The organism is Paracoccus sp. MKU1 (assembly GCF_001447385.1).
Lineage (GTDB): Bacteria > Pseudomonadota > Alphaproteobacteria > Rhodobacterales > Rhodobacteraceae > Paracoccus.
The window spans coordinates 1-56,081 of sequence record NZ_LLWQ01000099.1 but is presented as its reverse complement, the minus strand read 5'-3'; the positions used below and the strand labels follow the sequence as shown (position 1 = coordinate 56,081).

At 67.2% G+C, this 56,081-nt stretch carries 56 protein-coding genes and 1 tRNA gene (1 of these 57 running past the window's edge); 38 read left to right on the top strand and 19 right to left on the bottom strand.

Going from position 1 to position 56,081, the window contains the following annotated elements:
- The 7 genes from lexA to AQY21_RS06605 form a co-directional block, all read right to left on the bottom strand.
- Positions 1-13, bottom strand: the 5' end (the start) of a protein-coding gene (gene lexA / locus AQY21_RS06635; protein ID WP_058096977.1) for a transcriptional repressor LexA. It extends 686 nt beyond the left edge of the window; only the first 13 of its 699 coding nucleotides appear in the window; the start codon lies at positions 11-13; its stop codon lies beyond the left edge, outside the window.
- Between the two features lie 110 nt (positions 14-123).
- Entirely contained in the window at positions 124-1,296 is a 1,173-nt protein-coding gene (glp, locus tag AQY21_RS06630) for a gephyrin-like molybdotransferase Glp (protein ID WP_058096968.1), read from the bottom strand.
- A 9-nt stretch (positions 1,297-1,305) separates the two neighbouring features.
- Complete coding sequence (moaC, locus tag AQY21_RS06625) at positions 1,306-1,776, bottom strand: cyclic pyranopterin monophosphate synthase MoaC (RefSeq protein WP_058096967.1); 471 nt, start codon at positions 1,774-1,776, stop codon at positions 1,306-1,308.
- A complete protein-coding gene (gene trpC, locus AQY21_RS06620) occupies positions 1,773-2,567 on the bottom strand; it encodes an indole-3-glycerol phosphate synthase TrpC (protein ID WP_203416425.1) in 795 nt (264 codons plus the stop codon). Before trpC ends, moaC begins: the two co-directional genes overlap by 4 nt.
- A gap of 6 nt (positions 2,568-2,573) precedes the next feature.
- Entirely contained in the window at positions 2,574-3,242 is a 669-nt protein-coding gene (locus AQY21_RS06615) for a uracil-DNA glycosylase (RefSeq protein ID WP_058096965.1), read from the bottom strand.
- Positions 3,235-4,269, bottom strand: coding sequence for an anthranilate phosphoribosyltransferase (gene trpD / locus AQY21_RS06610; protein WP_058096964.1), 1,035 nt, complete (start codon positions 4,267-4,269; stop codon positions 3,235-3,237). The genes AQY21_RS06615 and trpD overlap by 8 nt, the downstream gene beginning before the upstream one ends.
- Positions 4,266-4,856, bottom strand: a complete 591-nt coding sequence (locus tag AQY21_RS06605; RefSeq protein WP_058096963.1) for an aminodeoxychorismate/anthranilate synthase component II — start codon at positions 4,854-4,856, stop codon at positions 4,266-4,268. The genes trpD and AQY21_RS06605 overlap by 4 nt, the downstream gene beginning before the upstream one ends.
- Positions 4,857-5,003: 147 nt before the next feature.
- Here AQY21_RS06605 and AQY21_RS06600 point away from each other — a divergent pair, with 147 nt between their 5' ends.
- From AQY21_RS06600 to trpE, 4 genes are all read left to right on the top strand, one after another.
- Positions 5,004-5,807, top strand: a complete 804-nt coding sequence (locus AQY21_RS06600; RefSeq protein ID WP_058096962.1) for a hypothetical protein — start codon at positions 5,004-5,006, stop codon at positions 5,805-5,807.
- 10 nt (positions 5,808-5,817) lie between these two features.
- Positions 5,818-6,993 (top strand): aminotransferase, encoded by a 1,176-nt coding sequence (locus tag AQY21_RS06595; protein ID WP_058096961.1) that lies wholly within the window; start codon positions 5,818-5,820, stop codon positions 6,991-6,993.
- 124 nt (positions 6,994-7,117) lie between these two features.
- Complete coding sequence (locus tag AQY21_RS06590) at positions 7,118-9,064, top strand: peptidylprolyl isomerase (RefSeq protein ID WP_058096976.1); 1,947 nt, start codon at positions 7,118-7,120, stop codon at positions 9,062-9,064.
- The gene (gene trpE / locus AQY21_RS06585; RefSeq protein ID WP_058096960.1) at positions 9,064-10,566 is read left to right on the top strand and encodes an anthranilate synthase component I; all 1,503 of its coding nucleotides are present in this window, start codon (positions 9,064-9,066) and stop codon (positions 10,564-10,566) included. Before AQY21_RS06590 ends, trpE begins: the two co-directional genes overlap by 1 nt.
- A 94-nt stretch (positions 10,567-10,660) precedes the next feature.
- Here trpE and AQY21_RS06580 read toward each other — a convergent pair whose 3' ends face one another.
- The 4 genes from AQY21_RS06580 to fabI all read right to left on the bottom strand — a co-directional run bounded on the left by AQY21_RS06580 (position 10,661) and on the right by fabI (position 13,104).
- A complete protein-coding gene (locus AQY21_RS06580; protein ID WP_058096959.1) occupies positions 10,661-11,044 on the bottom strand; it encodes a hypothetical protein in 384 nt (127 codons plus the stop codon).
- Positions 11,045-11,157: 113 nt separating this feature from the next.
- The gene (gene gpt, locus AQY21_RS06575; RefSeq protein ID WP_058096958.1) at positions 11,158-11,655 is read right to left on the bottom strand and encodes a xanthine phosphoribosyltransferase; all 498 of its coding nucleotides are present in this window, start codon (positions 11,653-11,655) and stop codon (positions 11,158-11,160) included.
- Positions 11,656-11,664: 9 nt separating this feature from the next.
- The gene (locus AQY21_RS06570) at positions 11,665-12,267 is read right to left on the bottom strand and encodes a LysE family translocator (RefSeq protein ID WP_058096957.1); all 603 of its coding nucleotides are present in this window, start codon (positions 12,265-12,267) and stop codon (positions 11,665-11,667) included.
- Between the two features lie 9 nt (positions 12,268-12,276).
- Entirely contained in the window at positions 12,277-13,104 is an 828-nt protein-coding gene (gene fabI, locus AQY21_RS06565; protein WP_058096956.1) for an enoyl-ACP reductase FabI, read from the bottom strand.
- Between the two features lie 83 nt (positions 13,105-13,187).
- On the opposite strand from fabI, the gene pdxH reads away from it, so the two are divergent.
- The 6 genes from pdxH (at position 13,188) to AQY21_RS29660 (ending at position 15,963) form a co-directional block, all read left to right on the top strand.
- On the top strand, positions 13,188-13,850 hold the full coding sequence (gene pdxH / locus AQY21_RS06560; RefSeq protein ID WP_058096955.1) for a pyridoxamine 5'-phosphate oxidase: 663 nt from the start codon (positions 13,188-13,190) through the stop codon (positions 13,848-13,850).
- A 131-nt stretch (positions 13,851-13,981) separates the two neighbouring features.
- The gene (locus AQY21_RS06555; RefSeq protein ID WP_058096954.1) at positions 13,982-14,575 is read left to right on the top strand and encodes a cold-shock protein; all 594 of its coding nucleotides are present in this window, start codon (positions 13,982-13,984) and stop codon (positions 14,573-14,575) included.
- Entirely contained in the window at positions 14,572-15,066 is a 495-nt protein-coding gene (locus AQY21_RS06550) for a DUF192 domain-containing protein (protein ID WP_058096953.1), read from the top strand. Before AQY21_RS06555 ends, AQY21_RS06550 begins: the two co-directional genes overlap by 4 nt.
- Before the next feature lie 72 nt (positions 15,067-15,138).
- A tRNA-Pro gene (locus tag AQY21_RS06545) sits at positions 15,139-15,215 on the top strand.
- A gap of 408 nt (positions 15,216-15,623) precedes the next feature.
- The gene (locus AQY21_RS29665; RefSeq protein ID WP_238986709.1) at positions 15,624-15,749 is read left to right on the top strand and encodes a type II toxin-antitoxin system HicB family antitoxin; all 126 of its coding nucleotides are present in this window, start codon (positions 15,624-15,626) and stop codon (positions 15,747-15,749) included.
- Between the two features lie 34 nt (positions 15,750-15,783).
- Entirely contained in the window at positions 15,784-15,963 is a 180-nt protein-coding gene (locus AQY21_RS29660; protein WP_238986708.1) for a hypothetical protein, read from the top strand.
- A gap of 95 nt (positions 15,964-16,058) precedes the next feature.
- Here AQY21_RS29660 and AQY21_RS29315 read toward each other — a convergent pair whose 3' ends face one another.
- The gene (locus AQY21_RS29315; RefSeq protein ID WP_203416423.1) at positions 16,059-16,217 is read right to left on the bottom strand and encodes a hypothetical protein; all 159 of its coding nucleotides are present in this window, start codon (positions 16,215-16,217) and stop codon (positions 16,059-16,061) included.
- Positions 16,218-16,997: 780 nt separating this feature from the next.
- Here AQY21_RS29315 and AQY21_RS06535 point away from each other — a divergent pair.
- From AQY21_RS06535 to AQY21_RS06510, 8 genes are all read left to right on the top strand, one after another.
- Entirely contained in the window at positions 16,998-17,417 is a 420-nt protein-coding gene (locus tag AQY21_RS06535; protein ID WP_058096952.1) for a hypothetical protein, read from the top strand.
- Between the two features lie 351 nt (positions 17,418-17,768).
- Positions 17,769-18,218: a DUF411 domain-containing protein gene (locus AQY21_RS06530; RefSeq protein WP_238986707.1), complete on the top strand. Its 450-nt coding sequence runs from the start codon at positions 17,769-17,771 to the stop codon at positions 18,216-18,218.
- A gap of 13 nt (positions 18,219-18,231) precedes the next feature.
- Positions 18,232-18,708: a hypothetical protein gene (locus AQY21_RS06525; RefSeq protein ID WP_058096950.1), complete on the top strand. Its 477-nt coding sequence runs from the start codon at positions 18,232-18,234 to the stop codon at positions 18,706-18,708.
- A gap of 112 nt (positions 18,709-18,820) precedes the next feature.
- Positions 18,821-20,341: a DUF305 domain-containing protein gene (locus tag AQY21_RS06520; RefSeq protein ID WP_203416421.1), complete on the top strand. Its 1,521-nt coding sequence runs from the start codon at positions 18,821-18,823 to the stop codon at positions 20,339-20,341.
- A gap of 15 nt (positions 20,342-20,356) precedes the next feature.
- Positions 20,357-20,683: a transposase gene (locus AQY21_RS30165; RefSeq protein ID WP_082658008.1), complete on the top strand. Its 327-nt coding sequence runs from the start codon at positions 20,357-20,359 to the stop codon at positions 20,681-20,683.
- Between the two features lie 123 nt (positions 20,684-20,806).
- Positions 20,807-21,010: an IS66 family insertion sequence element accessory protein TnpB gene (gene tnpB / locus AQY21_RS30160; protein WP_082658007.1), complete on the top strand. Its 204-nt coding sequence runs from the start codon at positions 20,807-20,809 to the stop codon at positions 21,008-21,010.
- A gap of 446 nt (positions 21,011-21,456) precedes the next feature.
- The gene (locus AQY21_RS06515) at positions 21,457-23,649 is read left to right on the top strand and encodes a TonB-dependent siderophore receptor (protein WP_058096948.1); all 2,193 of its coding nucleotides are present in this window, start codon (positions 21,457-21,459) and stop codon (positions 23,647-23,649) included.
- Positions 23,650-23,710: 61 nt separating this feature from the next.
- A complete protein-coding gene (locus AQY21_RS06510; protein WP_238986706.1) occupies positions 23,711-24,853 on the top strand; it encodes a YncE family protein in 1,143 nt (380 codons plus the stop codon).
- A 271-nt stretch (positions 24,854-25,124) separates the two neighbouring features.
- Here AQY21_RS06510 and AQY21_RS06505 read toward each other — a convergent pair whose 3' ends face one another.
- Positions 25,125-26,030, bottom strand: a complete 906-nt coding sequence (locus AQY21_RS06505) for a LysR family transcriptional regulator (protein WP_058096946.1) — start codon at positions 26,028-26,030, stop codon at positions 25,125-25,127.
- 145 nt (positions 26,031-26,175) lie between these two features.
- Here AQY21_RS06505 and AQY21_RS06500 point away from each other — a divergent pair, with 145 nt between their 5' ends.
- The 9 genes from AQY21_RS06500 (at position 26,176) to AQY21_RS06460 (ending at position 34,923) form a co-directional block, all read left to right on the top strand.
- Positions 26,176-27,210: an ABC transporter substrate-binding protein gene (locus AQY21_RS06500; protein WP_058096945.1), complete on the top strand. Its 1,035-nt coding sequence runs from the start codon at positions 26,176-26,178 to the stop codon at positions 27,208-27,210.
- 17 nt (positions 27,211-27,227) lie between these two features.
- Complete coding sequence (locus tag AQY21_RS06495) at positions 27,228-28,031, top strand: ABC transporter ATP-binding protein (protein ID WP_058096944.1); 804 nt, start codon at positions 27,228-27,230, stop codon at positions 28,029-28,031.
- Positions 28,031-28,834: an ABC transporter permease gene (locus tag AQY21_RS06490; protein WP_058096943.1), complete on the top strand. Its 804-nt coding sequence runs from the start codon at positions 28,031-28,033 to the stop codon at positions 28,832-28,834. Before AQY21_RS06495 ends, AQY21_RS06490 begins: the two co-directional genes overlap by 1 nt.
- Positions 28,835-28,912: 78 nt before the next feature.
- On the top strand, positions 28,913-30,277 hold the full coding sequence (locus tag AQY21_RS06485; protein WP_058096942.1) for an FAD-dependent oxidoreductase: 1,365 nt from the start codon (positions 28,913-28,915) through the stop codon (positions 30,275-30,277).
- Between the two features lie 14 nt (positions 30,278-30,291).
- Positions 30,292-31,461 (top strand): CaiB/BaiF CoA-transferase family protein, encoded by a 1,170-nt coding sequence (locus AQY21_RS06480; RefSeq protein ID WP_058096941.1) that lies wholly within the window; start codon positions 30,292-30,294, stop codon positions 31,459-31,461.
- Positions 31,458-32,234 (top strand): enoyl-CoA hydratase-related protein, encoded by a 777-nt coding sequence (locus AQY21_RS06475; protein ID WP_058096940.1) that lies wholly within the window; start codon positions 31,458-31,460, stop codon positions 32,232-32,234. Before AQY21_RS06480 ends, AQY21_RS06475 begins: the two co-directional genes overlap by 4 nt.
- Positions 32,235-32,239: 5 nt before the next feature.
- On the top strand, positions 32,240-32,596 hold the full coding sequence (locus AQY21_RS06470) for a ferredoxin family protein (RefSeq protein ID WP_058096939.1): 357 nt from the start codon (positions 32,240-32,242) through the stop codon (positions 32,594-32,596).
- Positions 32,593-33,459, top strand: coding sequence for a dihydrodipicolinate synthase family protein (locus AQY21_RS06465; protein WP_058096938.1), 867 nt, complete (start codon positions 32,593-32,595; stop codon positions 33,457-33,459). Before AQY21_RS06470 ends, AQY21_RS06465 begins: the two co-directional genes overlap by 4 nt.
- A gap of 18 nt (positions 33,460-33,477) precedes the next feature.
- Entirely contained in the window at positions 33,478-34,923 is a 1,446-nt protein-coding gene (locus tag AQY21_RS06460) for an aldehyde dehydrogenase family protein (RefSeq protein WP_058096937.1), read from the top strand.
- A 611-nt stretch (positions 34,924-35,534) separates the two neighbouring features.
- Here the strand turns inward: AQY21_RS06460 and AQY21_RS06455 are convergent.
- Positions 35,535-36,137 (bottom strand): TetR/AcrR family transcriptional regulator, encoded by a 603-nt coding sequence (locus AQY21_RS06455; RefSeq protein ID WP_152988134.1) that lies wholly within the window; start codon positions 36,135-36,137, stop codon positions 35,535-35,537.
- 205 nt (positions 36,138-36,342) lie between these two features.
- On the opposite strand from AQY21_RS06455, the gene AQY21_RS06450 reads away from it, so the two are divergent.
- The gene (locus AQY21_RS06450) at positions 36,343-36,924 is read left to right on the top strand and encodes a hypothetical protein (RefSeq protein WP_058096935.1); all 582 of its coding nucleotides are present in this window, start codon (positions 36,343-36,345) and stop codon (positions 36,922-36,924) included.
- A 722-nt stretch (positions 36,925-37,646) separates the two neighbouring features.
- A complete protein-coding gene (locus AQY21_RS06445) occupies positions 37,647-39,899 on the top strand; it encodes a caspase family protein (protein ID WP_238986705.1) in 2,253 nt (750 codons plus the stop codon).
- Positions 39,900-40,022: 123 nt separating this feature from the next.
- Here the strand turns inward: AQY21_RS06445 and AQY21_RS06440 are convergent, their stop codons facing one another.
- The gene (locus AQY21_RS06440) at positions 40,023-40,556 is read right to left on the bottom strand and encodes an isochorismatase family protein (protein ID WP_058096933.1); all 534 of its coding nucleotides are present in this window, start codon (positions 40,554-40,556) and stop codon (positions 40,023-40,025) included.
- A gap of 88 nt (positions 40,557-40,644) precedes the next feature.
- Here AQY21_RS06440 and AQY21_RS29995 point away from each other — a divergent pair, with 88 nt between their 5' ends.
- From AQY21_RS29995 to AQY21_RS06410, 7 genes are all read left to right on the top strand, one after another.
- Complete coding sequence (locus tag AQY21_RS29995) at positions 40,645-40,779, top strand: hypothetical protein (RefSeq protein WP_255374794.1); 135 nt, start codon at positions 40,645-40,647, stop codon at positions 40,777-40,779.
- A 356-nt stretch (positions 40,780-41,135) separates the two neighbouring features.
- On the top strand, positions 41,136-42,137 hold the full coding sequence (locus tag AQY21_RS06435; RefSeq protein ID WP_058096932.1) for a LacI family DNA-binding transcriptional regulator: 1,002 nt from the start codon (positions 41,136-41,138) through the stop codon (positions 42,135-42,137).
- A gap of 128 nt (positions 42,138-42,265) precedes the next feature.
- Entirely contained in the window at positions 42,266-43,300 is a 1,035-nt protein-coding gene (locus AQY21_RS06430) for a sterol desaturase family protein (RefSeq protein ID WP_058096931.1), read from the top strand.
- The gene (locus tag AQY21_RS06425) at positions 43,297-43,608 is read left to right on the top strand and encodes a MocE family 2Fe-2S type ferredoxin (protein WP_058096930.1); all 312 of its coding nucleotides are present in this window, start codon (positions 43,297-43,299) and stop codon (positions 43,606-43,608) included. Before AQY21_RS06430 ends, AQY21_RS06425 begins: the two co-directional genes overlap by 4 nt.
- A gap of 74 nt (positions 43,609-43,682) precedes the next feature.
- Positions 43,683-44,627: a substrate-binding domain-containing protein gene (locus tag AQY21_RS06420; RefSeq protein WP_058096929.1), complete on the top strand. Its 945-nt coding sequence runs from the start codon at positions 43,683-43,685 to the stop codon at positions 44,625-44,627.
- Positions 44,628-44,687: 60 nt separating this feature from the next.
- Entirely contained in the window at positions 44,688-45,893 is a 1,206-nt protein-coding gene (locus AQY21_RS06415) for an NAD(P)/FAD-dependent oxidoreductase (RefSeq protein WP_058096928.1), read from the top strand.
- Positions 45,893-46,765, top strand: a complete 873-nt coding sequence (locus AQY21_RS06410; protein WP_152988133.1) for a sugar phosphate isomerase/epimerase — start codon at positions 45,893-45,895, stop codon at positions 46,763-46,765. The genes AQY21_RS06415 and AQY21_RS06410 overlap by 1 nt, the downstream gene beginning before the upstream one ends.
- A gap of 619 nt (positions 46,766-47,384) precedes the next feature.
- Here AQY21_RS06410 and AQY21_RS06405 read toward each other — a convergent pair.
- Together AQY21_RS06405 and AQY21_RS06400 are read right to left on the bottom strand one after the other, a co-directional pair.
- Positions 47,385-49,046, bottom strand: a complete 1,662-nt coding sequence (locus AQY21_RS06405) for an OFA family MFS transporter (protein WP_058096926.1) — start codon at positions 49,044-49,046, stop codon at positions 47,385-47,387.
- 214 nt (positions 49,047-49,260) lie between these two features.
- Entirely contained in the window at positions 49,261-50,148 is an 888-nt protein-coding gene (locus AQY21_RS06400) for a bestrophin family protein (RefSeq protein WP_058096925.1), read from the bottom strand.
- A 502-nt stretch (positions 50,149-50,650) separates the two neighbouring features.
- Here AQY21_RS06400 and AQY21_RS06390 point away from each other — a divergent pair.
- The gene (locus AQY21_RS06390; RefSeq protein WP_058096923.1) at positions 50,651-52,021 is read left to right on the top strand and encodes a sigma-54 dependent transcriptional regulator; all 1,371 of its coding nucleotides are present in this window, start codon (positions 50,651-50,653) and stop codon (positions 52,019-52,021) included.
- Complete coding sequence (locus AQY21_RS06385; protein WP_058096922.1) at positions 52,014-53,984, top strand: cache domain-containing protein; 1,971 nt, start codon at positions 52,014-52,016, stop codon at positions 53,982-53,984. Before AQY21_RS06390 ends, AQY21_RS06385 begins: the two co-directional genes overlap by 8 nt.
- A gap of 25 nt (positions 53,985-54,009) precedes the next feature.
- Here AQY21_RS06385 and AQY21_RS06380 read toward each other — a convergent pair whose 3' ends face one another.
- Complete coding sequence (locus AQY21_RS06380) at positions 54,010-55,389, bottom strand: sigma-54 dependent transcriptional regulator (RefSeq protein ID WP_058096921.1); 1,380 nt, start codon at positions 55,387-55,389, stop codon at positions 54,010-54,012.
- Between the two features lie 171 nt (positions 55,390-55,560).
- Positions 55,561-56,081: NAD(P)(+) transhydrogenase (Re/Si-specific) subunit beta (locus AQY21_RS06375; RefSeq protein WP_161905952.1), on the bottom strand; the 521-nt coding region annotated here is incomplete at its 5' end.

Here is a 56,081-nt window from a genome sequence, read left to right as displayed (position 1 = left end):
TCTTGGTCAGCATGCTCTGCCCCCGATCTGCTGCGGCCGCCATCATGTTCATTGAATGTTCTAGCGCGGCCAATTCCATGCGTCAATCTTTATGACGATTCGGGTAAATTTCCGGTTAATCGGCTAGAGCGACAGGTAGCTCATCCGCTCGCCCGCCTTGCGGGCCGGGTCGCCGGCGGGGCGGATCAGCAGCGCGTCGGCCTCGGCCAAGACCCACAGCCGGGCGGAATCCTGGTCGGGGAAGGGCTCGATCCCCGGCAGGCCGTCGCCGGGCGACAGCCGCGCGCGCAGGTAGTGCTGACGGTCGCCCTCGGGCGGCAGGTCGCGGGTCAGCATGGCCTGCAAGGGCTCGGGCCCCGGCGGCAGACCCTGCATGGCGCGGATCAGCGGCTGCATGAAGAGTTTCGCGCAAACCACGGCCGAGACCGGATTTCCCGGCAGGCCCAGCATGGCCGCATCGCCGATGCGCCCGGCCATCAGCGGCTTGCCTGGCCGCATCGCCAGCTTGTAGAAGCTGCGCTCCATTCCGAGATCGGCCGAGACCTTGGCGATCAGGTCGTGATCGCCGACCGAGGCACCGCCGATGGTCACGATCAGGTCGCAGCCCTCGGCCTCGGCAAAGCGGTCGCGCAGGCTTTCCTCGGTGTCGCGGGCCAGCGGCAGGACCACCGGCTCCGCCCCGGCCTCGCGCGCCAGCGCGGCGATGGCGATGTCGTTCGAGCTGATGATCTGGCCCGGCGCCGGGTCGGCGCCCGGGCGGACCAGTTCGTCGCCGCCGGCCAGCACCGCGACGCGCGGCCGGCGCGCGACCGTCAGCCGCGGCACGTTCATCGCCGCAAGCAGCGCCAGATCGGCCGGGCGCAGCGGGCGCGACGGCTGAAAGGCGGAACCTTCTGTAAAATCATTGCCTTTTCTGCGGATGTTCAGGTTGGTTCCGATGTCGGAGACGGTAATCCGGTCGCCCTCGCGCGTGACGATCTCCTGCATGACCACGCGGTCGTAGCCGGCGGGAACCGGGGCGCCGGTGAAGATGCGGATGGCGCTGCCCGGGGGCGTTTCGCCCTGATACGGCACCCCGGCGGCGGCGGTGCCGATCACCGCCAACGGGCCGGGCAGGTCGGCCGAGCGCAGCGCATAGCCGTCCATGGCCGAGGCGTCGAAGGGCGGCTGCGTCAACCTGGCCACGGCGGGGGCGGTCAGGGCGCGGCCGAGCGCCTCGTGCAGCGGGATCTCCTCGTGCTCCGGCGGGTTGGCAAGGGCCAGGACGCGGGCGCGGGCTTCTTCGACGCTGATCATTCTTCCCCCTCAGGGCGCGCGGAAGTCGCCCGATTTGCCGCCGCTCTTGGAGAGCAGGCGGATGCCTTCGATGCGCATATCCTTCTGCGCGGCCTTGAGCATGTCATAGACGGTCAGGCAGGCGGTCGAGACGGCGGTCAAAGCTTCCATCTCGACGCCGGTCTTGCCGGCCGTGCGCACGGTCGCGGTGACGCGGATGCCGGGCAGGGCCGGATCGGCGGCCAGATCGACCGAGACCTTGGTGATCGGCAGCGGATGGCAGAGCGGGATCAGCTCCGAGGTGCGCTTGGCCCCCATGATGCCGGCCAGCCGCGCCACGCCCATCACGTCGCCCTTGGCCGCGCCACCCTCCGCCAGCGCCAGCGTCTCGGGCGCCATGATCACCACGCCTTCGGCAACCGCCTCGCGCGCGGTCTCGGGCTTGTCCGAGACGTCCACCATATGCGCCTGGCCCTGGGCGTCGAAATGCGTCAGGCTCATGCCGCGAGGCCAAGGATGCTGCGGGTGGCGCCGGTCACGTCCTGCTGGCGCATCAGGCTTTCGCCGATGAGGAAGCGCCGAACCCCGGCCTCGGCCATGCGGTTCAGGTCGGCGGGGGTGAAAAGACCGCTCTCGCAGACCAGATCGCGGTCGGCGGGCACATGCGGCGCCAAGTCCAGCGTCACGTCCAGGCTGACCTCGAAGGTCTTGAGATTGCGGTTGTTCACCCCGATCAGCGGCGATTTCAGCTTGAGCGCGCGGTCCAGTTCCTCGCGGTCGTGGACCTCTACCAGCGCGTCCATGCCCCAATGCAGGGCAGCGTCCTCAAGCTCGGCGGCCAGCGTGTCATCGACCGAGGCCATGATGATCAGGATGCAATCGGCGCCCCAGGCGCGGGCCTCGGCCACCTGATACGTATCATAGAGGAAATCCTTGCGCAGCGCCGGCAGGTCGCAGGCCTCGCGCGCGGCGGTCAGGAATTCCGGGGTGCCCTGAAAACTGGGCCCGTCGGTCAGCACCGAGAGGCAGGCGGCACCGCCCGCCTGATAGGCGCGGGCCAGAGCCGGCGGGTCGAAATCCGGGCGGATCAATCCCTTGGAGGGGCTGGCCTTCTTGATCTCGGCGATCAGCGCATGGCCGGTCGCGGCCTTTTCGGTCAGTGCCCGGGCGAAGCCGCGCGGGGTGGAGGCGGCGCGGGCCGCGGCCTCGACCTCGGCCAGCGGCCGGGCGGCCTTGGCGGCGGCGATTTCCTGAAGCTTGTAGGCCTTGATGCGGTCGAGAATATCCATGATGTCGGTTTACCCCGCGGCGGCGGTTTCGGAAAGGGCCCAGTCGATCGCCGGCTCGCCCCGTGCCTTCAGCCAGTCGTTCACCCGCCCGAAGGGGCGCGAGCCGAAGAAGCCGCGCCGTGCTGACAGGGGCGAGGGATGCGCGCTTTCGATCACCAGGTCCTGCGGACGCGGCAGCCCTGCCAGCGCCTTCTGCGCGTGGCTGCCCCAGAGGATGAAGGCCAGCGGCCGCTCGGCCTGGGCGCAGGCGACGGCCTGTCGCGCCAGATTCTCCCAGCCCCATTTCGCATGGGCGCCGGCCTGTCCGGGCAGCACGGAAAGCGAGGTGTTGAGCAGCAGCACCCCCTGCCGCGCCCAATGGCTCAGGTCGCCGTTCGGGGGTGCGGCGCCGATATCCTCGCGCAGCTCGGCATAGATGTTTTTCAGCGAGCGCGGCAGCGCGGTTTCCGGCGTGACCGAAAAGGCCAGCCCGTTGGCATGGCCCGGCGTGGGGTAGGGGTCCTGGCCCAGGATCACCACCCGGACCTTTTCCGGCGGGGTCAGTTCCAGCGCGGCGAAGACCCGGCCGGGGCCGGGCAGCCAGTCACGCTCCCGCAGCCGGGCGGCGATGGCCGGCCAGTCCTGGTGAAAGAACGGCAGATCGGCCCAGGCGCGGGGGACGGGGATGCCCTCAGCCATGGGTTTCCGGCGCGCCGACCTCGGCCGCCAGCGCGGCCAGCTTGGCCTTGGCCTTGCCGCTGTCGATGGAAACGCGGGCAATCTCGGCGCCTTCGCGCAGGTCGGCAGCCTGGCCGGCGATCAGCAGCGCCGCGGCGGCGTTCAACACCACTGCGTCGCGATAGGCGCCCGGCGCACCGTCCAGAAGCGCCCGCAGCGCCGCGGCGTTCTGCGCCGGATCGCCGCCCAGGATCGCCTCGAACGGATGCACCGGCAGGCCGGCATCCTCGGGCGAGATCTGGAACTCGGTGATCTCGCCACCCTTCAGCTGCGCCACCCAGGTCGGCGCGGCGATCGAGATCTCGTCGGTGCCGTCGCCGCCATGCACCAGCCAGGCGGCCTCGCTGCCCAGTTCGCGCAGCGTCTCGGCCATCGGCCGGTTCCAGACCTTATCGAACGTGCCGGTCAGCTGCCGCTTGACCAGGCCGGGATTGGTCATCGGTCCCAGCAGGTTGAAGATCGTCCGCGTGCCCAGTTCCGCCCGCGCCGGGCCGACATGGCGCATGGCGGGATGATGCACCGGCGCCATCATGAAGCAGATGCCGGTCGCGGCCAGCGCCCGCTCGGCGATCTCGGGCGTGGACATGACGTTCAGGCCCAGATGGGTCAGCGCATCGGCCGAACCCGACTTGGAGGACAGGTTGCGGTTGCCGTGCTTGGCGACCGGCACGCCGGCGCCCGCCACCACGAAGGCCGTGGCGGTCGAGATGTTCAGCGTGCCCTTGCCGTCGCCGCCGGTGCCGACGATGTCCATGGCGCCCTCGGGCGCCTTGATGCGGTTCATGCGGGCGCGCATGGCGCGGGTGGCCGCGGCCATCTCCTCGACCGTCTCGCCGCGCACGCGCATGGCCATCAGGATGCCGCCGATCTGGGCGGGGGTGGCGGCGCCCTCGAACAGGGCGGAAAACGCCGCTTCGGCCTCGGTTCCGGTCAGCGGGCGGCTGGCGGCCAGGCCGATCAGCGGGCGGATGTCGGTCGGAACGCTCATGCGGCGGCGCCCAGGTTCTGGCAGCGGCGCAGGAAGTTGCGGATCATGTCGTGGCCGTATTCCGAGGCGATGCTTTCGGGGTGGAACTGCACGCCCTCGATCGGCAGGGTCCGGTGCACCAGCCCCATGATGGTGCCGTCGGCGGCGGTGGCGGTGACGCGCAGGCCGTCGGGCAGGCTTTCGGGTTCCACGGTCAGCGAATGATAGCGCGTCGCGGTCAGCGGCGAGGGCAGGCCGGCGAAGACCCCGGTGCCGTCGTGGCTGATCGCGTCGGTCTTGCCGTGCACGATGCGGCTGGCACGCACCACCTTGCCGCCGAAGGCCTCGCCGATGGCCTGATGGCCCAGGCAGACGCCAAAGAGCGGCACGCCCTTTTCCGCCGCCGCCTTGATCAGCGGCACGATGATGCCGGCATGGGACGGATCGCAGGGGCCGGGCGAGATCACCATGCCCTGCGCACCCATGGCCAGCGCCTCGTCCACGCTCAGCGCGTCGTTGCGGCGGACGACGACCTCGGCCCCGGCCTCGCCCATGTAATGGACAAGGTTCCAGGTGAAGCTGTCGTAATTGTCGATGAGCAGGATCATGGCGGGGGCCTTGCTTTGGGGGATGAACCCCGGAAAATCTGCGGCTATAGATGGGCTAAAGCCCGGCGGCGGGTCAAGCCCGCGGGGCAAGAAAAACCGCACCGGGCACATGCGGCGCGGCATTGGGGGCAGGGGCTGGGCAAGGGCATGGCAAGAGGATTTGCGACAGGTCTGGTGCATGGCGCGCTGGTTTGCGGCGCCGCGCTGGCCGGACTGTCGCTGATGCTGCCGCAGCCCCCGCGCTCCGAGGCGCCAGCCGCCGGCGAAGGCCCGGCCGCCGAGACGCTGTCGGTCCCGGCCGGCTCGGAGTTCTCGCGCGCCACCGACATGCAGCCGCAGGCCCCCGCGCCGCTTGCCGCCGAGGCGCCGCGTCCCGTCGCGCCGCTGGTGCAGCGCCCGGCCGACGAATCCGCGCCCGCGCCTGCCGATCCGGTCGGCCTGCGACCCCAGACACCCGCCGAGGCCCCGGCCGCGCCCGAGATCGCCTTGCCCGAGCCCGATCCCATCGACCTGCCCGATCCGGCGGGCGAGGCGCCGATCCCGGTGCCGCCACCCGGCCAGGTGGTGGTGCCGGGGCTGGACCGCGCCCCGGAACGCGCGCTTCCGGTTCCTGTCCCGGATACAAGTTCCCTTAACGAGGAGGCTGCCGCGGCCGCGCCGGATAGAGCTGTCCTTCCGGCAGAGGCGGAGCCGCGGGCGGACGTCCCCGCTGCGCCGCCCGAAGCCCTGCCGCAGACCGGCGCGGATGCGCTGCCCGAAACCGCGCCCGAAGCACCGCCCGCCCCCGCGGCGGATGTGCCCGGCGCAGCGGTGCCGGAACCGCCGGCTGCCTCGGAATCGCCAGAAACCTCCGCTTCGGGCCAGGAGGATGGGCCCGCCCGGCCCGCCGCAGGCTCGGGCTTCGACCTGTCCACCCCGCCCGATTTCGGCGCATTGCGCCTGACCGATTGAGGCCCGCCCCATGCTGCCGCTGAACCCCGCCCTGGCCGCCACCTTCCGCCCGCCGGTGATGGAGGCCCGCCGCTGGCTCGAAGGGCTGGCCTTCCCGCCCGAACGGCCGCTGATCAATCTCAGCCAGGCCGCGCCGGTCGAGCCGCCGCCCGAGCCCCTGCGCCGCGCCATGGCCGAGGCAGCGCTGGAGCGGCCGGACGCGCATCTCTACGGTCCGGTCCTTGGCCGTCCCGAGCTGCGCGAGGCGGTGGCGACCGAATGGTCGCGCGCCTATGCCGGCACCATCCGCCCCGGGCAGGTCGCGATCACCCAGGGCTGCAACCAGGCCTTCTGCGCCGCGATCCAGACGCTGGCCGCGGCGGGGGACGAGGTGATCCTGCCGACGCCCTGGTATTTCAACCACAAGATGTGGCTCGACATGCAGGGCATCCGCGCCGTGCCCTTGCGCTGCGGCCCGGATATGGTGCCGGATGCGGCCGAGGCGGCGAGGCTGATCTCGGATCGCAGCCGGGCCATCGTGCTGGTCAGCCCGAACAACCCCTCGGGGGCGGAATATCCGGCCGGGACCCTGCGCGCCTTCTTCGACCTGGCGCGGGCGCGTGGGCTGGCGCTGATCCTGGACGAGACCTATCGCGACTTCGATGCGCGCGAGGGCGCGCCGCACGACCTGTTCGCCGATCCCGACTGGGGCGACACGCTGATCCATCTCTACAGCTTCTCGAAAGCCTATCGGCTGACCGGGCATCGCGTGGGTACGCTGATCGCCAGCCCCGCCCGCATGGCCGAGGTCGAGAAGTTCCTCGATACCGTCGCCATCTGCGCCGGCCAGATCGGCCAGATCGGCGCGGCCTGGGGCATGACGAACTTGCGCGATTGGCTGGCGGGCGAGCGGGCCGAGATCCTGGCCCGCCGCAACGCCATGGCCGAGGGCATGGCGGCGCTGCCGGGCTGGCGCGTCAAGGGCTGCGGCGCCTATTTCGCCTGGGCCGAGCATCCTTTCGACCTGCCCTCGCCCGAGCTGGCGCAGCGCCTGCTGCGCGAGGCGGGGGTGCTGCTGCTGCCCGGCACCATGTTCATGCCCGAGGGCGATCCCGAGGCCGCGCGCCATGTCCGCATCGCCTTTGCCAATGCCGATCGCGACGGCATCGCCGCGCTGATGCGGCGGCTGGAGGCGTTCCGGCCCTGACCGGCCCGACCCGATTGTGAAGCGCAGGGACGGGGGCGCGGCTTCGCGGCACTTGCCGCCGGGCCCTCGGCACCCTAAAGACTTGCGCTGACTGACAAGAACAATGGCGGGGCACGGCGACAAGATGCGAGGCAAGGGCAAATCGACCATCGTCTGGTTGCTGATGGGCATGTTGGTTCTGGGGCTGGGCGGCTTCGGCGTCACCAATTTCTCCGGCGGCACTGCGGATATCGGCGCGGTGGGCGATGTCGAGATCTCGGCCCAGGACTATGCCCGCACCCTGCGCGCCGAGATGCAGGAGTTTTCCGCCCGCACCGGCCGGCAGATCAGCGCCGCCGAGGCCAAGGCCATCGGCGTCGATCAGGCGGCGCTGGCCCGGCTTTACACCGCCGCGGCGCTGGAGGCCGAGGCGAACCGGCTGGGCGTCTCGGTCGGAGATCAGGCGGTGGCCGAGCAGATCACCGGCATCGCCGCCTTTCGCGGGCTGAACGGCCAGTTCGACCGCAACATCTATGCCGATGCGCTGCGCCGCGAGGGAATGCGCGAGGCCGAGTTCGAACATGACCTGCGCATGGACATGGCGCGGATGCTCCTTCAGGATGCGGCGCTGGCCGGGGTCAGCGCGCCGCAGCCGGTGGTGGCGCAGACCCAGGGCTGGCTGCTGGAAACCCGCGACATCCATTGGCGCGAGCTGACCGCCGAGGACCTGCCGGCGCCGGTGGCCTCGCCCGACGATTCGACGCTGCAAGCCTGGCACCAGGCCAATGCCGACCGCTTCACCTCGCCCGAGATCCGCAAGATCACCTATGTCTGGTTGACCCCCGAGATGCTCGAGGACGAGGTCGAGATCGACGAACAGGCGCTGCGCGACCTCTATCAGGACCGGATCGAGGAGTTCCAGCAGCCCGAGCGCCGCATGGTGGAGCGTCTGGTCTTTCCGACCGTGGCCGCCGCCGAGGAGGCCAAGGCGCGCATCTACCGCGGCGAGATCACCTTCGAGCAGCTTGCCGCCGAGCGCGGGCTGACCCTGGCCGATATCGACCTGGGCGAGGTCAGCGAGGCCGAGCTGGGTGCGGCAGGCGAGGCGGTCTTTGCGCTGGAGGAGCCCGGCGTCGCCGGTCCGGCGAGCTCGGATCTGGGGCCGGCGCTGTTCTCGATGAATGCGATCCTGGAGCCCTTGGACATCCCCTTCGAGCAGGCCCGGGACGATCTGCGGCTGGAGGCGGCGGTCGATCGCGCCCGCCGCCAGATCGAGGAGCGCTCGGGCGAGTTCGCCGACCTGCTGGCCGGCGGCGCCACGCTGGAGGATATGGCGCAAGAAACCTCGATGGAACTGGGCCAGATCGACTGGAGCCCGGGCGCCGAGGCCCATCCGAACGGCATCGACGCTTATCCCGAATTCCGCCAGCGCGCGGCGCAGCTGACCGACAAGGACTTTCCCGAACTGTTCGAAACCGAGGATGGCGGCGTTTTCGCCCTTCGGCTGGACGGGATCCAGCCGCCGGCGCTGATCCCCTTCGAGGAGGTGCGCGAGCGCGTGGCCGAGGACTGGACCCGCAACGAGACGCATCGCCAGATGCTGGCGCTGGCCGAGGAGCAGCGCGTCGCGGCCGAGGCGGCCGCCGAGCCCGGCATCGAGCCGGCCCCGGCGGCGGCGACCGCGCCGGTCGCCCAGGCCCTCGGCGGCGATGCGACCGGCACCGACAGCCCCGCCCCGGCGGTCGGGAAGCCCGCTCCCGATCCCGGCTCGCCCGTGACCAACCTGGCCCGCGGCGGGTTCATCAACGGCGTGCCGCAGGAGGTGGTGGTCCAGGCCTTCGAGATCGCCGAGGAGGGCGGGACCGAGGTGGTCGATGCCGAGAACCGCGTGTTCCTGGTGACGCTGGACAAGATCCACCCCGCCGAAACCGAGGGTGACGAGGCGGCGCAGATCCGCGACGGCATCTCGGCCCGGCTGGCGGATTCGCTGCGCCAGGACGTCTTCGACTATTTCGCCCGCGCGCTTCAGTCCCAGGCCGGCGCGACCCTGAACCAGACCGCGGTGGATGCGGTGAACGCGCAGGTTCAGTGATGGAGATCACCCCCGATTTTGCCGAGTTCGAACGCGGCTGGGCCGAGGGGCGCAACCAGCTTCTGACCATCCGGCTGGCGGCCGACCTGGATACGCCGGTCAGCCTGATGCTGAAGCTGGCCGAGGCGGCGCCGAACTCCTTCATGCTGGAAAGCGTCACCGGCGGCGAGGTGCGCGGCCGCTATTCCTTCATCGGCATGAAGCCGGACCTGATCTGGGAATGCCGCGACGGCAAGGCGCGCATCAACCGCAACGCCCGCTATTCGGACGAGTTCGCGGCCGACGATCGCCCGGCGCTGGACAGCCTGCGCGCCCTGATCGCGGAAAGCCGCATCGACATGCCCGATGGCGTTCCGGCAGGGGCGGCGGGGCTTTTCGGCTATCTGGGCTATGACATGATCCGCCTGGTCGAGCGGCTGCCCGACGTGAACCCCGATCCCCTTGGCCTGCCGGACGCGATGATGATGCGCCCCTCGGTCGTTGCGGTGCTGGACGGCGTCAAGGGCGAGGTGCTGCTCTGCGCCCCCGCCTGGCATGATGCGGACACCCCGGCCCGCGCCGCCTATGCCCGGGCCGCCGAACGGGTGATGGAGGCGCTGCGCGCGCTGGACCGTCAGCCCAGCGAGCCGCGCGCCCTGGGTCACGACCTGAAGATCGGAGAATTACGCAGCAATTTCAGCAAGGAAGCCTATCTGGCCGCGGTCGAGAAGGCCAAGGAATACATCCGCGCCGGCGACATCTTCCAGGTGGTGCCCTCGCAACGCTGGGCGATGGATTTCCCGCTGCCGCCCTTTGCGCTTTACCGCGCGCTGCGGCGCACCAATCCCTCGCCCTTCATGTTCTTCCTGAACTTCGGCGGCTTCCAGATCGTCGGCGCCTCACCCGAGATCCTGGTGCGGCTGCGCGAAGGCGAGGTGACGATCCGCCCCATCGCCGGCACCCGTCCGCGCGGCGCCACGCCCGAGGAGGACCGCGCGCTGGAGGCCGATCTGCTGGCCGACCAGAAGGAACTGGCCGAGCATCTGATGCTGCTGGACCTGGGCCGCAACGACGTGGGCCGGGTGGCGCGCATCGGCACGGTCACCCCCACCGAGCAGTTCATCGTCGAGCGGTATTCCCACGTCATGCATATCGTCTCGAACGTGGTGGGCGAACTGCGCGAGGGCGAGGACGCGCTTTCGGCGCTGCTGGCGGGGATGCCGGCGGGCACGGTCTCGGGCGCGCCCAAGGTCCGGGCGATGGAGATCATCGACGAGTTGGAGCCGGAAAAGCGCGGCGTCTATGCCGGCGGCGTCGGCTATTTCGCCGCGAATGGCGAGATGGACATGTGCATCGCGCTGCGCACCGGGGTGATCCAGGACGGCACGCTCTATATCCAGGCCGGCGGCGGCGTGGTCTATGACAGCGACCCCGAGGCCGAGTTCATGGAGACGGTGAACAAGAGCCGCGCCCTGCGCCGCGCGGCCGAGGAAGCGGCGCGCTTCGTGCGGGGGAACGGGTAGGAAAGAGCGGGCGCACCTTGGCGCGAGGCTGGATCAGGGGCGAGCCGCAAGCGGCCGTCCGGCCTCTGTCGCCGCTTCCCGAAGGAAAGGCCGTTCAGTCGCGCCAATAGGGAATCTCTATCCGGCAAAAGCTTCCCACGGCCATCCCGACGGACAGGGATCCATCCCGCGGTCCCGAACCGAACTCGGACAATCCGGCCCCTTCGGCCTTTCGCGTGGAATCGAGCGTGAAGACGATCCCTTGGCCAGCCTTGCGCGGTTTGGGGGTGGCGCGCCAGATCCGGACCTGGCCGGGCTGCCGCAGAACGCGCTGCGCAAAATCGCCTGCGGCACACCAATAGTCGGTGTCCTCCCGTCGCGGTTCGTGGGCGACCGCGATTTCGGCCGGGCCGGCCTGCGTCACGGTCATGCCGTTCCGGGCCGTAAAGGCAGCTGCCGGCAGCGGCAGCAACAGCGCGACAAGGAACATCAATCGCATCGCGGCTTCCCCCGGGACGATGGAGCTGTTTCCAGCCCGCCATTTGATGATGCGCCACAAGGACTGCCGGGGCAATCCCGAATGGCCGCCGGCCCCCCGACATGCCGCGCGGATCAATCCTCGCCGCGATAGGGCTGGACGTATTGCAGCGCCATGTCCCAGGGAAAGAAAATCCAGGTGTCCTGGCTGACCTCGGTCACATAGGTTTCGACCATCGGCCGGCCCTTGGGCTTGGCATAAACGGTCGCGAAATGCGCCTTGGGATACATGGTGCGCACATGTTCCAGGGTGCGGCCGGAATCGACCAGGTCGTCCACCACCAGGATGCCGTCGCCGTCCAGCATCACCGCCGGGTCGGGGGCTTTCAGCACCGTGACCTCGCCGCGCTCCTGCCCGCCCTTGCCGCGATAGGACTTGACCGAGATCGTGTCGATCACGCGGATGTCCAGCTCGCGCGCGACGATCATCGCCGGCACCAGCCCGCCCCGGGTGATGGCCAGGATCGCACGCCATTCGCGATGTTCCAGCCGCCAGGCCAGGGCGCGGGCGTCGCGGTGCAGTTGGTCCCAGCTGATGTGGAATCCGCGTTCATGGGGCAGGCGATCGGTCATGCTGGCTCCTTAGTGGTTGACGATCAACAGCAGGCCCAGCAGCATGATGGCGATGCCGGCGGCCCGGTCGATCCAGAACTTGGCGGCAAAATAGCGCGTGCGCATGATGGCTGTCGACATCAGAACCGCGACCAGCGCATACCAGGACAGCTCGGTCGCAAGGCAGATGCCGTAGATCAGCGCCTGCCGCGCGATGCCCATCGGCTCGGGAAAGACCGACAGGATCAGCGCGGCGTAGAACAGTGCCGGCTTGGGGTTGGAAAGGTTCAGCGCGATCCCGCCCCAATAGCCCCTGGAGGCGCCGCCCGCCGCCTCGGGCAGCGGCTCGGTCGAGGCGCGCCACAGCGTCCAGGCGAACCAGAGCAGATAGAAGCCGCCGAAGATCTTCAGCGCCGTGAACAGGGCGGGGTGCAGCCGGAACAGCACCGCGAGCCCCGCCAGCGCGAAAAGGCACCAGAGCGAGGCGCCCGAGGCCAGCCCCAGCGCATAGGGCAGGGCGCGGCTGCGGCCATGGGCGAAGGCGGTCTGCACGGTGGCGATGATCGCCGGGCCGGGCGTCAGGATCGCCAGCGACAGCGCCGAGACAAGCGCGATGACCTGCTCGACGCTCATCGCGGTGGATCAGTCCTTTTTGGTCGTGGCGATGTCGGGGGCGTCCACCGCCTTCATGCCGACGATGTGATAGCCCGAATCGACGTGGTGCGTCTCGCCGGTGACGCCCGAGCCCAGGTCGGACAGCAGGTAGAGCGCCGATTTGCCGACCTCCTCCTGGCTGACGTTGCGGCGCAGCGGCGAGTTCAGCTCGTTCCACTTCATGATATAGCGGAAATCGCCGATGCCGCTGGCCGCCAGGGTCTTGATCGGCCCGGCCGAGATGGCGTTGACGCGGATGCCGTCCTTGCCGAAATCCTCGGCCAGATAGCGCACCGAGGCCTCCAGCGCGGCCTTGGCGATGCCCATGACGTTGTAATGCGGCATGACGCGCTCGGCGCCGTAATAAGTCAGGGTCAGCATCGAGCCGCCATTCGGCATCATCGCGGCGGCGCGGCGCGCCACGGCGGTGAAGGAATAGACCGAAATGTCCATGGTCATCAGGAAGTTGTCGCGCGTGGTGTCCGCATAGCGGCCGCGCAACTGCTCCTTGTCGGAAAAGCCGATGGCATGGACGATGAAGTCCAGGCTGTCCCAGCGCCCGCGCAGCGTCTCGAACAGCCCGTCGATCGAGGCCTCGTCCGAGACGTCGCATTCGGCCAGCAGGTCCGAGCCGATCTGTGCGGCGAGCGGCTCGACCCGGCGCTTGAGCGCCTCGCCCTGATAGGAAAAGGCCAGCTCGGCGCCTTGGTCGGCCAGCGCCTTGGCGATGCCCCAGGCGATGGACTTGTCATTCGCCAGGCCCATGATGAGGCCGCGGCGACCCTTCATCAGCCCCATACCGCCGTCACTTGACATGATGCTGCCCCTCGCGCTTCTTCGGTTTTCAGCAGGATTAGGGCAACTGCAAGGAGGCATCAAGTGTCGGTAGACAGACAGCCATGAGTGACCGGAGCGGAATTTTTGCGGGCGACGATCCCTTTGCCATCGCCCGGAGCTGGCTGGCCGAGGCCGAGAGGACCGAGCCGAACGACGCCAGCGCCATGGCGCTGGCCACCGTCGATGCGGCCGGCATGCCCGATGTGCGCATGGTGCTTTTGAAGGATATCGAAGGCGCGGGGGCGGACGGTTCCTTTGTCTTCTATACCAATTACGAAAGCGCCAAGGGGGTCGAGATCGAGGCCACCGGCGTCGCCGCCTTCGTCATGCACTGGAAATCCCTGCGCCGGCAGATTCGTGTGCGCGGCCATGTCACCCGGGTCGAGCCGGAACTGGCCGATGCCTATTACGCCTCGCGGCCCTTGCAGTCGCGGATCGGCGCCTGGGCGTCGCAGCAAAGCCGGCCGCTGGCCAGCCGCAACGCGCTGATGGCCGAGGCGGCGCGGCTGGGAATCAACCTCGGATTGAATCCGCCGCGCCCGCCGCATTGGGGCGGATACCGAATCCATCCGGTTCAGATCGAGTTCTGGGCCGATGGCGCCTTTCGCCTGCATGATCGCTTTCGTTGGACAAAAAAAGGTTATCACGGCGAAAACAGCACCTTGCAGGACGAGGGCCAGGAAATTATGCAAAGTTTGTGGCAAGTGTGCCGTCTTAGCCCTTGATGCGGGTTCGGGATTTATCCATGGTATGGAAAACCTGACCAATCCGGCTCTACCTTCGTTCAGTCCAGATCGAAGGACGCGGGACCGGAGTTTCGGGTTGTTTCTGGTTTTCAAACGGGTGACAGGACGACATGGAAGAAGACGACGGGCAACAACGCAAGATTGCGGGCGTCGTGAAATGGTTCGACGGCAGCAAGGGCTTCGGTTTCCTGACCGATCCCGATGGTGGCGCCGACATTCTCCTGCATGCCAATGTGCTGAGGAATTTCGGCCAGAGTTCGGTTGCCGAGGGCTCTCATGTCGTTGCCATGATTCAGAAAACCCCGCGCGGCATGCAGGCGGTCGAGGTGCTGGAGGTCACGCCCCCGGCCAGCGAACCGATGCCGGCCATCGCCGATCTGTGTTCGGCCACGCCGGAGGAGATCGCGCAGCTGCCGCTGCTGCCGGCGCGGGTGAAATGGTTCGACAAGGCCAAGGGCTTCGGCTTCGCCAACATCTTCGCCGAAAAGGCCGATGTGTTCCTGCATGTCGAGGTCCTGCGCCATTCGGGCTTTGCCGACCTGGCCGTGGGCGAGGCCATCGCGCTGCGCGTGGTCGATGGGCGGCGGGGGATGATGGCCGCGCAAATCCTCTCCTGGGAAAGAGCCGCGATCGAGGCGCGGCAGTCGCAACCGGGGGGAGCGGCCGCGCTCGCTAAATTGCGGCTGGTCGCGGGCGCGGTATGAAGTTGCGGGCCGCAACGGTTTTTCTAGCTCTTCTCATCACTGATCCATCCTCGGCCCTTGCGGCCACATGCCATCCCGACCTGGCCCTGTTCCAGGGCCGGGGACAGCCGGTCGAGGTGGCGGTCGAGATCGCCGATTCCGACGAGGAACGCGCGCGGGGCCTGATGTTCCGCCGCGACCTGCCCCGGGGGCAGGGCATGCTGTTCATCTACGAATCGCCGCAGCCGGTCAGCTTCTGGATGCGCAACACGCTGATCGCGCTGGACATGATCTTCATCGACGCGCGGGGCGAGGTGCGCCACGTCCATCCCATGGCCCGTCCGCTGGACGAGACGGCGATTCCCGGCGCCGCGCCCGGCGATCCTGCACCCCAGCGGCTGATGGTGCTGGAGGTGCCGGGGGGCGATGCGGCGCGGCTGGGCATCCATCCGGGCATGGTGCTGTCGCATCCGCGACTGCCGCAAGAGGACGCGCTGGCGCCCTGCGACTGAAGGCTCGCGTCTCGGCGCCGTCGATTTTCCCTTTCCCCCCGCGCGGCCAGCCGCTAGACAGCGCCACAGGTCCGGGGCGTAGCGCAGCCTGGTAGCGCGACGGTTTTGGGTACCGTAGGCCGGAGGTTCGAATCCTCTCGCCCCGACCACCACTTGGCTACTTCTGGCCCTCACCGGTTTGCAGATGTGTGCAGCGGGCCGCCCTTCCAGGATTTCCTCTGGCATCCAGAAGATCTCGGTGCGATGGCGAATGCCACAAGGCGCTGAAGGTGCCGTTCCGATCATCACCGACCTTCCCGCCGATCTTGTCGCGTCGGTCCGGGGTCTGTTGCCTGATCCGCGGATGGGAGAATCCTCCAGGTTCTGAAGGCAGCGGGATTCGAGGGGGTTTCGAAACGAGGATCGCACCTGAAGCCGAGAAAGGGCGAAAGGACCGCGACCGTACCGCACCTGAAGAAGGACCTGGGAGCCGCCCGCAGCATCAACGGGCCGAACTCTTGTAAGCCCGGTTCATCTGCCCTCCACAATTTTGCGGTTCTACAAATCGGGAAACCACCATGATCTTGCATTCCGCCATCGTCCATCGGGACCCCGGCTCGGCCTATGGCCTGACTTTTCCCGACCTGCGGGGCTGCTTCGCCGCGTCCGATGGCTGGGACGAAGTCCCGAAAAGCGGCCACTGAGGCTCTCAAGCCATGGTTCGAGGATCGGGCGGAGGTGACGCTCTCGCCGCTTGATCCCCTCCGCCAGCGCGAGAATGTTGCCCCTGCGCTGTTCGAAGGCGCCACCCTGATCGCGACCCCCTATATCCCGACGGACGGGGCGCTGGAGCGAGTGAACCTCTCGATTGAACGTGGCCTCCGGCGCGCCATCGACGCTGGAAAGCGCGCGGGGTGACCAGATCTTCCGTTCTGGCCTCGGCCGCGCGGCATGAGATCACCGGCGCCAGAAACGCATGAAGGCCCGCCCGGAGTGACCGGGCGGGAGTACAATCAATTTTGCCGCTGTGCTGCTCGCTCTTCCGCGTCGAGCTTGGCCACTATCGCATCGAACAAGCGATCGGCTTCATCGTCCGTGAGCTGCTTGTCTTTCTGCCCCTCAGCCTTCCGGTGGTCCGGGTCGTGTAGCTCGGGCACAAATTTTTGCCCCATCTCTCCCCCTCCATCTGACTGATGCGAGGGAGGCTAGCACGGTGGCAAAGGGAAGCCGAATCGCGGCATCGGCGCTGGCGGATTTTCGCCGATCTGCGTTGCATCAGGCAGAGACCGATCGGGGCGGTGTAATTCTTGCGGTTCAGCCGTAGCGGCTGGAACAAATCGGCACCCGCATGGAGGCAAGAGGGGGCAGGCGTAAGGACGGGTAGACCTCACCCCGTGCGCCCTCGCTGGCCCGTTTGGCGAAGCTGCGGCGATCCCGCGCAGGCCCGCGCCGATTTCGTTCAGGTCCTTCCATCGGCCGGAGCCTTCGTCCGGGATCCGTGACAAGCCATTCCCATGCCTGCGTTTCCCCCAAGACGGCCGCCACGAATGGAGCGGCGACCGTCAGGCCGGCGACGGCGACCCGGCCAGCGCCACTTCGTGGGGCGCGCGCCGCGGTCAGGCGCTGCTCGACGCGGTACATGGCTGTCGAATCCGCAGTCCGAGGTCTCGACCACGATCACGGCGCGGATTTGGTCCTCGCCCGCGCCAACCGGGCGCCCGACGCGGGCCATATTGGTGAGCCGCGTGGTGCGGCCCATGAACCCTATCAGAATCATGCGTTTCTGCATGAAAAGGCCCCGCGCGGGCGGGGCGGTCGGATAGGGTTGAAGCTTGGCAAAGTCGGCCATTCAGCGGTCGGCGGCGGCTTTTCGCCAGAGCATGTTTTTGTGATGCGACGTCCGCATTGGCCGAACTATATGCTGTGCTGGATGCTGCCCGGGAGCATGAACGATGAAACTGGCACCGACACTGATGACCGCCATGGTTGTTGCCGTAACGGCCGCTGCTCCGGTCCCGGCCGATCCGGGGCGCGGCAATGGTAAAGGCGGCCTTGCGCGTCATCACGACGACCGCGGCTACAGGGACATTCATCGCGCACAGGCGCGCTATGTTGCCGATTGCCCGCCTGGACTCGCCAAGAAGAACCCTCCTTGCGTTCCGCCTGGTCAGGTCGGCAAGCGTTTCGGTACCCGGGTCGGCGATACGCTTCGAAGCGGCAATTACGTGTTGATCCGCGACCTGGACCGATACGGCCTGGAGCAACGCCGCGGATGGAACTACTACCGGGACAATGACCGGATTTATCGGATTGACAGCGGCACCAGAAAGATTCTCGCGGTCCTGAACCTGATTGATGCTTTCTCGAACTGAGTGACGCTGGGCATCAGGCGTCCGCCCTGCGCCAGAGGCGGCGTAGCAGCGCCAGGCCAGGTTCGCGGCCAAAGGCGAAGCCTCGGAGGCGCGCGCCCGCCTCGCGCAGGCGTCGGACGCTGCGCGAGCATTCCGGACTGGGTTCGGCCGGGCCCCCTCGATCCCTTGCCCGATCCGGGTTGAAGACGGGGTGGGAGCGCGGCCTGTCCGGGCTCGCGACAACTTGCCGCGGGATGCAGGCGCCTGCTCACCTCTTCGTGGCTGGCGCCCGGCCCGGCGCGGCAGGACAATGGCATCTGCAAGCGAGGTTTGACGATGCCAGATCCTATCATTAGCCGACGCGCCGCCTTGATGGCCGCTGGTATCCTTTCCCTGTTAGTTGTCCTGCCCGGGCACCTGCGGGCCGAGACGCTGCCGCTGGTAACGGTGACCAAGGACCCCGGTTGCGGCTGCTGCGGCGGCTGGATCGACCATATGCGCGCCGCCGGCTTTCCGGTCCGGGCGGTGAACTCGGACGACGTCTACAGCCTCAAGGAACGGCTGGGCGTTCCGCTCGACCTGGCCTCTTGCCACACGGCCGAGGTCGACGGCTATGTGATCGAGGGCCATGTTCCGGCAGGTGCCATCCGCCGCCTTCTGGCCGAACGGCCGACGGCCATCGGCCTTGCGGCGCCGGGGATGCCCGTCGGTTCGCCCGGCATGGACCTCCCCGGCGTCGAGCCGGAGACCTATGAGGTGCTGCTGTTCGATGCTTCGGGCTACAAGACCTATTCGCGCTTCCACGGCGCCGAGGAGATCTGATCGAAGGCCCTGCATGATCGCCCAACCCGTGACCAGTCTGTTTGCATTGTGCCCTGGCAAGCGCCGGCCGAGAGGCGGCGGCGCTGTGATCGGGCGGGTGCAGGTGGCGTTCCGGTTGCGGGGCGACCGGCTGCGCCATCTGTCAATCATGCTCTTGCTGCTGGCCTTGGGCGCCGTTCTTTTGCAGCCGGTGGCGCATGCGGGTCCGGGAGGACATCCCGCCCATCAGGATGTCGCCGCAATCACGCAACCTTGCACCGATTCCCATGCATCGGGCGAGGGGACGGCCGTCGAACACTGCGATTCCGGCACGGCAGGGTTCGGCCTGCTGGATTGCTGCCAGGCATGCCTGGTCGCTGCCATCCTTCCCGAACCCCAGCCGCTGCCGCCTTTTCCGGGCAACGGTCACCTGAGCAGCATGAGGCCGGACCCCTCGGGGCGAATCCCCGCTGCTATCCTGAGGCCGCCACGTCTGACTGCGACTGCCTGAGTCACGTGCCTGTCCGAGAGGGCTCTGGCCCCTCGGGCCGCTCCCATCAGACGAATACGGAGTCCAGCGCCGGAAAGTGGCGCCGCTTCTCCGATGCCAAAGGATGAAAACAATGACACGAGCTGCAATCGCCCTTTCCGTCGGTCTCCTGACCGGCTTGCCCAGTTTTGCTCTGGCGCAAGCGGAGCATGGCGCCCATCGTCCCGGAAACGCGCAGGTGCAAATCGAGCCGGCCCCCGCTCCCACGGCCCGCTCCGCCACGATGCCCCTGATGCAGGGAATGCCGGAGCAGTCCAGGGCCATGATGCGGGCCATGCCTCCGGAATGCAGGGATGCGCTTCACCAGGTGATGCCGGGAATGATGGGTCCGTCCCCTGCGGAGACGCCGGCCCCCGACCACCTTCCCGCGTTCACGAAGGCCAATATCGATGCAATGAACGACATGCATGGGCCGATGATGGAGGGAGTCCTGGCAGATGACCCCGACCTCGCCTTCGTCCGGGGCATGATCCCGCACCATCGGGGCGCGATCGACATGGCGAAGATCGTTCAGCAATATGGGGATGATCCGCAAACGCGGGAGTGGGCTGCCCAGATCATCGAGGCGCAGGAACGCGAGATCGCTGCAATGCAGACATGGCTGGAGATCAATGCCGGCCAGGAACCGGCCATCCGTGGTCAGGCAGGTGGAACGGTCTATTCGGCCAATGAAGGCGGCAATTCCATCAGTGCCATCGATCTCGGCACCGCAGCGGTGGTCTCGGTTTCGGTCCCGATCGCGCCTCATAACGTCGATCTGACGCCGGATGGCAGGCTGCTGCTGGCAGTCGGAGAGCCTGTCACCGAAGGGGATCACGGCACGAAGGGTCACGGTCACGGTGTCGCCGAAGGGCTGCTGGTCATTCTAGATCCGCAGAACCTCTCGGCGTCCGGGGCGACGGTCCCGGTGGGCGCTCATCCGGCCCATGTGGTTGCCGACCGGCTGGGCCGGGCCTATGTCTCCTTGGCCGGCGGTGACGAGATCGCCGTGGTGGATCTGACGCAGGTCAAGGTCATCGCGCGCGTCGCGACGGGCGGCTACCCGCACGGCCTGCGCCTGAGCCCGGACGAGGCCGAACTCTACGTCGCCAATGTCGAGGACGGCTCGGTGTCCGTGATCGACACGGCAAATCTTGCCGAGGTTGCCCGTATTCCCGTCGGTGCCGCGCCCGTCCAGGTCGGCTTCACGCCTTCGGGCGATCGGGCCTATGTCTCGCTTCGCGATGAGAACCGGGTGGCGGTCATCGACACGGTATCCCGGCAGATCACCGGCAAGGTGGATGTCGGGCCGAAGCCGATCCAGGTCTTCGCGACTGCGGACGGTGGTTCGGTCTATGTGGCCAACCAGGGCACAGAGGCGGAGCCGAACGACACCGTATCCGTGATCGACACGGCGACCGGGCAGGTGGTGAAGACCATCACCACCGGCGGCGGCGCCCACGGCGTGTCGGCCTCGGCCGATGGGGCCTATGTGTTCGTGACGAACATCGCCGATGACAGCGTCTCGGTGATCGATGCCGAAAGCGGCACGGTGCTTCAAACAATTCCTGTTGGGGATCGGCCCAACGGCATTGTTTACGGGCGGTCGAACTGACGGAAATACGGGCGAGTGGCGCCGGAGCGATCCGTAAGCGCTCTCTGCGGCGCACCTCGCGGCCGGCATCCTGATCGGTTCATTGGACCGGGACGGTTTGGGGATGGGTTTCCCCCGGCTGGCGGTCGCAGTCGTCGGAACCGGACATGGCCGGATGAGGTGAAGGCGCGGACCGTGGCGGAGCCCTTGCTGCACGGCGTCACGGTGAACGAGGTGGCGCGACGGCATGATGTTCCTGCGACCCACATCCTTCGTGGCGGGCGCTGGCGCGGACAGGTCGGCTGGAACTGCCTGAGCCGGAGGATCCGGTTAGTGCGCCGCACTGACAGTCGGCCCAGTTGAGGATGCGCCGTGCGCCGATGTCGGTGCCGCGGTTGGGCCGGAGATTGTCTCGGGCGCATTGGTGATCCGTTCGGAACCCCTGGCCTCGGCTGGGCGGATTGCGTCGGTCTCTGGGTGCGGATCATGGTGGCCATGAAGCCTGTTGACTTCGGGAAGGGTCATGACGGCCTGCGCGCTGGTCGCATCGACGCTGCGCAAAGATCCTTTCACCGGCACGGTGTTTTCCGTTCGCGCCGGACGGACCGGCTGAAGCCTTTGTATTGGGACGGCACGGATCTGGCATTCGGGGCGTGCCTCGAACCGGTGGCGGCTTGGGCGGTTGCATGATCTGGTGGGTAGAGAGAGAGCGGGTCGGGCGAGTTGCAGCCGTTTCGAGATCTTCTGCGCGACCACCTCAGCGCGACCTGGCCGCTCGGTCCGGGAGATGAGGTGTCCGGCGGGCCGGGTCTGCGCCGCCTGATCCGGAAGCCGCCCGCGGCTCTCCCTGAGAAGCTCGTAAGTTTCAGCAAGCTGGGGTTGGCAATCTTATCTGCGCCAAACTTGCTCCCAATCCGTTGGATGCCGTTTAATACGCTCGGAGCATGGTTGCCCGCGTAAGCCGTCTGATATCGCTACTTCGGCAGCGCACGGTTGATCGCCGGCTTGTTGCAGAATTGTCGCAAGCCTGCGCCATCTGCCGACTCCGCTTGATCGCCGGCCCTAGCGGCGGGAATAGCAGGCACCGGAGCTAGCCGCATGCAAGCCGAAACCCGAACCGTATCGGATGGCTTGCCATGACACACTCACCACCAATTTCTTTCGCCGATCGTGCGCGGCAGACCACGGCGCTTGGTGCCGGCATCCTGGCGCTGCTGGCCTGCCCGGCCCTGGCCCAGCAGGCCGACGTGACCACCGACGGCACCGTTACCCTGGAGGAGGTGACGATCACGGCTGCGCCCGGCACCGAGACCGAAGGCACGAACAGCTGGACCACGGAATGGATGCGCTCGGCCACCGGCCTGGTTCTGAGCCAGAAGGAGACGCCGCAATCCACCAGCGTCATCACCGATGCGCAGATGAAGGACCGCAACATCACCACCGTCGCCGAGACGATGGACGCGGCCACCGGCATCACCGTGCAGGCCTATGAAAGCGATCGCATCAACTACTATTCGCGCGGTTTCTTCATCAATACCTATCAGTATGACGGCGTGCCGGTGCCGCGCGACGGCACTTGGCAGTTCGGCGACAACAACCCCGATATGGCGCTCTATGACCATGTCGAGATCGTGCGCGGTGCCACCGGGCTGATGCAGGGCGCGGGCGAGCCCGGCGCCTCGATCAATTTCATCCGCAAGCGCCCGACCAAGGAGTTCCAGAACCAGGCCGCCGTCTCGCTGGCCTATCCCAAGGGCGCGCGCGTGGAATCGGATGTCTCGGGGCCGCTGAATGGCTCGGGCACGGTGCGGGGCCGACTGGTGAGTGTGGTGGACAGTCGGGATGGCACGCTCGACGGCTATCACAAGGACAAATATGCCCTGTTCGGCGCTCTGGACGTGGATATCGACGAGAATACGCTGCTGAGCACCGGCATCACCTATCAAAAGACCAAGACCGACAACGTGACCTGGGGCGGGTTGCCGCCGTTCTATACCGACGGTGGGCTGATCGACTGGCCATGGGGTTCGACCGTGGGCACCGACTGGACCTATGGCGACACCGAAAAGACCGAGGTCTTCGCCTCTCTGGAACATGTGTTCCAGAACGGCTGGACCGGCCGGCTGGTCTTCAATCACATGCGCAACGAACTCGATACGCAACTGGCTTGGTTCGTCGGCGCGCCCGACCGTGCCACGGGCGAGGGGCTCTCGCTGTCCTCGGCGACGCGCTATGTGGGATATTTCCGGCAGAACTCGCTGAACGCGGTGCTGAACGGCGATTTTCAGGCCATGGGTCGCGAACACCAATTCGTCGTCGGCGCGATAGCCTCTGACGGCAAGATGCATCATGACGGCTATGGCGCCCTTCGGCCTTTGCCCCCGGTTGGCAGCATCTTCGACTGGAACGGTGGTCCCGCCGAACCGACATGGTCGCCGACCCGCACCTACTGGGCCGAATCCGAAACCCGTCAATATGCGCTCTACGGGACGCTCCAGTTCCACGCGACCGATCAGCTGAGGGTGCTGGCGGGTGCCCGTGCCAATTGGTGGAAGGGCAAGGAGACCGGCAACAATTCGCTGCCGTTCGAATATTCCTATGACGGGGAGATCACGCCCTATCTGGGCTTCACCTATGACCTCAACCCGGTCTGGACGGCCTATGGCAGCGTCTCCAGCATCTATCAGCCGCAGTTGAGCCAGGACGAGGAAGGCAATTACCTCGACCCGACCTATGGCTGGAACTATGAGCTGGGCGTCAAGGGCGATCCCTTGAACGGGGCGCTCTACGTCTCGGCTGCAATCTTCCAGACCGATCAGAAGGATGTGGCGGAATATGTGCGCTGGGACGACGACTTGCAGCGCAGTATCTATCGCAGCATAGACGGAACCACGACGCGCGGCTTCGAGCTTGAGGCGGCGGGTGCCATCAACGACCGCTGGAACGTCTCGGCCGGCTATACCTTCCGCATCTCGAAGGACAAGGACGGTACGGAGCTTTACACCCACCAGCCGCGCCACACGTTGAAGCTAGCGACGGATTACCGCCCCATAGGCATCTTCGACGAAAAACTGACGGTGGGCGGTGCAATGCGTTGGCAAAGCCATACGATCAGCATGCCGTGGGATGGTGAATCGATGGGTGTGCGGCAGGGATCCTATGCTGTCTTCGACCTCAACGCCGCTTACGACATCGGTGAGCGGACGGGTGTGACGCTCAGCGTGAACAACATCTTCAACGAGAAATACTACGCCACGACCGGTTTCTACGATCGGGTGGTCTATGGCGACGAACGCAGCGTCGAACTGACACTGCGAGCGAAGTTCTGAACGTATGCTTGAGGGTAACTACATGTGCTTCAATCGTCCTCTTTTGTCGAAAGCCTCTGCCTTGGCCGGGTTGCTGACGTTTTCCCTCGTGGCCGGGGTGGGATTGCCGCTTGCCGCGCAGGACGCCCCGACCGAGCCCGCGGCGCTGACCGCCGCCGAGCTCGCCCCCGCCGTGATCCGCACCGACAGCATTCCCGGCGCCTATGAGGTGGTGCATTGGGCCGGGGAAGGGCTGGTCTTCGTCGCCTCGACCCCGTCCTTCGACAAGGGCACCGCGGGTTTCATCCATGTGCTGGACGCCACCGACCTGCGCCCGATCCGGCAGATCCAGTTGCCGCGCCGGCCCTTCGCGCTGGCGCTGGACCGCAGCACCGGGCGGCTTTACGCGGGCAATACGCTCGACGGCTCGCTGACCGTTATCGATGCGCGGGGTGGGCAAGTCCTCGACACCATCCAGCTGGGACAGCCCGAGGGCGAGGGGTTTGAGCATACCCGCATGATCGTGCTGGACGAGGAGAAGGGCCTTGCCTTCGTGACCAGCCCCGGCCAGAAGGGCGTGACCTGGATCGTCGACACCAAGGCGGGCAAGCTTGCGCACCGGATCGAGGGCGGGCTCTGGACCGCCGGCGCCGCCTATGACGGCGGGGCAGGGCGCTTCTACGCCAGCGGCGGCGGCATCGAGGAGATCGCGGTGATCGACACGGTCGGCGGCGCGCGGATCGGCGCATTCTCGACCGGCGACACGACCGAGGAGGGGGCCGAGGCCTCGCAGCATTTCTTCGTCAACCTGGCGATTGATGTCGAAGGCCAGCGGCTGTTCGCGGCCGATGCCAACAAGGGCGTGCTCTATGTCTTCGACATCGCCAGCGGCAAGGTGGTTGCGCAGATTCCGGTCGGCACCGGCGCGCTGGACGTTGCCTACAACCCGGCGCGGTCAGAGATCTATGCCACCTGGCGCGGGGTCGAGCGCGAGGCAAAGACCGGCACCGGCGGGCTTCTGGTGATCGACGCGCAGGGCTATGCGGTCAAGCAGCGCATTCCCTTGCCGACGCACCCCAACAGCCTGGAGGTCGGCGAGGACGGCCGGACCCTGTTCCTGACGGTGAAGGCGCCGCATGACAAGGAGCATCCCGATTATCGCGAGGGCGCGCTGGATTCGGTCGTCCGGGTGGATATGGAGCGGCTGGCCAGCATGGGCAATTGATCGCCGCCTTTTGCCGAAAGCCTGGCTGGTCCGCCTTGCTCCGGACCAGCTGGTTCTGCGCGGGATACCAGTCCTCGGCCAACTGCGAGCGGAGTCTGGCCGGTGCAATCGCCCCCCCGCTGCGCGAGATGAAGGCCCCGCACGTGGGCCGGTTTCTGAACCTGCGCCGATCGGCCTAAACGCCAACCGGGCCTTGATCGCGGCGGGATGAAAGACCGATGGCAGGTCAGGAAGGCCGCCCTCTCGGGCTGTGCTTGCGCGGCAACGCCCGTCAGGAGTCCAGACGCATACTTGCCATTTCCCTTGTTAGCGCGTTGCACATCAGGTGCTTGGCGGGGTCGATCGGGCTTGAGGTCGATACGAAGATCCCTACCCGGATGTTGGCAAGCATCTCTTGGATCAGCGGCACAAAGCGGAGCTGGCCGTCTTCGATGTCGTCGTAGAAGCCGATCTTGGTATAAAGCCCGATGCCGTGGCCGCCCAGGATCATTTGCTTCGCGAGAAACAATGTGTTCGTGAAAATATGTGTCGACAGCGGTGTAACCAATGTCGTGATGGCCTGATCGATGATCGAGTTGCCGCCTCGGGCATCGATGGTGCGCACCAGCCTGTAGGCGGCAATGTCGTCGAGTGTGACGCTGGTCCGGCCTGCGAGCGGATGGTCGGGACGAACAATGACGCCGAAGGGCGCGGACTTTTCGGATAGCAGCCTGACGCCAGGATGGTCCGAGAACGTAAAGGCGATTCCGATCTCGGCCGCGCCGCTGGCCACGGCCTGCACCGCGTCCTCGGGTTGGGCGGTGGTGACGGAGATCGAGATGTCGGGATAGATCTTTCCGAACTCGTTCATCGCCCGGGGCAGACAGCCCATCGCAATCGAATCGATCGTGCAGATGTTGATATGCCCCGTGCGCAGATCGCGCATGTCGTCGATCAGGATCTTGGTGCGCTCGAAATCGTGAAGCACCGTGCGGCAATGCTCAAGCAGGATCGCGCCCACGGCCGTGAGCTCCACGCCCTCCGGGGTGCGGTCGAAGATCGAGACGCCCAGCCGCTGCTCGACGTTGAGGATCTTGCGGTTGACCGAGGTGGACGAAACGTTGAGCAGCTGCGCCGCCTTGCGGATCGACCGCTGCCGGGCGACCTCGTCGAAATACTTCAGGAAGCTGGTATGCATATTGCCTCGATGCGAGAGGGGGCGATGCGTTTTCCGCACCACTGTTGGTAAAACTTTCTCCTATCTGCACCGCCCCTGCAACGCTAAAGTCGGTTCAACAAGGTCGAAACAAGGGCCGCCCTATCCCCAACAGAGAGATGGAAAGATGCGATACAGAACAAAGCTCGACCGGCGCAGTCTGTTGCAGGGCATGGCGGCCCTTGGGACCGCCTTTGTCGGAACCCGGATCAGTATCGAACGGGCCTGGGCCGCTGATATCCATACGATCAAGCTTCAGCTTGGCTGGCTGGCGGGGAACGGTATCCTGGGGGAACTGGCTGCCGATCAGAACGGCTATTTCGCCGAGGAAGGGCTGGCGCTGGAAGTCGTCGCCGGAGGTCCGAACGTGGATGGCGTTGCCTCGGTCGCGTCGGGGCGGGCCGAGATCGGCTCGATCAGCTCCAGCCCGTCGCTGATGCTGGCGCGCTCCCAGGGGCTGCCGGTCAAGTGCATCGCGGCAGGGTATCAGCAGCATCCCTTTACCTACTTCTCGCTCGAGAAGAACCCGGTGCGGGAGCCGAAGGATCTGATCGGCAAGACCGTCGCCACCAACGGCACCGCGCGGATTCTGTTGCAGGCGCTGCTGGCCGCCAACGGCATTCCCGAGGATCAGGTCGAGGTGCTGGTGATGGGCGCGGACATGTCGCCGCTGTTGACGGGCCAGGCCGATGTGGTGACCGGCTGGAAGACCAATGTCAGCGCCTTGTCCGTGCTGGGGCCGGAACGGGTCGACATGACCCTGTGGGATGCGGGCATCAAGCTTTACGCCAATCCCTATTACGTCACCGACCGGTCGCTGAACGAAAACCCCGAGCAGGTCCGCGGGATGTTGCGCGCGATCGCACGCGGCTGGGGCTGGGTGCATGACAATCCCGAAGCCGCTGTCGACATCCTCGTGTCGCGTTATCCGAACCTTGACCGGGAAGCCGAACTCGCAGCGGTGGGTTCCGTCGTCGAATACAGCTTCAACGAGGCGACGCGCGAACGCGGTTGGGGTACGATGACCCGCGAAAACTGGCAGGCGCAGATCGACATCTACGATCGCCTTGGCCAGTTCGAAGGCGGGGCGCCTGCGGTCGACGATGTCATGACCCTTTCGGTGCTGGATGAAATCGCCGCAGTGCGGCCGGTATATGGTTGAACGACATGATGGAACCCATGGAAACCCTTGTGGGGCAGCCGGTCGGTGCGGCACGGGTGAACGCTCCGGCGGCCAGGCTGGACGCGGCAACGGTCCGCTTCGGAACCTATACCGCGATCGACAAGCTTGACCTGGAGCTTGAGGCCGGTGCGTTCTACACCATCCTCGGCCCGTCGGGATGCGGCAAGTCCACGCTGCTGCGGCTGGTCTCGGACCTGATCCCCGCCGCGGGGGGCGATGTCTCGATCTTCGGCAAGACGACCGAAGAGGCACGGCTGGCGCGGGAATTCGCCTTCGTCTTTCAGGATGCCGCCCTGCTGCCGTGGCGGTCGGCCCTGAAGAATGTCGAGCTGCCGCTGGAAATCGGGCGCAAGCGCGGGGCCGTGATCCCGACCGGGCCGCGCAGCCCCCGCGAATTGCTGGAGCTGGTCGGCCTGAAGGGCCGCGAAAACGCCCTTCCGCATGAACTGTCGGGCGGGATGCGCCAACGCGTCGCCATTGCGCGCGCGCTGCTGTGCCAGCCCAAGCTGCTGCTGATGGACGAGCCCTTCGGCGCCCTGGACGAGATGACCCGCGACCGGCTGAACCTTCAGCTGCTGGACATCTGGCGGGAAACGGGAACGACGATCCTGTTCGTGACCCATTCCATTTCCGAGGCGGTTTTCCTGGGACAGAAGGTGATCATGCTGCGCGCCAATCCCGGACGTCTGCGCGAAATCGTCGATATCGACCTGCCCGAACCGCGCCAGATGAGACTGCGCGATACGCCCGAATTCAATCGGTATTGCAGCTATCTGCGCGAACTTCTGGAGACCTGCTGATGGCTGCCATCGAAAACCTTCCCATCGCCGATCCCCAGGCCCTCGCCCGCAGCACGGCGCGCAGGGCAAGGCTGATCTCGACCATCGTGCCGATCGGAACCGCCGTCGCGCTGATCGGACTGTGGCAACTGGGGGTCAGGGCCTTTGGCGTCCCGACCTATATCGCCCCCGCGCCGTCGGATGTCGCCGTCACCTTTGTCGAGAAGTTCCCGCTGCTGATGCAGAACTTCTGGCCCACCTTCTTCGAAAGCGTGGCGGGATTCGTGGTGGGCAACCTTGCCGCCATCCTGATCGCGGTGGCCTTCGTCCATTCCCGCAATGTCGAGCGGGCGTTCTTCCCGATCGCCGTCTTCGTCAACACCATCCCGATCCTGGCCATCGCGCCGATCCTTGTGCTGATCTTCGGGCCGGGCATGACGGCAAAGGTGGTGATCGCCGCGCTGATCTGCTTCTTCCCGACGCTGGTCAACATGGTGCGCGGTTTGCAGTCGGTCAGCCCGCAGACGCTGGAACTGGCGCGGATCCTGTCGGCGTCGAAGGCCGAGGTCTTCTGGAAGATGCGCTTGCCGTCGTCGCTGCCGTTCCTGTTCTCGGCGCTGAAGATCTCGGCCACCACCTCGGTCATCGGTGCCATCGTCGGCGAATGGGTCGGGGCGGATCTGGGCCTGGGTGCGCTGATCATCGACGCGACCTTCAATTTCAACTCGCCGCTGCTCTACGCCACGGTGCTGATGTCCTCGGGGCTGTCCGTCCTGATGTTCGCCCTGGTCACGCTGGCCGAACGCCGGATCGTGCGCTGGTAACCTGAGACCATTCGAAACAACCGGAAATCGACGCCGCGGGCCTGACCCGCCCCGGCGTGACAGGAGGAGTTTGTCCAAATGACCGATCGCATCAGGGATTTTCTCACCGCCAGGGCCGAGCAGGTGCCGGTCGTCAGCGACACCGATGTGGTGGTGATCGGCGCGGGGCCGGCGGGTCTGTCCGCCGCCGTGTCGGCCGCCCGGAACGGGGCGCGGGTGACGCTGGTGGAACGCTATCACCATCTCGGCGGCATGGCGTCGGGCGGCATGGTCCTTGTGCTGGACGACATGGTGAATGACGGGACCGAGATTGTCACCACCGGCATCGTCAGCGAATTCGTGGACCGGATGCAGCGCCAGGACGGCGCCGTCTTTCCCCCGCCCGAAGATTGCCAGACCAATTGGGAAATGTGGCAGAAATGGGCGCGTTGGGGCTGCATCGACTTTCACAAGCAGGGCATGCCGCAACCGATCATCCATGCCGTCGCCTTCGACCCCGATGCCTGGAAGCGCGTCAGCCTGGACCTGGTCGCCGAGGCCGGGATCGAGCTGCGCACCCATAGCTGGTTTTCCGAAGCCATCGTCGAGAACAACCGCGTCACCGGCGTGATCGTGCAGACCAAGCTGGGCCGGCAAGCGATCCGGGCACGGATGGTGGTGGATGCCTCGGGCGATCTGGACGTGGCGGCCTCGGCGGGCGCGTCCTTCGCGACCGGGCAGTTCATCGTCACGACCGTCTTCCGGCTGATGGACGTGGACACCGCCAGGGCGGAAGCGTTCGAGTACGAGAACCCCGAAGCCTTCAAGGCGCTGGACCGCCAGGCAAGGCGCGTCATCGGCGGGGCCTGGGGGATGTGGTGGCTGAAGACGCCGCTGCCCGGCGTCGTCTGGTGCAACTGCCCGCATATGCCGGGCTATGACGGCCTGTCGCCGGAGCACATGGTCGAGGCCGAATATGAAGGCCGCCGCCGGATGATGGCGCTGCTGGAATTCGCCCGCGCCAACCTGCCGGGCTTCGAGAATGCCAGGATGCTGGGGGCGGCCGAGCAGATGGGCATCCGGCAGACGCGGCTGTTGCAGGGCGAATACATCGTCACCAAGGACGACGTGAAGAAGCGGCGCCATTTCGCGGACTCGGTCTGCCGGGGCAGGGATTACTATACCCCCTATCGGGCGCTGCTGCCCCGGGGGATCGACAACCTGATCGTCGCCGGACGGCACTATTCGGTCGAAAGCGAGGCGCAGAAGCAATCGCGCGAAATTCCCCCCTGCATGGCCCAGGGCGAGGCTGCCGGCGTGGCCGTGGCCAAGGCGCTTCAGGCCAACTGCGCGCTGCGCGACGTCGATGTCAGGGCCATCCAGAAGCAGATGCGGGCGCAGGGCGCCGATCCGGGCGACATGCCCTCGGCCAATGCGCTGATCGAACCAATCGCCGCCGCCTGAGAAAGGGAACCACCATGACGAAACAGCACCTTCCGCTGGAGGGCATCCGCGTCCTCGACTTTACCCAAGTGATGATGGGGCCTTGCGCCACGCAGATGCTGGCCGATTTCGGTGCGGACGTGATCAAGGTCGAACGCCCGGGCGAGGGCGACCTGTCGCGCAACTTCTTCGGAGAGCCGAGCGAGGAGGCGATGAACAACGCCGTCTTCGCCTCGCTCAACCGCAACAAGCGGTCGGTGGAGATCGACACCAAGTCCGAGGTCGGCCGCCGGATGATCTATGACCTGGTCAGGAGATCGGACGTAGTGGTGGACAATTTCCGCGCTGGGGTGATGCGGCGCCTGGGCTTCGACTACGACACGCTGTCGAAGATCAACCCCGCCATCATCTGCGCGTCGGGCACCGGCTTCGGAGAGGCCGGTCCCTATGCCCACAAGGGCGGCCAGGACGTGCTGGCCCAGGCCATGACCGGGGTCATGGAAAAGACCCAGGATCCGGCGGTGCCGAAGTCGATCTATCCGACCACGCTTTGCGACTACACGGCCGGGATGCATCTTGTGCAGGGCATCCTTGCGGCGCTTCTGGCGCGGGTCAGGACCGGGCGCGGGCAGAAGGTCGGCGTCTCGCTCTATGACTCGATGATCGCCATGCAGATGCAGGAGGCCGCGCAGTGGTCGAAGCATCGCGAGGTGCTGAACTGGGCCGCGATGCCTCTGACCGGCGTGTTCGACACGACCGACGGGGCGGTGGTGGTGGTCGGCGCTTTCAAGCCGCATCCGTTGCGCGACATCTGCGCGGCGCTGGAGATCGAGGATCTGTCGTCCGCTTATCCGAATCTCGCGGCGCAGCGGGCCAACAAGCCCTATTTGCAGGGACGCTTCCGCGATGCCTTTGCCACCAACACGACCGCCCACTGGATCAAGCGGCTTGAAGATCAGGACCTGCTCTGCGCCCCCGTCCGATCCCTGGGCGAGGCGCTGGACGACGCGCAGACCGCAGCCAATGGCATGCTGCTGGACCTGGACCACCCGATCCTTGGCAAGATCACGCTCGTCGGGTCGCCCGTCCATCTCAGCGAGGCGCCTCTGGTGATCCGCCATGCGCCGCCGCGACTGGGAGAGCATACCGACGAGGTCATCCGCGAATTCAACCTGAACGCCGTCGCGCGGAAGGAGGCGGTATGACCGTCCGCTTCGAAGTCGTCGATCAGGTCGCGCGCGTCACCATCGACCGCCCTGACCGGATGAATGCGGTCGATGCCGCGACCGAAGCCAGGCTTGACCGTATCTGGTCGGAAATCGAGGCGCGCAGCGATATCCGCTGCGTGGTCCTGACCGGGGCGGGCGACCGGGCCTTCAGCGCGGGCGCGGACATGAAGGCCGCCAACGGGCTCAGCGGGCTGGAATACTGGGGTGCCGCCAATCCCAACGGCTTCGGCGGCATCGCCCTGCGACAAAGCCTGACCGTGCCGGTCATCGGCCGGGTCAACGGCCTTGCCCTTGGCGGCGGGTTCGAGATGGTGCTGGGCGCCGATATCGTCATCGCCTCGACCGAAGCCCGGTTCGGACTTCCAGAGGCACGGGTCGGTCGCCTGCCGCTGGATGGCGGCATGGTCGCCCTGCAACGCCTGATCCCCCGCAACATCGCCGCCGGGCTGATGATGACGGGCCGGATGCTGTCCGCGCAAGAGGCCGCGCAGTTCGGGCTGGTCAATGCGCTCGTGCCGCCCGACCGGCTGGATGCCGAAGTCGATGCCTGGGTCGCGGACATCCTGTCCTGCGCGCCCCTGTCGGTGGCCGCGATCAAGGACACGATCCGTTCGACGGCGCATCTGAATCCGCAGGAGGCGCGCGACCTGCGCCGCCCGGCCCTGATCGCCGCCCTGCAATCCGAGGATTCGGTCGAAGGCGTCGCCGCCTTTCGCGAAAAGCGCGCGCCCGTCTGGCGCGGCCGGTAACTGCCATGGCGCTTGTCATCCAGGGCCAATGCATCGACGTCAAGGACGGGATCTGCACCACCTCCTGTCCCGTCGATTGCATCTACGAGGGCGAGCGGATGTTCTACATCCACCCGACCGAATGCATCGAATGCGGTATGTGCGAAAGCATCTGCCCCGTTGACGCGATCCGATACGAGGACGAGCTGGATCCCGAAAACGCCATCTTCGCGCGCATCAACCGCGAAGTCTTCATCAACGCGGCGGGCGAGATGGAGGAACCCGGCGGCTGGTCCCGGGCCATGGCGCCCCGGCCGGATCATCCCGATCTGCCGATCCGCCCCCGTCCAGTCATGCAGGCAATCTCAAGGAGAATAGGATGAAAGGGATCGTCGCTGCGGTGCCGACACCGATCGATGCACAGGGCCGCTTCCTCGGGGTCGCCTTTGTGGAACATGCCCGCTGGGCCCTGGCCAATGGCTGCGATGGAGTGAACATCCTGGGATCCACCGGCGAGGCGAATTCATTCGATATCGGGATGCGTCGTGTTGTCATGACCCAGGCCGCCGAGGCGCTGGACCTCCGCCGCCTGATGGTCGGAACCGGCACGCCGTCGATCGACGAAACGATCGATCTGACATGCCATGCCGATGACCTGGGCTATCCCGTGGCGCTGGTCCTGCCGCCCTATTACTATACGCCCCCGTCCGACGAGGGGCTGATCGCCTGGTACCTGGCGCTTCACGCGGCGCTTGGCGACCGGCCGATCCGGGTCTGGTTCTACAACTTCCCGCAGATGACCGGCTTCGTGATCCCCGAGACGGTGATCGCGCATCTGCACGCCGTGGCGCCGCAGCGGTTCGACGGCATCAAGGACAGTTCCGGCGACCTGTCCTATTGCCGGAACCTGGTCTCCAGGCTGCCCGGGTTGAATGTCTTTCCCAGCTCGGAAACCTCGCTGGCCGCGGGGCGACGGGACGGCTTCGCCGGCTGCATCTCGGCCACGGTGAACCAGACCGCCCCGATCTGCGCGCGCGTCTGGCGCGGAGAGCTGGGCCTGGCGCCCCGGCTTGCCGAATTGCGCACCGCCATATCGGCATGGCCTCTGATCCCCGCGGTCAAGTATCTGGTGGCCCGCCGCACCGCCAACCCCGAATGGCAGAACGTGCTGCCGCCCTTCACGACCCTTGGTGCGTCCGCCATCGCATCGCTGGATCGACTGGCGCCCGATCGCGTCGCAGCCTGAACCCGGCAGGAGAAGATCATGAAAGACACGAGTGAAATCCAGGGCAACCTGATCGGCGGCGAATGGCTGCTGGACGGCGATTGCCGCCCCAATGTGAACCCTTCCGATACCCGCGACATCATCGGGCATTTCGCCTGCGCGGGTCGCGCCGCGGTCGATCAGGCCGTCCATGCCGCCCGGTCGGCCTTTCCGGCCTGGGCGGCGGCCGGTCCGCAGGTCCGGCATGACCTGCTTGACGCCGTCGGCACCGAATTGCTGGCGCGGAAGGAAGAGATCGGCCGCCTTCTTGCCCGGGAAGAGGGCAAGACCCTGCCCGAGGCGATTGGCGAGACCACCCGCGCGGGCCAGGTCTTCAAGTTCTTTGCCGGAGAGGCGCTGCGCGTCACCGGCGATGCCCAGCAATCGGTCCGCCCCGGCATCGACGTCGCCGTCACCAGAGAGCCTTTAGGCGTCATCGCCCTGATTACGCCCTGGAATTTTCCGATCGCCATCCCGGCCTGGAAGATCGCGCCCGCGCTTGCCTATGGCAATTGCGTGGTGTTGAAGCCCGCCGAACTGACGCCGGGCTGCGCCCATGTGATCGCGCAGCTTCTGCACAAGCATGGCTGCCCGGCCGGCGTCTTCAACCTGGTGATGGGGCCGGGATCGGTCTTGGGCGATGCCCTGGTGTCGCATCCGGGCATCGACGCGATATCCTTCACGGGTTCGGTGGCGACCGGTTCGCGCATCGCCGCGACATGCGGCACCCTGCGCCGGAAGGTGCAGCTCGAGATGGGCGGCAAGAACCCGATGGTGGTGATGGACGACGCGGATCTGCAAACTGCGGTGCAGGCCTGCCTGAACGGCGCCTTCTTCTCGACCGGGCAGCGCTGCACGGCGTCTTCGCGGCTGATCGTGCAGAAAGGCATCCACGATGCCTTTGTCGAAAGGCTTGGCCGCGAAATGCGGGCGCTACGCGTCGGGGATGCCTTGCAGGCGGACACCCAGATCGGACCGGTGGTCGATCAGCGCCAGCTTGATTCCAACCTCGCCTATGTGGATCTCGCCCGAAGCGAAGCTGCCGAGGTGCTTGGCGGCGAGCGGCTGGAGCTGGAGAAGCCCGGCTTCTACCAGGCCCCGGCCCTGTTCCTGAACACGACGAACGAGGCCCGCATCAACCGCGAGGAAATCTTCGGCCCCTGCGCCTCGGTCATCCGGGTCGAGGATTTCGACGAGGCCCTGGCCATCGCCAATGACACCGAATTCGGCCTTTCAGCCGGGATCTGCACCGGCAGCCTGAAGCACGCCTCGGAGTTTTGCCGCAGGGTCGAGGCGGGGATGGTCATGGTGAATCTTCCGACCGCAGGCGTCGACTATCATGTGCCGTTCGGAGGGCGTAAGGGCTCGTCCTTCGGTCCGCGGGAGCAGGGCCGCTATGCTGCCGAATTCTACACGGTGGTGAAGACAGCCTATCAGCTGGCCTAGCAATCGTGCCGATGGGCCGCCGGTGCCATGGCTAGGGTCGGGAAAAATTAATGACATAGAACAATCACCGGTGCGGGGCGGTGGCGCATGCCATTCCGGCCCGCACCAGTAGACGCCCTCCCAAAGCAGGGCAAAGCGGGGCCGGGATCGGACGCATCGCCTCATTGTCGCGCGCAGGCCTGGGAAAGTGGCCCTTCATCATCACCAAAGGCCACAAGGGGATGGTCGTGCGGCCCGTCCTCGCGACTTGGCACGTTTCCCGCAGGGCCATGCTGCCTGCCTCCGAGGTCCGCTTGTCGCCCATGCGCGAATATTTGCGGGCCTGTATCCAGGCGGCCAGTCGTCATACGGATCGGGCACCCTATGGGGGCGCCCTCGACATTGCGAAACAGTGTCCGACCGCAATCGGATCGCACCAGAAAAATCTCTCTGACCAATGGGTTGGAGAGATTTTTATCTCTACTGAACCTGTGTGGTTCAATAAAAATCAACGATTTTCGCTCGCAATCTTGAATCGGGGTTCTTCACCCGCAACCGATTGCGAACGTAGAATGGGGTGGATCGCCTCCCGCGGATCAGTCCAGGCGGACACCCGCGTTCCTGCAACTCGCTCAGTCGGCCATGCCGCCTGGAGGGCGCAGGGTTTCGACCACCTGCCGGGCCAGCCCATCGGCGAAGTCCCGATCTAGCGCCGCATGCTTCGAAAAGGCGCGGAAATAGATCGGCCCCGCATAAAGGTCGATGATCAGGTCCAAGTCCAGGTCGCTGCGGAACACGCCGGCCGCCTGGCCCCGCGCGATCAACGCGCGCGCATGGTTGCGGCGCGGGACCAGGAAGCCCTGGTGGAACGCGGCCATCAGCGCCTCGTCGTTCTGCGCGCGGCCCAGAAGCTCGGCGATCACCCGGCCGACCCGGCCTTGCAGGAAGCGGGCCAGCGAGACGATGTATTCATGCAGCGCAAGCGCCGGCTCGGCGATGCCGGGGGTCGGGACCTCGTCCTCGACCATGGCGAGGAAGGCGTCGATCACGATCGCCTCGACCGAGTTCCAGCGCCGGTAAAGCGCCGGGCGGCTGGTCCCCGCAGCGCTTGCGATCTCGTTCAGGGTCAGCTCGGACAGGGATTTTTCGGCCAGAAGCGCCCAGGTCACGCCCAGCACCCGCTCGCCCAGTTCCTCGTCCATCGGGCGGCCACGCGGCTTTCTGTCTTTCTCCACGGCAATTCCCCTTTGCCAGAACCGGGTGAGTCGGCTTAATAGCGTTACATGAAATAACGTTATTATGTGTAACGAAATCCCTTCGCCGCAGCAATGGCAGAGGGCCGGCCAGCTTCATTCATCGGGAGGACGATACATGGGCATCACCATCGCGGCCGAGGTGCATATCTACATGTTCACCTAGGATTTCCGCCGCATCACCCCCGTGGCCGAAAAGATCCGCGCGCGGGGCGTGCCGTTCAACTTCGTGCTGGATCATTCCCATGTGTTGCTGAAGATCGAAAGCCCCGAGGAACAGGACGCCTGCGGCATCCGCGCCGATGTCGAAGGCGGCCGGCTGATCCTCGATCCCCATGAGCCGGGCAATGTCATCGACGAATGGCTGGCGCAGAACATGGTGGTCGGGCTGCAAACCCGGTCGGTGGCGCCAAACGGGCCGAAGAACACCGCGATGATGGGGCCGGGCGGGCGTTACGGCCGCGCCTGCCAGTATCCGTTCTTTCGCCCCGCACGCGGCGAACGGGACCATGACTGGCATGCCTGGAAGGTCGAACCCAGCAAGCACGTCGCCCGCAAGGTGCTGCAATATCACCACGACCGCGCCGACAGCCCGCTGCGCTGGCTGACCACCGACATGATCGACATGGCCGATTACGGCGGCGGCGCGGGCTATTCGCTGTTCGAGCAGAACGTCGCCATCGCCCATTGGCTGCGCGAGACCTGGCGCGAGATCGCCGGTGCCGATCTCAAGGCGGAGGGTCGAGAGCAAGGCGGACCGCCGAGCTGATCACGGAGGGGCTGGAGGGTACGATGGCCAGCGAAGCTGGGGCCGACATGTCGCGGCCCATAACGGGTTCCTCGCGCGCGGCGCGCCATCCTTCTAACCGGACGGTCACGGGCAGACGCAGCAATTGAGATCACTGGATGTCTTCAAATGTGGATCAAACGGTTGTCCGCAACCGCGCTGTTGCATCAACAGATCTTGAGATGGTTCTTCTGTGAAAGAGCGGCACGCCCTTGCCGGCTTCGCGGCACTGTCGCAGGAAAATCCGGCTGCTGGTCAAGGCTGGGCCGGAGGGCATGGCAGCAGGCACGAGCGGCGGGGCCTTGGGCGACAAGGCATCGGCAGGGCAGGAATCTCTGGCTGGATCGTGCGATTTGAACTATCATATTCATATTGTAATGCGGGGCGGCAAAGATGCGTATCCCTCTGGCCCTAACTCTCTCGACAGCAGTAATCGCGCTTGTTTCCGGTTGTGAGGAAACCCTCTCCTCGTCCGAACCCAGCATGCAGGCGCAGCCGACGATTTCCTCGACGGGGTCGGACGGCGGTGGGGGCGGTCGCTCTGGCGATGGCTCCGGCACAGGCGGCTCCGGTTCCGGCGGCGGCTCCGACGGCGGAGGTGGTGACGACGGGGGCGGCGATGATGGCGGCGATGACGGTGGAGGAGGCTGGGGCTAGCGATGTCCGCCGGGCGACCAGCAAGGTCCCTGCTGCTTGCGGCGGCCGTGTCGCTAGGCCTGACGACCCTGGCCGAGGCCGAAGGCGCCCGTATCGCGCTGGTCGTCGGCAATGGGGACTACCAGCGTATCCCGGCCCTGGACAATGCCGTGCGCGATGCCCGCGACATCGCCGACATGCTGCGCGGTTTCGGCTTTACGGTGCAGGAGGCCCATGACCTCGACAGGCCGGGCTTCGAAACCTTCCTGCGCACCGCCCTGCTCAACATTCCCGAAGGCTCGGAACTGGTCTTCTTCTATGCGGGCCACGGCATCCAGATCGGGCGCCGGAACTATCTGCTGCCGACCGATGTGGCCTTTGAAAGCATCTATGACCTGCCGGTGCAGTCCGTCACCCTGGACCGGGTGATCGAACTGCTCTCGGCACGCGGCTCAAGCCATGTCGCGATGATCGATGCCTGCCGCGAAAACCCTTTTCCGAACCTGCGCCTGGCGGCGAATCTCGATGCGACGCTGTTCGAGACCAAGTCCGGATTCGAGGTGTTTTCCACCCCGATCAATTCGCTGGTCGCCTTTTCGACCTCGCCCGGGCAGGTGGCCTTTGACGGCGAAGCGGGTGGAAACGGACCCTATACGCAGGCGATCCTGACCACGGCAGGACAATATTCGAATGAGAACATCCTGACGATGCTGGCCGAGGTGCGCCAGCGCGTCTATCAATCTACCAGCGGCCGGCAGGTGCCCTGGGAAAGCTCGACCCTGGTGCAGCCTTTCTATCTGGTGCAGGGCGGGCCCGGATCGTCCCCACCGTCCCAAGGCCCGGTCAGCTCCCAGCCCGACCGCGGCGTGACGCCGGTGCAGGGGCTTGCAGTCGATCTGACGGCACCCTTCGCGCGCGAACTGCCGTTGGGCGACAGGCTTGCCGGGCGGATCGGCGGCCCGCTGGACGAGGTTTCGGTGATCGAGGCTCCGCAGCATGGACAGCTCGATCTTGCCGGTGGCGCCGCGACCTATCGCCCGCACCTGGCCGAAACACCGATGGCGGGCAAGACCGAACACATCCTCCGCGACCGCTTCAGCCTCCGCATCGGCGGGGCCGAGCCGCGCGTCCTGAACGTCTCGGTCGAGATGCCGGCCCTGTCCTGCGATGTTCAGGCAGGCGATGCGCTGGACCTTCAGGGCGTGGGCCTTTACCGCCTGCCAAACGAGATCGAACCCCGGCGCGCGCTGGCCGATTGCAGGCAGGCCGTGGCGGAAAATCCCGGCACTGCCCGGCTGCTTTACCAGCTCGGCCGTGCTCAACAGGCTTCGGGCGACCTGAAATCGGCCTATGACAGCTTTCGTGCCGCCGCCGCGGCTGGCCATATCCGCGCCGGTCACGCCGCCGCCATCCTGCTGCTCAGCCCGCGCATAAATCGCGATACGGTGCCCATCCCGCGGGACGAGGCGCAGGGCAATGCGCTTCTGGACGAGGCCATCGCCGCCGGCGATCCCTTTGCCATGCACAGCCGCGGCCTGCGGCTGCTGCGCAACGGACCCGCGGAGGCCGATCGCCAGCGCGGGTTCGAGTTGCTGGAGCGCGCCGCCGAGCTTGGCCACACCTATTCCATGAACGAGCTGGGCGCCTATTTCCTCGATCCCGACAGCCGCTGGTTCCGGCCGGAACGCGGGCTGACCTATTTGCGCGCCTCGGCCGAGCGCAAGGATATCTATGGCTACAACAACCTGGGGCTGGTGGCGTTGCGCGGGCACGAGGGCGTGAAGCCGGACCATGCCGCCGCCCGGGATTGGTTCGAGCGCGCGGCCCAGGGCGGGCATCCCTTTGCACCCTCGAATCTGGGGCGGATGATCATGCGCGGCCAGTTGGGCAAGCCCGATCCGCGCGCGGCCTTGCGCTGGTATGACATGGGGCTGGCCCGGGGCGACGGCTGGGGCGGCGCCAACGCCGCCGGCATCATCCTCAAGGGCGATGCCCGGCCTTTGGGCCCCGCCGATGCCGCCCTGCGCGCCGTCAAGGCGCTGTATCTGCCGGCGCCCGATGCGGCCAGCCGGGCGCGGGAGCTGCTGGACGGGATTGCCGCCGCCGATCTGGACCGGGCCACGCAGATGATCCTGAACGACCTGGGCGAAGCGGTGGTCGTGGATGGGCGGGCCGGTCCCGCCACGACCGAAGCACTGGCCCGGGCGGCCAGCCGGGCCGGTCTGGAAACCTTGCCCGTCGATGCGGGGGCGCAAGAGCGTCTGCGGATGGCGGCCCGCGCCTGGTGGGCGCAGAACCCGCCTCGCGTCGATCTGTTCTGACGCCGATCGGGCGGGCGGCCATCGACGCGGCTGCTGGCGCCGCTGCCGAGGCGACGTTCCGGGGCCAAGGGGGGCGCGGTGTTGTGCTTGCGGGATGCCCTGTCCGCCGCCTTGGTAGGTTTTCTAGCGGATCAAAGCCGCCACCTCACGGAACCGGGGATGTTCCGCAGTCTTCAGCCATTCGAAAACCACCATCTCGGTGGTGACGATCTCGGCGCCATGCTTCTCCATCCGGCGGAGCGCGGTCTCCTTGCTCTCCGGCTTTCGGGAGCCGATGGCATCGCGCACCACATGGACCTGACGGCCGGCATCCAGCAGCCCCAGCACCGTTTGCAGCACGCAGACATGCGCTTCGCAACCGGTGACGATGACCTGCGCACTGGCAGGAATGCGATCCGTGAAACCCTCCTCGCCGCATGCCGCGAAGAATTGCTTATGGACCACGGGGGCAGCACCGATGGTCAATTGTTCCACCGTCGGTCCAAGACCTTCCGGATTCTGCTCGGTAACCAGGCATGGAACGTCCAGCATCCGCGCTGCTTCCAGCAGCCGACCGGCATTTCGAAGGGCGGTTTCGGCGTCATGAATGGCAGGCATCAGACGTGCCTGAAAGTCGATGACCAGAAGAAGCGAATGCTCGGGGGCGATTGTCGGCATGGTTCATCCTTCCGAAAGATGGTCGATGCGGTTTCTTACATAAGCCGCCATCGCACGGACCGGCGTGCAGCGACAGAGGCCCTGCGGCATGGGCGAAGCTGACACAGAGCGGCGCAAGAGCGCCGTCTATGGGCGCGCGCCGACGCAGATGCAGGTCATGACCAATCTGGAGCGCCCGCGACGGCAGCAGCGCGCCGGCGCGGCCTTGTCGATATTGAGCTGATCGACCACGATCTCGGGCCGCCGAAGCTCTGCTGCGGATGGCAAGGCCCCGATCCGCCCGCTCAACAAGCTCGATCTCGTCGCCCACCGTCGGCCCCCATCTCGCGTACCGGCTTGCTGGGCAGGCGGACCGCCAGCGCGTTCCCCTTTGGCGATCTGCATGGCCCTGTCCTCGAGGGGCTCAGGATAGGCACATGATCGATGTAAATCCATCGCCCATCGGCCTCAAACCGCCATGCGGCGCCGAACCGGACGGGCGGCAGGTTCGGGTCCGGTGGGGGACGGCGCGCGCGCCGGCATTACGGTCGGCGCTGCGGCATGGTAAACCTGTCAGCCAAAGCGACAAGGGCCACAGGCATGAGCAAGCCGACCTTTCACGACATCGCCCGGCTGGCCGGCGTTGGCACCGCCACGGTCGAGCGGGTGCTGAACGGGCGCGGCGGCGTGCGGCCCGAGACGGTCGAGAAGGTGGTGCTGGCCGCCCGTGCCCTCGACTATCCGCGCAAGCTGCCCGACACGCATCGCGGGTTGATGCGGATCGAGGTGCTGATGGTGCGCCCCGAGACGACCTTCTACCGGCGGCTGTCGCGCGCCTTCGAGCGGATTGCCGCGACGCTGGACCCGCTGGTCGTCGTCCATCGCAGCTTCACCGAGGAAATGAATCCGGCCGAGATCGCTGCGCGTATCGCCTCGGCGGGGATGCGACGTGCCGGGCTGATCCTGGCCGTGCCCGACCATCCGCTGATCCGCGCCGCGGTCGAAGCCGTCGCCGCCCAGGGCGTGCCGGTGGTTCATGTCGTCACCCGCGCCTCGGACCGGGCGGGCGAGTTCGTCGGCATCGACAATTACGCCGCCGGACGTAGCGCGGCGATGTTCATCGCCCGCATGAGCCCGCATGCCGGCCGGGTGATGGCGATCTGCCATCCGATCTATCGCGTGCATCGCGACCGCATCCGCGGCTTCTCGGATTATTTCGCCGAACATCCCGGCCGCCTGTCCTTCGACTGGGTCGGCTTCGGCCGGGACGAGGAAAGCCGCCATGCCGACCTGCTGTTCGCGGCGCTGAACCGGCATGCCGATCTCGCTGGCCTTTACAATGCCGGCGGCGCCAATGCGGCGCTGATCGAGGTGCTGCGCCGGCATCCGCGCGGGCGCGCGCTGTTCTTCGTCGGGCACGAGCTGACCGACTACACCGGCCGGGCGCTGCGCGACGGCATCATGGACGTCGTGCTGGACCAGGCGCCCGAGGCGCAGGCCCGCCGCGCGCTGGACCTGATCCTGCGCCGCATCGGCCTGACCGAGATCGAGCCCGACCAGAGCCCCATCCGCTTCGTCACCGTCACCGCCGAGAGCCTTTGATCTGATCCGATCAAGGAAGCTTTCGGCTTCCGCCGGCCGCCCTGCTACATCTTGCCGCAGGAGGAGGGGCCGGCAGGCCATGGCGCGCGGCGCCCTCCGTCACGCCACCCATCGCTTAGGAGAGCGTCATGGACGATCTGCAATTCGGCAAGCGCAACAAGCGCGGCGACTGGGCGCCGGACCGGCCCATCGAGACCGCGCCGCTGTTCGCCTTTCCGCCGCGGCTCAGGGCCATCCTGCACTGGCTGCCGCATTATTTCCTGCCCTGGAACCTGATCTTCGCCGCCTCGGCCGTGGCCTATTGGGCCTGGGTGATCCCGCCGGTCGAGACCATGCAGAGCATCGGCCTGGGCTGGGTCGCTTGGCTTTATGCGGTGAACGCGTTCTGCGTGCTGCTGTTCTACGGCGCCTTCGAGCTGCATCTCTACGTGCTGCGCCGGCAGGAGAACCGCTTCAAGTACAACGGCAAGTTCCCCTCCGAGCAGCGCAGCAAGGCCTTCTGGTTCGAAAGCCAGAACATCGACAACATCCTGCGCACCTTCCTGTCCGGGGTGACGATCTGGACCGGGGTCGAGGTGGTGATGCTCTGGGCCTATGCCAATGGCTACGCGCCCTGGCTGGGCTTCGCCGAGAACCCCTGGACGCTGGCGCTGGTGGCGCTGGTGGTGCCGATCATCCACGAATTCCACTTCTTCTGCATCCACCGGCTGATCCATACGCCGCTGCTCTACAGATGGGTGCATTCGGTGCACCACAACTCGGTGAATCCCTCGCCCTGGTCGTCGCTGTCGATGCATCCGGTCGAGCATCTGCTGTATTTCGGCACCGCCTTCTATCACCTGATCCTGCCCTCGAACCCGGTCCTGATGCTCTATCAGCTGCATTATGCCGGCTTCGGCGCCATCCCCGGCCATGTCGGCTTCGACAAGATCGAGCTGGGCGAGGAGCGGCTGGTCGATAGCCATGCCTATGCGCATTACCTGCACCACAAGTATTTCGAGGTGAATTACGGCGACGCCCTGATCCCCTTGGACAAGTGGTTCGGCACCTGGCACGACGGCTCCCCCGAGGGCGAGGCGCGGATGCAGGAACGCTATCGCAAGCGCAAGGAAAAACTCGCGGCCCGCAAGGCCCACATGGACACCAAGGGAGCCACCGAATGACCGACTGGATCACCGCCTGCAAGCTCGACGACATCGAGCAGGAGGGCGCCATCCGCTTCGACCACGGCAGCCGCACCTATGCCATCTACCGCGCCCCCGACGACAGCGTCTGGTGCACCGCCGGCCTGTGCACGCATGAAGCGATCCACCTCGCCGACGGGCTGGTGATGGATTTCGAGGTGGAATGCCCCAAGCATTCGGGCGCCTTCGACTACCGCACCGGCGAGGCGCTGCGCCTGCCGGCCTGCGAGAACCTGCGCACCTATCCGGTCGAGGTGGTGGATGGCGAGGTTCGCGTGGCCCTGTAGGGGCCGCGCACGCACCAGGGGCCCGCAGGGGCCGAGGAACGCAAAAAGGGTGCCGGGCACCCGAGGGAGGAAGAATGAAACGGATTCTGGTCGCGGCTTCGGTCGCCGCGTTGACGACGACTGCCGCGCAGGCGGAAACCATCGGCGTCTCGATGCAAAGCTTCGACAACAATTTCCAGACGCTGCTGCGCGAGGGCCTGCAAAAGCGCGCCGCAGAGCTGGAGGGCGTCGCCCTGCAAATCGAGGATGCGCAGACCGACGTCGCCAAGCAGCTGAACCAGGTCAACAACTTCATCGCCTCGGGCGTGGATGCCATCATCGTGACGCTGGCCGACACCTCGGCCGCGCCCGGCATCACCGCGGCAGCGGACCAGGCGGGCATCCCGCTGGTCTATCTGAACCTGGAACCCGCGAATATCGCCAGCCTGCCGCCGTCCGAGGCCTATGTCGGCTCGCGCGAGGCGGAATCGGGCAAGCTGGGGGCCGAGGCCGCCTGCGAACTGCTGAAGGGCAGGGGCAAAGAGGCCGATGCGCAGGCCTATATCCTGATGGGCGACCTGGCGCATGAGGCGGCCCGGGAACGCTCGGCCTCGGTGCGCGAGGCGCTGGTGGCGGGCGCGTGCAAGGGCGTGACCATCGCCGACGAGCAGCCGGCGGCATGGCAGCGCACCAATGCCATGGACCTGACCACCAACTGGATCACCTCGGGCCGGCCGATCGACGCGATCTTCGCCAATAACGACGAGATGGCGATCGGAGCCATCCAGGCGCTGAAGGCGGCGGGTACTCCGATGGAGGATGTGGTCGTGGCCGGGATCGACGCTACCCAGGACGGGCTGGCCGCCATGCAGGCGGGCGAACTGGACGTGACCGTGTTCCAGAACGCCGCCGGCCAGGCCGCCAGCGCGCTTGATGCCGCGCTGGCGCTGGCCCGCGGCGAGACGGTGGAGCAGCGGGTCATGGTGCCCTTCGAGCTGGTCACCCCGCAGAACATGGCCTCTTTCGCGGGCCGCAACTGACCTCCCCTGCCGGCGCGGCCTCCTCTCCGCGCCGGCCCTTTTATCCAAGCGGAGAGCAAGATGGACGGCATGGTCATCATCGGCGCCGGCGAATGCGGCACGCGCGCGGCCTTCGCCCTGCGCGAGGCGGGCTGGACCGGCCCGGTCACCCTGGTCGGCGCCGAGCCGGGCCTGCCCTATGAGCGCCCGCCGCTCTCGAAACCCGAGGGCGGGTCGGTGCAGCGCAAGGCGATCTGCGCGCCCGAGGCGCTGGCGGGCGCGGGCATCCGCTATCTGTCCGGCACCGCCGCCGCGGCGCTGGACGCCGCGGCCGAGACCGTGTCGCTGAGCAATGGCGAGGTGCTGCGCTATCACCGGCTGCTGCTCGCAACCGGCGCAAGGCCCCGGCGATTGGCCTGTCCGGGCGCCGAGCGGGCGCTGGATTTCCGCAGCCATGCCGATGCCGAGGCGATCTTTTCGCGCATCGCGCCGGGCCGGCCCGTCGCCATCATCGGCGCCGGGCTGATCGGGATGGAGCTTGCCGCCGTGCTGATCGGCAAGGGCGCGCGGGTGCATGTCATCGAATCCGCCCCGGCACCCTTGGGTCGCGCCGTGCCCGCGCATTTCGCCCGCCGCCTGCACGACCGCCATGTGGCCGAGGGCGTGCGCTTCCATCTCGGCCAGACTGTCGCCGGCATCGAAGCCGCGGGGGTGGCGCTGTCCGGCGGCGGCCTCATCGCCGCCGACCTGGTGGTCTCGGCCATCGGCGTCCTGCCCGAGACGGCGCTGGCCGAGGCGGCCGGGCTGGCCACCGGCAATGGCATCCTGACCGATGCGCAGCTGCGCAGCAGCGCGCCGGGCATCCTTGCAGCGGGGGATTGCGCGGCGGTGGCCGAACCGGGTGGCGGCCATCTGCGCCAGGAAAGCTGGCGCAACGCCCGCGCCCAGGCCGAGACCGCCGCGCGCAACATGATGGGCGCGGCCGAGCCCTTTGCCGCGCTGCCCTGGTTCTGGTCGGACCAATACGATCTGGGCTTGCAGGTCGCCGGGCTTCCCCGCCCCGAACATCAGGCGATTCTGCGCCCGCTGCCGGGCGGAGAGCTGGCCTTCTATCTCGACGCCGGCCGGCTCGTCGCCGCGGCCGGGCTGGGCGCGGGCAACGGCACCGCCCGGGACATCAAGCTGGCCGAGATGCTGATCGCCGCCGGCGCCCGCCCCGATCCGGCGCTGCTGGCCGATCCGGCGGTCAACCTCAAGGCGCTGTTGAAAAGCGCGCAGGCCGCGTGATGCAGCGGCTCGAAGTGTTCCAGTCGCTCTGGGCCATGGAGCGGCGCCATACCGACGGGCAGGAGCGTAGCCTCGACGAGAACATCGTGCTGATCTCCGGAGCCGGCTTCGACGGGGTCAGCGCGCATTACACCACGCGCGCCGAGGTCGTCCGCCTGGACCGCGCCCTGGCCGGCACCGGCCTCGGCATCGAGGGCGTCTGCTTTCCCCGAACGGTCGAGGACCTGCGCCGGCCGCTGGAACTGGCGGCGGAATACCCGGTCCGGCACCTGAACCTGCAACCCGACATCCGCCTGCGCCGGGTCGAGGACTGCCTGCCGCTGCTGGACGGCTGGCTGCGCATGGCCGAGGATGCCGGCGTCCCGGTGCTGATCGAGACCCATCGCGATCGCATGACCACCGACCTGTTCTTCACCCTGGACCTGCTGGACGCCCGGCCCGGCCTGCCGCTGTTGGCCGATCTGTCGCATTTCCTGGTCGGCCGGGAATTCGCTTTTCCGGTCGGTGCGGAAAATCACGCGCTGATCCACCGCATCCTGCGCAATGCCTGGGCCTTCCACGGCCGCGTCGCCTCGCGCGAGCAGGTGCAGATCGAGATCTCCTATCCGCATCACCGGCCCTGGGTCGAACTGTTCCTGCAATGGTGGGACCACGGCTTCCGCGACTGGCGCGCCCGCGCGCCGACGGATGCGGCGCTGGTCTTTACCTGCGAATTGGGCCCGCAGCCCTATGCCATCACCGGCTCCGACGGCAACGACAGCACCGACCGCTGGGCCGAGGCGCTGATGCTGCGCGACATGGTCCGCACGCTCTGGGCCGGAATCGGGGCGGGCCAGCCGCCGCCCGCTCGGCCGGCCGACAGCGGCCGATGACCGGGATGTCGGCGATGCCTGGCGGATCAAACGGGCCGGAGGCATGAAGCGGACCGGATGGCGGTCGGATCGCGGCCGCCGTCCGTCCGGCCCCGGCGCATGGGCCGGGCCTGAGCCGCGCCGATGCTGCGACACGGCCGGGGTGCCGCGGCACAAGATCGGGCCTTGCGGCAAGCGCGACCAGCATCCTGGCCATCTGTCCGGCGGCCCCCGGCGCATGGCCATCGCTCGTGCGCCGTGCATGGAGCCGCGCAGCGAACGCTGCCGGCAGTTCCTGTGGCGAGCCCGGCAGTTTGACCGGCTGGCATGATCGAGCCGCGGCAGCCTGCCGATCTCATGCTCGCCTGCCAGCTCGCTGCCCCTCCCGATGCGGTTGCAGCGGGAGGGGCTCGTCTTTCGTCTGGGCGGAAACATCGGCCAGCTTGAGCGCGATCTCGGCATCCGTCTGTTCCGGCGCGGGCCCTTGCGGTCTCTCCGCAAGGCTGGTCGGCCCGCTTATGGTTGCCGCTATCGCCGGCAGGGCTCGACCATGACCCTTTGACAGAGCGACGACCAGGAAACCTCCCCGTTCCTCCGTCCGGACCGATGCCGGACCTTGAACCGGGGAGGGCCGGCGCCCTCAGCCGAACAGCGCGGCGGTCTTGCGGGCCGTCATCCACACGCCCCAGGCCAGCGGGATGCCTACGGCCGCCCAGGCCAGCAGCGCCGCCAGGTCGAAGCGGCCGCGGCCGATGCCGAAGGACCCTTCCTCGACCGCGGCGGCGCCCTTGCTGCCGGCCTGCAAGGCGGCGACTTCCTCGGGCTTCATGAACCATTTCTCGTCCAGCGGCCGGACCAGCGCATTGCAGAGCAGCCCCAGGGCAAGGAAGCCCGCAAGGGTATACATCGTATAGTCATAGACCTGGGCGCGCGGCACGCCGGCGGCGATCTGCGCCTCGCGCAGGTAGTTCACCACCACCGGGCCGACGATCCCGGCCGTCGCCCAGGCGGTCAGCAGCCGGCCATGGATGGCGCCGACGAACTGCGTGCCGAACACATCCGCCAGATAGGCCGGCACGGTCGAGAACCCGCCGCCATACATCGAGATGATGACGCAGATCATCGCCACGAACAGCACCTGGTTGCCCAGATGCGCCACGCTGGGCGCCAGCGCGTAAAGCACGATCCCCAGGCCGAAGAAGATGAAATAGGTGTTCTTGCGCCCGAACTTGTCCGAAGCCGAGGCCCAGCAGATTCGGCCGCCGATGTTGAACAGCGACAGAAGGCCGGCGAAGCCTGCGGCGATGGCCGCGATGGCAGCCTTCTGACCGGCATCGAGGTCGGAGAAGCCCAGTTCCGGCTGGCCCAGCAGACGGCCGGCGAAGATCTCTTGCAGCATCGGCGAGGCCATGCCGATCACCCCGATCCCGGCCGAGACGTTCAGGCACAGCACCAGCCAGATCAGCCAGAACTGCCGGGTCTTGTGCGCATCGCGCAGATGCACATGGTGATGGGTGATCATCGCGGCCTGCTTGGTTGAGACCCTGGGCTGGAACCCTTGGGGTTTCCAGCCGGTTGGCGGCACCCGATAGCCGAAGGCACCGGCCAGCATGAAGACGAAATAGACCGCCGCCAGGGTCAGGAAGGTCTGCCAGACGCCGATATCGGTCGGGGTCTGGAAATGGTTCATCAGCCGGTCGGCCAGCGGTGCCCCGATCATCGCCCCGCCGCCGAAGCCCATGATGGCCATGCCGGTCGCCAGCCCGCGCCGGTCGGGAAACCATTTGATCAGCGTCGAGACCGGCGAGATGTAGCCGAGCCCCAGCCCGATGCCACCGATGAAGCCCGAACCAAGCCACATCAGCCAAAGCTGATGCGTCATCACCCCCAGGCCGGCCAGCACCATGCCGCCGCACCAGCAGCAGGCCGCCACCACGCCGGCCTTGCGCGGCCCGGCCGTCTCCAGCCAGCCGCCCCAGATCGCGGCCGAGGATCCCAGCAGCACGAAGAACAGCGTATAGATCCAGCCCAGATCGGCCACCCGCCAGTCGCAGCTGGTGGTGAACAAGGCCGTGGCAAGGCTCATCCCCTGGCAGACCACCGGCTCGGTGATCCCAATGGCGCGCGACAGCGGCAGCCAGAAGACCGAGAAGCCATAGGCCATGCCGATGCACAGATGCACCGCCAAGGCCGCCGGCGGCACCAGCCAGCGGTTGAAGCCCGGCCTTGCGATGGTGCGCTCTCGGGACAAGAGCCCGGCCGGGCCCTCATCCTCTATCCAGTTTTCCTGAAGATCCGTCATGATGTCTGTTGTCCTCCCTGGGGTTGCGACACGGGGGTATGGTGGGCGGCCGGCCCCTCCTCCGGCTGCCAGTCACGGTCGCAAATGCATCATGGCAGAAGATCAGGCCAGACTAATACATTGATATCAACTGACAATTTGTCCAAGCCCTATGGACAACCTGTCCTCTTGCGCCGATCGGCACACCATGGCCGGCCACGCGGCGGCCGCGTGCTTACCGGAGGGGCACGGCTGGAAGGCCCGGCAACGGTTCGTTTTCAAGGGCATCCCGCAGCTCGCGCTGGATATTGCGGCACAGGTCGTCCAGCGGCAGGGCATAGGGCGCGCGGCCGAACGGGTCCTCGAGCTGATGGCCAAGCGCATCGAGGCCGAAGAAGGTATAGCCGACCAGCAGGACCGGCAGAAGCGTCCACCAGCCCAGCGAACCCGCCAAGGCGAAGGGCAGAAGCAGGGAAAAGACCAGCGCCGTGCGGTGCAGCAGCAGCGAATAGGCAAAGGGCACCGGGGTGGTGGCGATGCGTTCGCAGGCGGCCTGGACCTGCGACAGCTGCGCCAGATAGGCTTCCAGCACGGAATAGCGAATCTGTCCCAGCCGGCCGCTGTCGCCCAGCACGATCAGCGTGGCCCCGGCCTGTTGCAGGATCGCGTCGGTCGGGTTGGGGCGGCCGGCCAGATCGGTGCCGGGCATCCAGCCCGCGATGGCGGCGATCTCGTTCTGACCGCGCAGCCGCGCCGACAGCCCGGCCGCAAAGGCGCATAGCGACAGCAGAAGATGCCGGCGCTCGGGCTGCGGCAGGTCGGCGCTGGCGCGAATGAGATTGCGGCAGGCAACGGTCAGGCCGCCCCAGAGCTGCCGCCCCTCCCACCAGCGGGCATAGCAGGTGCTGTTGCGAAAGCTCATGAACACCGACAGTGCGATGCCGATCAGGGTGAAGGGAATGGCGCTGAATTGGACGAAGATGCCGGGATGCACGTTGGCTGCCAGGATCGCGATGATGCTGACCGCGCCGATCACCCCCAGCCGCCCGATGATCGACGGGATGATCGAGCCGTGGACCGTGAACAGGATGTCGCGCAGATTGGGCTGGGAACGCCGGTTCATCGTGGTTCAGGACAGCCGGCCATCCGTTGCCGCTTCGCGGGCCGTCCCGGGCGCAGGAGCCGCATGGCCGCTCGGCAAGCCCTTCCCCCATCCCGGATCGAAGCCTTCGGGCCGGCGCAGGTCCGGCGCCCCCCGGGCGCCCCCGTTGCCCTGCCTCAGGGCCGCCGTGCTCCGGGCCGCCGTGCCGATCGGCGCCAGTTCGCGGTAAAGGTCGTGCATGTCAGCTCCGCTGTGTCAAGGATCCGGGCCCGGCCGGCCATGGCGGCACCGGCTCGGGTCCGGGGACGGGATGCGGCCCGCCGCTCCCCGGCCGGGGGCAAGCAGGACGGACCGCCCGGCCCGGATCGCAGCAGAAAAGGGCATTGATTTCAATGGACATTCTGTCCTTCCATTCTGGACAACCTGTCCCTTGACCTCTGCCCTGTCTGCGCCCATCCGGCAAAGGCGGGACGCTTGCCAAGCGTGGCGGGGCAATGCGACTGTATGTGCCAGGGAGGGTGTGATGCAGGCGGAAACCGACCCACGGCCCGGATCGCAAGGCGCCTTCGGCGAGGCGCTTGGCCAAGCCACGATCCTTGTGGTCGAGGACGAGCCGGGCATGCGGAACTTCCTGGAGCGCATCCTGGCGCCGAAATGCCGCGCCGTGCGCCTGGCCGCCAATGCCGCCGAAGCCACCGCCCTGATCGCCGAGACCGATTTCGACCTGGTCATCCTGGACAATCTGATGGAGGGCCAGCGCGGCGTCGACTGGCTGTCCGAGCAGCGGCGGCTGGGCTTCTTTCCGCCCGCCATCCTGATGACCGCCTATGCCGACATGGAAACCGCCATCCAGGCCCTGCAAGCCGGCGCCTCGGACTTCTTGCTGAAGCCCTTTCGCACCAACCAGCTGCTGAACGGCATCGGTCGCTGCCTCGAGGGCGAAAGGCTTCGGCGGGAAAACCTGGTGCTGCGCCAGGAACTGCGCAACAGCGTCGACCAGGACCGGCTGCGGAGCGAGCTGGTCGGCAGTTCCCCGGCCATCGAGGCCGTGCGGCAGATGATCGCGCGGGTCGCGGCGACGCCCTCCTCGGTGCTGATCACCGGCGCCTCCGGCACCGGCAAGGAGGTGGCGGCGCGGATGATCCATGCCCTGTCGGACCGGGCCGGCCGCGCCTTCGTGCCGGTCAATTGCGCCGCCATCCCGCAGGACATGCTGGAGACCGAACTGTTCGGCCATATCCGCGGCGCCTTTCCCGGTGCCGAGCAGAACCGCGAGGGCCTGTTCATGTCCGCGCGCGGCGGCACGCTGTTCCTGGACGAGATCGCCGAGCTTTCCGTGGGGCTCCAGGCCAAGCTGCTGCGCGTGATCGAGGACCGCCGCATTCGCCCGCTGGGGTCCGAGCGCGAGACGACGGTGGATGTGCGGCTGGTCTTTGCCGCCAATGCCGATCTGGACAAGGCGGTGGCCGAGGGGCGGCTGCGGGCCGACCTGCTCTATCGCATCAACGTGCTGCATATCGCCATGCCGACGCTGGTCGAGCGCGGCCCGGACCTGTTCGACCTGGCGCATCTGTTCATGGACATCCTGTCCCGCCAGCTCGGCATGCCGCCCGTGCCGATGACCGCCGAGGTGCGGGCGAACCTGGCCACCTATGACTGGCCCGGCAACGTGCGCGAGCTGCGCAATGCGGTCGAGCGGGCGCTGATCCTGGGCCGCTTCCCGCCGCTGACCGCCCAGCTCGGCCGCCGCGACGGCCAGACCCTGGCCGAGATCGAGCGGCGGGCGATCCTCGGCACGCTGGCGGCGCTGGACGGCGACCGCGAGGCGGCCGCGGCGCGGCTGGGCATCTCGCGCAAGACCATCGACCGGCGGCTGGCGGACTGGAATGGCTGAGGCCGCGCGCCCGCTGCGCCATTCCGTGCGCCATCGCCTGCTTGCCATCGCGCTCTTGCCGGTGCTGGTGATCCTGCCGGTCTTTCTGGGCATCACCATGCATCAATGGTCGCTGAAGTTCGACCGGCTGCTGATCGCCAAGGTCAACAGCGACCTGACCGTGGCCCAGCAATATCTGCAAAATATCCTCGAAACCGCCGGCGAGCGGATCGAGATGCTGGCCCGGTCCGAGGAATTCGCCCATAGCGCCGACCTGCCGGGACTGCTGGACCTTTACCGGGTGCGGCTGGGGCTGGATTATCTCTATCTCGCCACGCCCGCGGGCGGGTTGGTCGCCGCCAGCCCGCAGGGCGCCCGCCCGATGCGCATGCCAGGCTCGGCCCCGGCGCGGGGCGCGCGGAATCTGCTCGAGGTCTTCGACCAGGCCGAGCTTCGCGCCATCTCGCCCGGCCTTGCCGCCCGGGCCGAGATCGCTCTGGTCTCCGCCGCCGCCCAGACGCCGCGGCAGAGGGAAACCCGGGGCATGGTCGCGCAATCGGTCGTCGCGGCGATCCGGCCCGATACCGGTGCGCCGGCGATCATGGTCGGCGGCATCCTGCTGAACCGCAACCTGTCCATCATCGACCGCATCAACGAGCTGATCTATCGGCCCGGCACTCTGCCGCCGGGCGCCCATGCCACGGCCTCGCTGTTTCTGGACGACATGCGCATCTCGACCAATGTGACGGTGGCCGGCGGCGCGCGGGCCCTGGGCACGCGCGCCTCGGCCATCGTGCGCGACCGGGTGATCGGCCAGGGACAGGTCTGGCTGGCGCGCGCCCAGGTGCTGGAGGACCGTTACATCTCGGCCTATGCGCCGGTCGAGGACAGCGCGAACCGGCGCATCGGCATGATCTATGTCGGCATCCTCGACCGCCCCTTCGCCGAGGCCAAGCGCCGCACGGTGCTGCTGGTCCTGGCCGCCTTCCTGCTGGTCGCCTTGGTGACGGTGCCGGTTTTCCTGTGGTGGGCCGGCAGCATCTTCCGCCCGCTCGAGAAGATCGCCGAGACCTTTGCCCGGCTGCGGGGCGGCGACCTTGCCGCCCGCACCGGCGTCACCCGCGGCGCCGACGAGATCGCCGGCCTCGCCATGCTGCTCGACACGCTGCTGGCGCAGTTGCAGGACCGCGACCGCCAGCTCTGCGCCTGGAACGACGCGCTGAACCAGCGCGTCGAGGACCGCACCGCCGCCCTGCGCCAGGCCGTGCAAAAGCTGGAGGCGGCCACGCATCAGCTGGTGCAATCCGAGAAGCTGGCCGCCCTGGGCGAGATCTCGGCCGGCATCGCGCATGAGATCAACAACCCGCTGGCGGTCATCCAGGGCAATCTGGACGTGCTGCGCGAGATCCTGGGCCCGGCGGCCCAGCCGGCCGAGACCGAGCTGCGGCTGATCGACGAGCAGATCCACCGCATCTCGCAGATCGTGACGCGGCTGCTGGATTTCGCCCGGATGGAGGAACCGGGGGAACCGGATGCCGCCGCCGATCCGGTGCAGGCGGCGGTGGAATGCGAGCCGCTGGTCCGGCACATGCTGGCGCGCGGCGGCGTCACCCTGCGCCACGACCTGCGCTCGACGCGCCTGGTGCGGATCGGCCGCGTCGCCTTGCAGCAGGTGCTGGTGAACCTGATCGTCAATGCCATCCACGCCATGCCCGAGGGCGGCGAGATCCGCATCGCCAGCCGCGACGCGCCTCGCGACGGCACGCCCGGCGTGCTGCTGGAGCTTTCCGACACCGGCACCGGCATCCCGGCCGAGATCCTGGGACAGATCTTCGAACCCTTCGTCACCAGCCGCGGCCGCAAGGGCGGCACCGGCCTGGGCCTGTCGATTTGCCGCCGGCTGATCGAGCGCCAGGGCGGCAGCATCGCCGTGGACAGCGACGCGACCGGCAGCCGGTTCCGCATCTGGCTGCCGGCTGCGTGATCCCGGCGCTAGCGGCGCTGGACGGTCATAGCCCCCAGCTTGCGCATTTGCGCTCGATGGTCTTGCGGGACACGCCCAGCCAATCGGCGGCGCGGGAGCGGTTGCCCCCCGCCAGTTCCAGCGCCTGAAGGATATGCCGGCGCTGCACCGCCTCCAGCGGCTCGATCTCCCGCGGCGCGGCGGTGCCCAGCGTCTCCAGCGGAAAGCGGCCGAAGATCAGCGAGCGCTCGATGAAATTGCGAAGCTCGCGGATATTGCCGGGCCAAGGGTATCGCAACAGTGCCGCCCGCACCGGGGAATCGATCTCCAGCGGTTCCAACCCCAGTTCCGCGGCAAGCCCGGCCATGAAGAACGCCGCCAGGTCGAGCGTATCCGTGCCGCGCAGCGTCAGCGGCGGCATCTCGATTTGCAGGACATTCACCCGGAAGAACAGGTCCTCGCGGAACCGGCCGGCCTCGACCTCGGCGGCCAGGCTCTTGCCGGTGGCAAAGACGAAGCGCAGGTCCAGCGCGATCTCGCGCTCGGAGCCGACGGGCCGGATGGTCTGTTTGTCGAGCACCCGCAGCAAGGCGGCCTGGGCCGGCCTGGGCAGCTCCGCGATCTCGTCGAAAAAGACCGTCCCGCCTTCGGCCGAGACGAACAGGCCCGCCCGCCCCTGATCCGTGCCGTGAAGGACGCCGGGCGTATGGCCGAACAGCGCCATTTCCAGCATGTCGGCGGGGATGGTCGCGCAGTTGATCGGCACGAAGGGCCGGTCGGCGCGGCTGGAGAGCGAATGCAGGAAACGCGCCGCCTCCTCCTTGCCGGTGCCCGAGTCGCCCGAGATCAGCACCGGCGTCGGCAGCGCGGCCACGCGGCGCAGCCTTTCGCGCACCGCCTCGATGGCGGGCGAACTGCCCAGAAGCTGGCTGCGCTGGCTCAGCCTCGCCCGGTCGAGCTCGTGGCGCAGCAGCAGGTTCTCGCGCCGCAGCGAGGCCAGTTCCATGCTGCGCCGCACCGCGTTCAGCACCTGGTTGGCGCGAAAGGGCTTCGGCAGGAAATCCGCCGCCCCCGCCCGCATCGCCTCGATGGCGGTATCCAGGTCGGGAAAGGCGGTGATCATGATGGCCTCGAACTGCCAGCCATGTCGGCGCTGCCGCACCAGCCAGTCGATCCCGCGCAGGCCGGGCATCCTGTTGTCCAGCAGCACGATGTCGAAACGTTGCCGCTCAAGCAGGCTGCCCGCCGCCTCGACATCCGCCGCTTCCTGCACCGTCCGGCAATGGGGTTGCAGCGTCTTGGCCAGGAAGTTGCGCATTCCCGGCTCATCGTCGATGACCAGCACGCTCGCCCGGCGCAGCAGCGGGTCGGATCTGTCGGCGGCGGGCGCCGTCGCCTGGCTTTCCAATGCAACCTCCCGTTCCATCCGTTCCCTGCGGACGTTTGCTCCCGTGATACAGCAAGATGCCCGCCGAAACGAGCAAGAGTCGCGGCGCGCAATCGGGGGCAGCGGCGGAATCGCTGCCCCGTCAGGCTGTCCCGCAACGTCCGGCTGGGCAGGACGTGCCGCGCCGCCACCAACAGCGAGATCCCCCCCTCACTCGATCATTGGCAGGAGCTGGTCGATGGATTTTTTTGCGTCGCCGTAGAACATGCGGGTGTTTTCCTTGTAGAAGAGCGGGTTCTCGATGCCGGAATAGCCGGTGCCCTGGCCGCGCTTGGAGACGAAGACCTGCTTGGCCTTCCAGACCTCGAGGACCGGCATGCCGGCGATCGGCGAGTTCGGGTCCTCCTGCGCCGCCGGGTTCACGATGTCGTTCGAGCCGATCACGATCGCCACGTCGGTCGAGGGGAAATCCTCGTTGATCTCGTCCATCTCCAAGACGATGTCATAGGGCACCTTGGCCTCGGCCAGGAGCACGTTCATGTGGCCCGGCAGACGGCCCGCCACCGGATGGATGGCGAAGCGCACCGTCTTGCCCTTGGCGCGCAGCTTGCGGGTCAGCTCCGACACCGATTGCTGCGCCTGCGCCACCGCCATGCCATAGCCCGGCACGATGATGATCTCGTCGGCATCGTTCAAGGCCGCCGCCACGCTGTCGGCGTCGATGGCCACCT

Coding starts and splice junctions, on each gene's coding strand:
- AQY21_RS06480 (WP_058096941.1), top strand. CDS start 30,292: ATGACGAAACAGCACCTTCCGCTGGAGGGCATCCGCGTCCTCGACTTT.
- AQY21_RS29665 (WP_238986709.1), top strand. CDS start 15,624: ATGATCTTGCATTCCGCCATCGTCCATCGGGACCCCGGCTCGGCCTAT.
- glp (WP_058096968.1), bottom strand. CDS start 1,296: ATGATCAGCGTCGAAGAAGCCCGCGCCCGCGTCCTGGCCCTTGCCAAC.
- AQY21_RS06475 (WP_058096940.1), top strand. CDS start 31,458: ATGACCGTCCGCTTCGAAGTCGTCGATCAGGTCGCGCGCGTCACCATC.
- AQY21_RS06535 (WP_058096952.1), top strand. CDS start 16,998: ATGAAACTGGCACCGACACTGATGACCGCCATGGTTGTTGCCGTAACG.
- gpt (WP_058096958.1), bottom strand. CDS start 11,655: ATGACCGATCGCCTGCCCCATGAACGCGGATTCCACATCAGCTGGGAC.
- AQY21_RS06555 (WP_058096954.1), top strand. CDS start 13,982: ATGGAAGAAGACGACGGGCAACAACGCAAGATTGCGGGCGTCGTGAAA.
- AQY21_RS06570 (WP_058096957.1), bottom strand. CDS start 12,267: ATGAGCGTCGAGCAGGTCATCGCGCTTGTCTCGGCGCTGTCGCTGGCG.
- AQY21_RS06420 (WP_058096929.1), top strand. CDS start 43,683: ATGAAACGGATTCTGGTCGCGGCTTCGGTCGCCGCGTTGACGACGACT.
- AQY21_RS06515 (WP_058096948.1), top strand. CDS start 21,457: ATGACACACTCACCACCAATTTCTTTCGCCGATCGTGCGCGGCAGACC.
- AQY21_RS06405 (WP_058096926.1), bottom strand. CDS start 49,046: ATGACGGATCTTCAGGAAAACTGGATAGAGGATGAGGGCCCGGCCGGG.
- AQY21_RS06550 (WP_058096953.1), top strand. CDS start 14,572: ATGAAGTTGCGGGCCGCAACGGTTTTTCTAGCTCTTCTCATCACTGAT.
- AQY21_RS29315 (WP_203416423.1), bottom strand. CDS start 16,217: ATGGGGCAAAAATTTGTGCCCGAGCTACACGACCCGGACCACCGGAAG.
- AQY21_RS06530 (WP_238986707.1), top strand. CDS start 17,769: ATGGCCGCTGGTATCCTTTCCCTGTTAGTTGTCCTGCCCGGGCACCTG.
- AQY21_RS06525 (WP_058096950.1), top strand. CDS start 18,232: ATGATCGCCCAACCCGTGACCAGTCTGTTTGCATTGTGCCCTGGCAAG.
- AQY21_RS06430 (WP_058096931.1), top strand. CDS start 42,266: ATGGACGATCTGCAATTCGGCAAGCGCAACAAGCGCGGCGACTGGGCG.
- AQY21_RS06440 (WP_058096933.1), bottom strand. CDS start 40,556: ATGCCGACAATCGCCCCCGAGCATTCGCTTCTTCTGGTCATCGACTTT.
- AQY21_RS06435 (WP_058096932.1), top strand. CDS start 41,136: ATGAGCAAGCCGACCTTTCACGACATCGCCCGGCTGGCCGGCGTTGGC.
- AQY21_RS06460 (WP_058096937.1), top strand. CDS start 33,478: ATGAAAGACACGAGTGAAATCCAGGGCAACCTGATCGGCGGCGAATGG.
- AQY21_RS29995 (WP_255374794.1), top strand. CDS start 40,645: ATGGGCGAAGCTGACACAGAGCGGCGCAAGAGCGCCGTCTATGGGCGC.
- AQY21_RS06615 (WP_058096965.1), bottom strand. CDS start 3,242: ATGGCTGAGGGCATCCCCGTCCCCCGCGCCTGGGCCGATCTGCCGTTC.
- AQY21_RS06490 (WP_058096943.1), top strand. CDS start 28,031: ATGGCTGCCATCGAAAACCTTCCCATCGCCGATCCCCAGGCCCTCGCC.
- AQY21_RS06580 (WP_058096959.1), bottom strand. CDS start 11,044: ATGCGATTGATGTTCCTTGTCGCGCTGTTGCTGCCGCTGCCGGCAGCT.
- AQY21_RS06495 (WP_058096944.1), top strand. CDS start 27,228: ATGGAAACCCTTGTGGGGCAGCCGGTCGGTGCGGCACGGGTGAACGCT.
- moaC (WP_058096967.1), bottom strand. CDS start 1,776: ATGAGCCTGACGCATTTCGACGCCCAGGGCCAGGCGCATATGGTGGAC.
- trpD (WP_058096964.1), bottom strand. CDS start 4,269: ATGAGCGTTCCGACCGACATCCGCCCGCTGATCGGCCTGGCCGCCAGC.
- AQY21_RS06385 (WP_058096922.1), top strand. CDS start 52,014: ATGGCTGAGGCCGCGCGCCCGCTGCGCCATTCCGTGCGCCATCGCCTG.
- AQY21_RS06600 (WP_058096962.1), top strand. CDS start 5,004: ATGGCAAGAGGATTTGCGACAGGTCTGGTGCATGGCGCGCTGGTTTGC.
- trpE (WP_058096960.1), top strand. CDS start 9,064: ATGGAGATCACCCCCGATTTTGCCGAGTTCGAACGCGGCTGGGCCGAG.
- AQY21_RS06590 (WP_058096976.1), top strand. CDS start 7,118: ATGCGAGGCAAGGGCAAATCGACCATCGTCTGGTTGCTGATGGGCATG.
- AQY21_RS06605 (WP_058096963.1), bottom strand. CDS start 4,856: ATGATCCTGCTCATCGACAATTACGACAGCTTCACCTGGAACCTTGTC.
- AQY21_RS06410 (WP_152988133.1), top strand. CDS start 45,893: ATGCAGCGGCTCGAAGTGTTCCAGTCGCTCTGGGCCATGGAGCGGCGC.
- AQY21_RS06470 (WP_058096939.1), top strand. CDS start 32,240: ATGGCGCTTGTCATCCAGGGCCAATGCATCGACGTCAAGGACGGGATC.
- AQY21_RS06425 (WP_058096930.1), top strand. CDS start 43,297: ATGACCGACTGGATCACCGCCTGCAAGCTCGACGACATCGAGCAGGAG.
- AQY21_RS06485 (WP_058096942.1), top strand. CDS start 28,913: ATGACCGATCGCATCAGGGATTTTCTCACCGCCAGGGCCGAGCAGGTG.
- AQY21_RS06390 (WP_058096923.1), top strand. CDS start 50,651: ATGCAGGCGGAAACCGACCCACGGCCCGGATCGCAAGGCGCCTTCGGC.
- AQY21_RS06520 (WP_203416421.1), top strand. CDS start 18,821: ATGACACGAGCTGCAATCGCCCTTTCCGTCGGTCTCCTGACCGGCTTG.
- AQY21_RS06595 (WP_058096961.1), top strand. CDS start 5,818: ATGCTGCCGCTGAACCCCGCCCTGGCCGCCACCTTCCGCCCGCCGGTG.
- tnpB (WP_082658007.1), top strand. CDS start 20,807: ATGGTGGCCATGAAGCCTGTTGACTTCGGGAAGGGTCATGACGGCCTG.
- AQY21_RS06400 (WP_058096925.1), bottom strand. CDS start 50,148: ATGAACCGGCGTTCCCAGCCCAATCTGCGCGACATCCTGTTCACGGTC.
- AQY21_RS06380 (WP_058096921.1), bottom strand. CDS start 55,389: ATGGAACGGGAGGTTGCATTGGAAAGCCAGGCGACGGCGCCCGCCGCC.
- AQY21_RS06500 (WP_058096945.1), top strand. CDS start 26,176: ATGCGATACAGAACAAAGCTCGACCGGCGCAGTCTGTTGCAGGGCATG.
- AQY21_RS06465 (WP_058096938.1), top strand. CDS start 32,593: ATGAAAGGGATCGTCGCTGCGGTGCCGACACCGATCGATGCACAGGGC.
- AQY21_RS06505 (WP_058096946.1), bottom strand. CDS start 26,030: ATGCATACCAGCTTCCTGAAGTATTTCGACGAGGTCGCCCGGCAGCGG.
- pdxH (WP_058096955.1), top strand. CDS start 13,188: ATGAGTGACCGGAGCGGAATTTTTGCGGGCGACGATCCCTTTGCCATC.
- AQY21_RS06415 (WP_058096928.1), top strand. CDS start 44,688: ATGGACGGCATGGTCATCATCGGCGCCGGCGAATGCGGCACGCGCGCG.
- fabI (WP_058096956.1), bottom strand. CDS start 13,104: ATGTCAAGTGACGGCGGTATGGGGCTGATGAAGGGTCGCCGCGGCCTC.